This is a genomic window from Streptomyces sp. 130 (assembly GCF_007096885.1).
In the GTDB taxonomy this organism is placed as follows: domain Bacteria; phylum Actinomycetota; class Actinomycetes; order Streptomycetales; family Streptomycetaceae; genus Streptomyces.
Window position 1 is genome coordinate 1 of record NZ_VJNO01000050.1, and the last position, 40,817, is coordinate 40,817.

Genomic DNA, 40,817 nt, shown 5'->3' on the forward strand with positions numbered 1-40,817 from the left:
CAGGACCTCCACGAGATCTACGAGGGCGAGGTGCGCTACGCCCGCGACGCCTTCGAGGGCCTGCGCCTGATGGACGCGCTCATCGCCGTCAAGCGCGGCGTCCCCGGAGCCACCCTCCCCGAACTGAAGCAGCGCCGCGTCCCCAAGCGGGACACCGCCGTCCTGGAGGTGAACGAGCCGGAGGAGGGCGTCCGCTCCGACGTCTCCGTCACCAACCCGGTCCCCACCCCGCCGTTCTGGGGCAGCCGGGTCGTCAAGGGCATCCAGCTCAAGGAGTACGCCTCCTGGCTGGACGAGGGCGCCCTGTTCAAGGGGCAGTGGGGCCTCAAGCAGGCCAGGGCCGGCGACGGACCCACGTACGAACAGCTCGCCGAGAGCGAGGGACGCCCGCGGCTGCGCGGCCTCCTCGACCGGCTCCAGACGGACAACCTGCTCGAAGCGGCCGTCATCTACGGCTACTACCCCTGCGTCTCCAAGGGCGACGACCTGATCCTGCTCCACGAGGACGGCTCCGAGCGGACCCGGTTCACCTTCCCGCGCCAGCGCCGCGGCCGGCGGCTGTGCCTCTCGGACTTCTTCCGCCCCGAGGAGTCCGGCGAGACGGACGTCGTGGGCCTCCAGGTCGTCACCGTCGGCTCCAGGATCGGCGCCGAGACCGCGAAGCTCTTCGAGGCCAACGCCTACCGCGACTACCTGGAGCTCCACGGCCTCTCCGTGCAGCTCGCCGAGGCCCTGGCCGAGTACTGGCACGCCCGGGTCCGCTCGGAGCTGGGCTTCGCGGGGGAGGACCCGGCGGACGTCGAGGACATGTTCGCCCTGAAGTACCGGGGCGCGCGCTTCTCGCTCGGCTACGGCGCCTGCCCGGACCTGGAGGACCGCGCCAAGATCGCGGACCTGCTGCGGCCGGAGCGGATCGGCGTCCACCTCTCCGAGGAGTTCCAGCTGCACCCCGAGCAGTCGACCGACGCGATCGTCATCCACCACCCCGAGGCGAAGTACTTCAACGCGCGGTAGGACTCCGTTCGACGCGTCGTAGCCGATCACGTCGTACACTGGTCGGTCCAGCGCAGGCCGGTCGCCCATCCTCCGGGACGGGCGGCCGGCCTTCTCGTCCCTCATGGAAGGTGTGCCGGATGACCAGTACGGTTCCCGCGTCCCTGACCCGCACGGCCAAGGGCGCTGCCCTCCGGGCCGTCTTTCTCGACATGGACGGCACCCTGGTCGACACCGAGGGCTTCTGGTGGGACGTCGAGGTCGAGGTCTTCGCCGGCCTCGGCCACCGGCTGGACGAGGCGTGGCGGGACGTGGTCGTCGGCGGGCCCATGTCACGCAGCACCGGATACCTCATCGAGGCGACCGGCGCGGACATCACCCTCGACGAGGCCGCCGTACTGCTCAACGACCGGTTCGAGAAGCGCATCGGCAACGGGGTGCCGCTGATGCCCGGCGCCGCCCGCCTCCTCGCCGAACTGCACCGCCACGAGATCCCCACCGCCCTGGTCTCCGCCTCGCACCGCCGCATCATCGACCGCGTCCTGGACTCGGTGGGCCACCACCACTTCGCGCTCACCGTCGCCGGCGACGAGGTCACCCGCACCAAGCCGCACCCCGAGCCGTACCTCACCGCCGCGCGCGGCTTCGGCGTCGACCCCCGGCTCTGCGCCGTCATCGAGGACACCGCGACCGGGGTGGCCGCCGCCGAGGCCGCCGGCTGCCGGGTGGTCGCCGTGCCCTCGGTCTCCCCGATCGCGCCCGCCGAGGGCCGGGTGGTCGTGGGCTCACTCGAAGAAGTGGACCTCGCATTCCTCCGAGGGCTCATCAACTGAATGCGCCGGAAACGGCACCGAGAGTATTTCTGTGAATGAACGGAAAAGCTCTCGGGGCGGCCGTGCGGATAAACGGTCCGCGCGCCCGGGTCCGGCATTCCGGAGCGCGCCCGCTAAGGTCTCCTCCCTGAAGCGATGAGGGAGAACGGCCACCATGAAAAGCAAGACCCTGGTGCTGCCGGCCGTCGCGGGCCTCCTGGCGCCCGTGCTCGCCGGCTGCGGCGCGGCGGACGGCGGCGCCACCGGGAGCAACGCCGGCGCCGTCGTCGTCGGCACCACGGACCGGATCGCCGCCTCCGCCGGGGCCTCCGCCCCGCTCGACCCGGCAGTCGGCTATGAAGCGGGCGTCTGGAACGTCCTGCGGCAGACCGTGCAGACCCTGCTGGCCGCCCCGCGCGGCGGTGGCCTCCCGGTCCCCGAAGCGGCCCGGAGCTGCGGTTTCACGGACCGCGAGAGCGAGAGCTACCGCTGCCGGCTGCGCGCCGGACTCACCTTCGCCGACGGCACCCCCGTCACCGCCGACGACGTCAAGTACTCCCTCGACCGGGTGCGGCGCATCAAGTCCGCGAACGGGCCCGCCGCCCTCCTCGACAACATCGACACCGTCGAGACCACGGGCACCCGCGAGGTCGTCTTCCACCTCAAGACCCCCGACGCCACCTTCCCGTACAAGCTCGCCACCCCGGCCGCCGGAATCGTCCCGCGCGACAAGTACCCCGCGAATTCCGCCCGCAGCGGATTCCAGGTGGACGGCTCGGGGCCGTACACCATGAAACCGGGAGTGGAATCCGGGCGGGTTGTGAAAATCTCCTTCACCAGAAATCCCCATTACCGGGGGAGCTACGAGGTGCGGAACGAATCCGTCGAACTCGATCTCTTCCCCGACGCCGCCGCCATGGGCGAGGCGTTCGACGCCGAGAAGCTCGACATGATGGCCCGCACCGTCTCCGCCGACCGGGTCCGGCGCATGCTGGCCAAGCCCGAGGACGGGGTGCGGCTCACCGAGATGCCCGGACTCGCCATCAGCTACCTCGGCTTCGACACCGACGAACCCGCCCTCCGGAACAGGGCCGTCCGCCAGGCCATCGCCCAGGTGGTCGACCGGGGCGCGATCGCGGGCCAGGTCTACGGCACCACCGTCGAACCGCTGTACTCACTCATCCCGAGCGGGATCACCGCCCACGACAACGCGTTCTACAGCACCTACGGCGAACCCAGCGCCGCCAAGGCCGCCGCCCTCCTCGAGAAGGCCAAGGTCCCCACCCCCGTACGCTTCACGCTGCACTACACCGACGACCACTACGGCCGGGACACCGCCACCGAGTTCCGGGCGCTGCGGAAGCAGCTCAACGACACCGGGCTCTTCGACGTCGCCGTCGAGGGCACCCCCTGGACCCGCTACCGGCCCGCCGAACTCCGGGGCGACTACGCCGCCTACGGCATGGGCTGGTTCCCCGACTTCCCGGACCCCGACAACTACACGGCGCCCTTCCTCGGCCCGGACAACTTCCTCGGCTCGCCCTACACCTCCGACGAGGCCCGGACCCTCATCGCGCACTCCCGCCGCCAGGCCGACCGGGGGGCCGCCACGCCCGCCTTCGAACGGCTCCAGGACATCGTCGCCCGGGACGTGCCCGTCCTCCCGCTCTGGCAGGGCAAGCAGTACGTCGCCTCCCGCGAGGACCTCAGCGGCGTCGAATGGGCGGTCGACTCGGGCGCCGACCTCCACCTCTGGGAACTCGGACGGGGCACCGACTAGGGCCCCCGTCCCGTGTCACTGCTGTGCGCCGGGGCGCACCAGGCCGCTCTCGTACGCGTACACCGCGGCCTGGACCCGGTCGCGCAGACCCAGCTTGGTCAGCACATGGCCCACATGGGTCTTCACCGTCGTCTCGCTGACGAACAGGTCGGCGGCGATCTCCGCGTTCGACAGGCCGCGCGCCACCAGCTTCAGCACCTCGACCTCGCGGTCCGTCAGCGTGTGCAGCGTGTCCGGCACGGGCTCCTCGCCCGACGGGAGATGATCCGCGTACTTGTCCAGCAGCCGGCGCGTCACGCTCGGGGCGAGCATCGCCTCACCGCCCGCCACCACCCGGATCGCCTGCACCAGCTCATCCGCCGGCGCGTCCTTCAGCAGGAAGCCGCTCGCCCCGGCGCGCAGCGCCTCCACCACGTACTCGTCGAGGTCGAACGTCGTCAGCACCAGCACCTTCGCCGGACCGTCCCGGCCCGGGCCGGTGATCTGGCGCGTCGCCTCGACCCCGTCCATCCGCGGCATCCGGATGTCCATCAGCACCACATCGGGCTGGAGCGCGCGCACCTGGTCGAGCGCCTGGAGACCGTCACCGGCCTCACCCACCACCGCGAGATCCCCCTCGGCCTCCAGAATCATCCGGAAGCCCGTGCGAAGCAGCGGTTGGTCGTCGACCAGAAGGACGCGGATAGCCACCAGATCTCCTCAATGCCCGTCGAGGGCCACAGGCCGGCCGGCCTCGGCCCGGACCGGCTCCATTCTGCCCCGGTCATCCTCCGCCGGAGCGGCCGGGCGGACCGTCAGCGGATAGACCGGGGGAGTCCCGCCGAATTCCGGACAGAGCGCCTGATGGTCGCACCAGCCGCACAGCTTCGTCGGACGAGGCCGCCACTCGCCCGTCCGCGTCGCCAGCGAGATCGCCTCCCACAGCGCCAGCAGCTTGCGCTCCACCCGCTCCAGGTCCGCCACGACCGGGTCGTACGTCAGCACGTCACCGCTGCCCAGATAGACCAGCTGCAGCCGGCGCGGCACCACGCCCTTCAGCCGCCAGACCACCAGGGCGTAGAACTTCATCTGGAACAGCGCCCCCTCCGCGTACTCCGGACGCGGCGCCTTCCCCGTCTTGTAGTCCACGATCCGGACCTCGCCCGTCGGCGCCACGTCGATCCGGTCGATCACCCCGCGCAGCCGCAGCCCCGACTCCAGCTCCGTCTCCACGAAGAGCTCGCGCTCCGCCGGCTCCAGGCGCGTCGGGTCCTCCAGCGAGAACCAGCGCTCCACCAGCTGTTCCGCCTGCCCCAGCCACCGCGCCAGCCGCTCTCCGTCCTCGTCCTGCGCGAAGAGCTCGCCCAGCTCCGGCTTCGACTCCAGCAGCCGGTCCCACTGCCCCGGGATCAGCGCCGTCGCCCGGCCGGGCGTGCGCTCCGCCGCCGGATTGTCGAACAGCCGCTCCAGCACCGCGTGAACCAGCGTCCCCCGGGTAGCAGCCTCGCTGGGCTTCTGCGGCAGCTTGTCGATGACGCGGAAGCGGTACAGCAGCGGGCACTGCATGAAATCGCTCGCCCGTGACGGGGAGAGCGAGGAGGGCGGCTGAGGCACCGGCTGGGACGGCGGTGGAACGGAGGTCATGCGAAGACCCTACGACCCGCCACTGACACCGATCGGCATACCATCGACCACAGACCCTCCAACACTGCATCATCGTGGCGAAAGACACCGCGAAGGACATCCGACCGAAGGGACCTCGTGGACGAGAGCGGCGACGGCCGGCGGCCGCAGCCCGGCCCGGCGGGCCCCGGCCCCGGCAAGGGCGCGCCCCCGCGCCGGGACGAGCCCGGAGGCGGCATCCTCATGGGCCGCCCCTTCGGCGTGCCCGTCTACGTCGCCCCCAGCTGGTTCCTGGTGGCGGCCCTGATCACCTGGGTCTTCGGCGGCCAGCTCGACCGGGTCCTCCCCGACCTCGGCGCGGCCCGCTACCTCGTCGCGCTCTTCTTCGCGATCGCCTTCTACGCCTCCGTCCTCGTCCACGAACTCGCCCACACGATCGCCGCCCTGCGCTACAAGCTCCCCGTCCGGCGCATCCAGCTCCAGTTCTTCGGCGGCGTCTCGGAGATCGAGAAGGAGTCCGAGACCCCGGGCCGCGAATTCGTCCTCGCCTTCGTCGGCCCCCTGCTCTCCCTCGTCCTGGGCGGGCTCTTCTACGTACCCCTGCGCTTCGTGGAACGCGGCACGGTCCCCGCCGTCCTGCTCGGCGGGCTGATGATCTCCAACCTCATCGTCGCCGCCTTCAACCTGCTGCCCGGCCTCCCGCTCGACGGCGGCCGCATGCTCAGGGCCGTCGTCTGGAAGATCACCGGCAAGCCGATGAGCGGCACCGTCGCCGCCGCCTGGGTCGGCCGCGCCCTCGCCGTCGTCACGCTCATCGGCCTCCCGCTGCTCACCCGCAGCGGCTCCCTGGGCAACGACGCCGACGAGATCAGCGGCATGGACACCGTCACCGACGCCCTGCTCGCCGCGATCCTCGCCGCCATCATCTGGACCGGCGCCGGAAACAGCCTGCGCATGGCCCGGCTCCGCGAGCACCTGCCCGGCCTCCGCGCCCGCAGCCTCACCCGCCGCGCCGTCCCCGTCGAGGCCGCCACCCCGCTCTCCGAGGCCCTGCGCCGGGCCAACGAGGCCGGCGCCCGCGCCCTCGTCGTCGTGGACGGCACCGGCGAGCCCAAGGCCCTCGTCCGGGAGACGGCCATCGTCGCCGTCCCCGAGCACCGCCGCCCCTGGGTCGCCGTCAGCGGCCTCGCCCAGGACCTCACCGACGGCATGAAGGTCCCCGCCGAACTCGCCGGCGAGGCCCTCCTGGACCGCCTCAAGGCCACCCCCGCGACCGAATACCTCGTCGTCGAGGAGACCGGCGAGATCTACGGCGTCCTCTCCACCGCCGACGTGGAGCGCGCCTTCGTGGCCGCCATGGCCCGCCCCGCCGCCTGACCCCGCGCGCATCCCCGTACATCCGTACGGGCGGCGGTCGGCGGCCCCCGAAACACCGGTACGCTGGTCACATGTCTGAACCGACCGGTGCCGCCCGCCGACGCGGGCCCTTCAAGGTCGGGGACCAGGTCCAGCTCACCGATCCCAAGGGACGCCACCACACCTTCACGCTCGAAGCCGGAAAGAACTTCCACACCCACAAGGGTTCTTTCCCGCACGACGAGCTGATCGGCGCCCCCGAGGGCAGTGTGGTCCGTACCACGGGAAACGTCGCCTACCTCGCGCTGCGCCCCCTGCTCCCCGACTACGTCCTGTCCATGCCCCGCGGCGCCGCCGTGGTCTACCCGAAGGACGCGGGCCAGATCCTCGCCTTCGGCGACATCTTCCCCGGCGCCCGCGTCGTGGAGGCGGGCGTCGGCTCGGGCGCGCTCTCCACCTTCCTGCTCCGCGCCATCGGCGAACAGGGCATGCTGCACTCGTACGAGCGCCGCGAGGACTTCGCCGAGATCGCCCAGCAGAACGTGGAGCGCTACTTCGGCAGCCCGCACCCCGCCTGGCAGCTCACGGTCGGCGACCTCCAGGACAACCTCACCGACACCGACGTGGACCGCGTCGTGCTGGACATGCTGGCGCCCTGGGAGTGCCTGGACGCCGTCTCCAAGGCGCTCGTCCCCGGCGGCATCCTCTGCGCGTACGTCGCCACCACCACCCAGCTCTCCCGGACGGTCGAGTCCATCCGTGAGATCGGCTGCTTCGCCGAGCCGCAGCCCTGGGAGTCGATGATCCGCAACTGGCACGTGGAGGGCCTGGCCGTGCGCCCGGACCACCGCATGATCGGGCACACCGGCTTCCTCGTCACCGCCCGCCGGCTCGCCGACGGCGTAGAGGCCCCGGCCCGTCGCCGCCGCCCCTCCAAGGGCGCCTACGGCGAGGACTACGACGGCCCGGGCGGCCGGAGCGGCTCCTCCCGCGACTGACCCGCGGCAAGGCACCGGCGCCGCCGCCGGGCCCCGGACCGACCCGGGGCCCGGCGGCGGCGCCCCTTGCGCACACGGCCCGGAAGCCCAGGGGCGTCTCGCGCACCCCACCGTTCCGCTGCCGTGTGAGGTGTGGCACGATGCTGGCCACCCCGCACCGCCGACGGACGCACCACAGGAACCACAGGAGACAGCCCGCGTGCAGACCTCCGCGCTCCCGGACCTCGCGCACACCGACACCAGGCCCATGCACTGGCTCGCCACCGCGGCGGCCATGGCCGCCGTCATCGCGGCAGCCGGTCTCCTCCAGCCCGACGACAGCGCCTCGGCCTCCACCCGGCACCGCACCACGGCCCAGCAGCAGCACGAGGACGCCGCCGTCGCCCCCGACCCGGCCGAGGCGGACTTCCCCCTGGAGTGCGGCGACGTCGGCGACACCGTCGCCAAGCAGGCCCCCGGCGACCTCGACGGCGACGGCAGGCCCGAGACCGTCGCGGTGGTCCACTGCGCGGCCGGATCGGGCACCCCGCCCAGCGGCGTCTACGTCCTCACACAGGCGGGCGGGGCCGCGCCCAGGATCGTGGCGACCCTGGTGGACCCCGCCCAGCAGCTGAGCGTCGGCGACTTCACGGTCCGCGACCGCGTCATCTCCGCCACACTCCTCGGCTACTCCTCGTCGTCGGTGCCCTCCTGCTGCCCCGACGAGCAGGAGAAGGTCGCCTGGCAGTGGAAGAACGGGGCGTTCCTCCGCACCAGTGACACGGCCGGGACCGCCCGTTCCGGCGCCTGACGGTCAGGCCGCCTCGGGGCCGTACACCTCGACGCTGTCCGAAACGCGACGCACGTGAATGCAGTCGCCCGGACACTCCTTGGCCGAATCCACCACGTCCTGGAGCAACGGCAGCGGCACCGGCGTGGTCGCGCCCTTGTCCTGCAGCAGCTCGTCGTCCGCGCTCTTCACATACGCCAGACCGTCGATGTCCAGCTCGAACACCTCGGGCGCGTACTGCACGCAGATGCCGTCCCCCGTGCACAGGTCCTGGTCGATCCACACCTCCAGGTCCTGTGCCTCGCCACCGGTGGGAGCGTCCTGCCGCACGGTCATGTCGCCTGCCGTTTCCTGCGTAGCCGGACCGGGAAAGAGCCAGCCCTGACGGGTGTTGAACGCTTCGACGATACAACCGGCCGCTTTCCGATGTTGAGCGGCGGGTATCCCCCTGGGACGGGGGAGAGCGCAAGGGTGAAGATCGGACACACCTCACAGTCTTTGTGATCTAGGGGTTTCAATCACCACCCACGCAGGTAGGGTCAGGAAGCGTCCAGCTCCCCTTGGAGGAGGTGAGGACCGTGGCAGCCCACGACGACGACATCAACCGCGGCATCCGGCCCGGGCGGGGGTCCGACGACCCAGCCGGCCAGGTCGCCTATCTCGAGCAGGAAATCGCCGTCCTGCGACGTAAGCTCGCCGACTCTCCGCGGCATACGAGGATTCTCGAAGAGCGGATCGTCGAGTTGCAGACCAACCTCGCAGGCGTGTCCGCCCAGAACGAGCGGCTCGCCAGCACGCTCCGCGAGGCCCGCGACCAGATCGTGGCCCTCAAGGAGGAGGTCGACCGGCTCGCACAGCCGCCGGCCGGCTTCGGGGTGTTCCTGCAGGCGAACGAGGACGGCACCTGCGACATCTTCACCGGGGGCCGCAAGCTCCGGGTGAACGTCAGCCCCAGCGTCGAACTCGAAGACCTCAGGCGCGGCCAGGAGGTCATGCTCAACGAAGCGCTCAACGTGGTCGACGCCATGGAATTCGAGCGCGCCGGGGACATCGTCACCCTCAAGGAGATCCTTGAGGACGGCGAACGCGCCCTGGTCATCGGGCACACCGACGAGGAAAGGGTGGTGAGGCTCGCCGAGCCGCTGCTGGACATCACCATCCGCCCCGGCGACGCCCTGCTGCTCGAACCCCGGTCCGGCTACGTCTACGAAGTCGTGCCCAAGAGCGAGGTCGAGGAACTCGTCCTCGAAGAAGTGCCGGACATCGACTACGACAAGATCGGCGGCCTGGGCGACCAGATCGAGCTGATCCGCGACGCGGTCGAGCTCCCGTATCTCCACCCCGACCTCTTCAAGGAGCACGAGCTCCGCCCGCCGAAGGGCATCCTGCTCTACGGCCCGCCCGGCTGCGGCAAGACGCTCATCGCCAAGGCCGTCGCCAACTCCCTGGCGAAGAAGGTCGCCGAGGTCACCGGACAGCCCGCCGGCAAGAGCTACTTCCTCAACATCAAGGGCCCCGAGCTCCTCAACAAGTACGTCGGCGAGACCGAGCGCCACATCCGCCTGGTCTTCCAGCGTGCCCGCGAGAAGGCGAGCGAGGGCACCCCCGTCATCGTCTTCTTCGACGAGATGGAGTCGCTCTTCCGCACCCGTGGATCGGGCGTCAGCTCGGACGTGGAGAACACCATCGTCCCGCAGCTGCTCGCCGAGATCGACGGCGTGGAGGGCCTGGAGAACGTCATCGTCATCGGCGCCTCCAACCGCGAGGACATGATCGACCCGGCGATCCTGCGCCCGGGCCGGCTCGACGTCAAGATCAAGATCGAGCGCCCCGACGCGGAGGCCGCGAAGGACATCTTCGCGAAGTACCTCACGCCTTCGCTGCCGCTGCACGCGGACGACCTGGCCGAGCACACCGGCTCGAAGGAAGCCGCGGCGCACGCCATGATCCAGTCGGTCGTCGAGCGGATGTACACCGAGTCCGAGGAGAACCGCTTCCTCGAGGTCACGTACGCCAACGGCGACAAGGAAGTCCTGTACTTCAAGGACTTCAACTCCGGCGCGATGATCCAGAACATCGTGGACCGGGCCAAGAAGATGGCCATCAAGGCCTTCCTCGACCACGGCCAGAAGGGCCTTCGCGTCTCCCACCTCCTCCAGGCATGCGTGGACGAGTTCAAGGAGAACGAGGACCTGCCGAACACCACCAACCCGGACGACTGGGCCCGTATCTCCGGCAAGAAGGGCGAGCGGATCGTCTTCATCCGCACGCTCGTCACCGGAAAGCAGGGCGCGGACACCGGCCGCTCCATCGACACGGTGGCCAACACCGGTCAGTACCTGTAGAAGGCGTACCGGCTGCGGGTGCCCGGCCGGGCACCCGCAGCCGGTTGCTTTCCGGCCAGCCGCGGGCGACACCGCGGCAATGACGACGCAATTGATCTCCCCACCGGCACGCGGGCGTTCTAGGCTCAGGCGTACCACCCGTTCACGCAGCGCGGGACGGGCAGACCGCGCACGCACCGAACAAGCAGCGGTACTTGAGCGCCGCCCCGGAAGGGAGCGCCGCCGGGCAAGGAGGGCCGCATGACCGTACGGCGAGTAATGGGCATCGAGACGGAGTACGGGATCTCCGTCCCCGGACACCCCAACGCCAATGCCATGCTCACCTCGTCCCAGATCGTCAACGCCTACGCGGCGGCGATGCACCGGGCGCGCCGCGCCCGCTGGGACTTCGAGGAGGAGAACCCGCTGCGGGACGCGCGAGGCTTCGACCTCGCCCGTGAGACCGCCGACTCCAGCCAGCTCACGGACGAGGACATCGGCCTGGCCAATGTGATCCTCACCAACGGGGCCCGGCTCTACGTCGACCACGCGCACCCCGAGTACAGCTCCCCGGAGATCACCAATCCCAGGGACGCCGTCCTGTGGGACAAGGCCGGCGAGCGGATCATGGCCGAGGCGGCCGAGCGCGCGGCGCGGCTCCCGGGCGCCCAGCCGATCCACCTCTACAAGAACAACACCGACAACAAGGGCGCCTCCTACGGGACGCACGAGAACTACCTGATGAAGCGGGAGACCCCGTTCTCGGACATCGTGCGCCACCTGACGCCGTTCTTCGTCTCGCGCCAGGTGGTCACCGGCGCCGGACGGGTCGGGATCGGCCAGGACGGCGGCGAGCACGGCTTCCAGCTCAGCCAGCGCGCCGACTACTTCGAGGTCGAGGTCGGCCTGGAGACCACGCTCAAGCGCCCCATCATCAACACCCGCGACGAGCCGCACTCGGACGCCGAGAAGTACCGCAGGCTCCATGTGATCATCGGCGACGCGAATCTCTCCGAGATCTCGACGTATCTGAAGCTGGGCACCACCTCGCTCGTCCTGTCCATGATCGAGGACGGGTTCATCAATGTCGACCTGGCCGTCGACCAGCCGGTGCGCACCCTCCACCAGGTCTCGCACGACCCCGGGCTCCAGCAGCTGATCACGCTCCGCAGCGGCCGGACACTCACCGCGGTGCAGCTCCAGATGGAGTACTTCGAGCTGGGCCGCAAATACGTCGAGGAGCGGTACGGGGCGGACGCCGACGAGCAGACCAAGGACATCCTGAGCCGGTGGGAGGACACCCTGAACCGGCTGGAGAACGACCCGATGAGCCTGGCCGGCGAGCTGGACTGGGTGGCGAAACGGCAGCTCATGGAGGGCTACCGGCGCCGCGACGGCCTGGACTGGGACGCGGCCCGGCTGCACCTGGTGGACCTGCAGTACGCGGACGTACGGCAGGACAAGGGGCTGTACAACCGCCTGGTGGCCCGCGGCCGGATGAAGCGCCTCTTGGACGAGCGCGAGGTCGAGCGGGCCCGTACGGCGCCGCCCGAGGACACCAGGGCGTACTTCCGCGGCCGCTGCCTCGAACAGTACGCGGACGACGTCGCCGCGGCCTCCTGGGACTCGGTGATCTTCGACCTGCCGGGCCAGGACTCCCTTCAGCGGGTGCCCACGATGGAGCCCCTGCGGGGCACCCGGGAGCACGTGAAGTCCCTCCTGGACCGGTGCCGTACGGCACAGGAGCTGGTCCAGGTCCTCTCGGGCGGCTGAGAGCGCCTGAAAGGGCTCCCGGCTGGGAATCATTCCGATGACCTCCGGACGTTGAGACAAGTACCGGGCCAATGTCGGACCCCATGGGTAGGGTCTGATCAAGTGCTTCGAACCGAGCGGGGTGAGCTAGATGGCGACCAAGGACACCGGCGGCGGACAGCAGAAGGCGACGCGTTCCACGGAGGAGGTCGAGGAGCAGGCGCAGGACGCGCAGGCTTCCGAGGACCTCAAGGAACGCCAGGAGAAGCTGAGCGACGACGTGGACGACGTCCTCGACGAGATCGACGATGTGCTCGAGTCGAACGCCGAGGACTTTGTTCGAAGCTTCGTTCAAAAGGGCGGCCAGTAACCGGCCCCGCGCCGGAGGCCGGCTGCGGCTGTGCGGCACGGGCGGGCCGCCCGCGCCGCACCCCGCGGGCTCGGACCGCGTCACCGGTCCGATTGCCCACGCCTTCGATGTGGATCACCGTCACCGGGCGGGTAGGGTCCGGGGCATACCGTGCTTCAACTGCAATTCGGCGCAGGGCCGTCGCATACCTGGAGGGAAACGCGTGGAAGCCAACACTCGTAGCACCGGGCGTCTACCAGCTGCCTTCCTGACGCCGGGATCGTCCTCCTTCATGGACTTCCTGTCCGACCAGGCGCCGGAGATGCTGCCGGGCAACCGGCAGACGCCGCCCCTGAAGGGCGCCGTCGAGGCGCCGCACGGCACGACGATCGTGGCCGCGGCCTTCCCCGGCGGTGTGGTCCTGGCCGGTGACCGGCGGGCGACCATGGGGAACATGATCGCGCAGCGCGACATCGAGAAGGTCTTCCCGGCCGACGAGTACTCCGCGGTGGGCATCGCCGGTACGGCGGGTCTCGCCGTGGAGATGGTCAAGCTCTTCCAGCTGGAGCTGGAGCACTTCGAGAAGGTGGAGGGCGCCCAGCTCTCCCTGGAGGGCAAGGCCAACCGGCTCTCCACGATGATCCGGAGCAACCTGGCGATGGCCATGCAGGGCCTCGCCGTCGTCCCGCTCTTCGCCGGTTACGACATCGACCGCGAGCGCGGACGCATCTTCAGCTACGACGTCACCGGCGGCCGTTCCGAGGAGCACGTCGGCTACGCGTCCACCGGCTCCGGCTCGATCTTCGCCCGGGGCTCGATGAAGAAGCTCTACCGCGACGACCTGACGGAGGAGGAGACGCTGACGCTGGTCGTGCAGGCGCTGTACGACGCGGCGGACGACGACTCGGCGACGGGCGGTCCGGACGTGGGCCGCCGTATCTATCCGATCGTCACCGTCATCACGGACGAGGGCTTCCGGAAGCTGACCGACGCGGAATCCTCCGAGATCGCCCGCTCGATTCTGGAACGCCGCCTGGAACAGCCCGACGGCCCGCGCGCCGCGCTGCTCTGAGCACCCGTCCGTATCCAGCTTCTTCGATGCTCCCGCCACTGACAGAAAGGGACGGATAGCCGGTGTCGACGCCGTTCTATGTCTCACCTCAGCAGGCCATGGCCGACCGGGCGGAATACGCCCGGAAGGGCATCGCCCGCGGTCGCAGCCTGGTTGTGCTGCAGTACGCCGACGGAATCGTGTTCGTCGGCGAGAACCCGTCCCGTGCGCTGCACAAGTTCAGCGAGATCTACGACCGGATCGGTTTCGCCGCCGCCGGCAAGTACAACGAGTACGAGAACCTGCGCATCGGCGGAGTCCGCTATGCGGATCTGCGCGGTTACACCTACGACCGCGACGATGTGACGGCCCGTGGGCTGGCGAACGTCTACGCACAGACGCTCGGCACCATTTTCTCCAGCGCGGCCGAGAAGCCGTACGAGGTGGAGCTCGTGGTCGCCGAGGTGGGCAGCGCGCCCGAGGGCGACCAGATCTACCGGCTGCCGCACGACGGCTCGATCGTGGACGAGCACGGCTCGGTCGCGGTCGGCGGCAACGCCGAGCAGATCAGCACCTTCCTCGACCAGCGCCACCGCGACGGGATGTCGCTCGCCGAGGCGCTGAAGCTCGCGGTGCAGGCGCTGTCCCGCGACCCCAACGGCAGTGAGCGGGAGATCCCCGCCGACCGGCTGGAGGTCGCGGTCCTGGACCGCACGCGGCCGCAGCAGCGCAAGTTCAAGCGGATCGTCGGCCGGCAGCTGGCCAGGCTCCTCGAAGCGGAGGCCGCCGCGTCGACGCCGACCGACGCCCCGTCCGACGCGGAGGACGGCGACACCGCCCCGGACGGCCCCACGGCCACGACCGACACGACGGAATCCGGCGGCGACGTGGAGTAACGCCCCCGGACCGCCGAGCCCCGGCCCGCCCGCAGGCGGACCGGGGCTCCGTCACGCTCCCGCGCCTTCCGGCACCGGCGCCGTCGAGCCCCGGACGACCAGCCGCACCGGCAGGCTGCCCGGCTCGGCGTCCCGGCCGTCCAGGACCGCCAGCAGAGCGGCCATGCCGCGCTCGCCGACCTGCACGGCGGGCAGCCGGACCGTGGTCAGCTCCGGCTCCACCGCGGTGGCCAGGGCCAGGTCGTCGAAACCGGTGACCGAGACGTCGTCCGGCACCCGCAGCCCGAACCGGCGGGCCGCCTTGCACGCCCCCGCCGCCAGGATGTCGTCGTCGCAGACGATCGCGGTGGGCCGGGGCCCGGGCAGCCCGAGCGCGCGTTCCGCCGCCTCCCGCCCCGCCCGGACGTCCAGCGCCGCGGCCACCGAGCGGACCTCGGTGCCGGGGCTCCGGCGCAGCTCCTCGCGCAGGGCCGCCGCGCGGCAGGCGAAGGTCCAGGCGTCGACGGCCGAGGCCAGGTGGAGGAAGCGCCGGTGGCCGAGGGCGAGCAGATGGCAGGCCACCTGGCGCATCCCGTCGGCGATGTCGAGGTTCACCCGGGCGGCGGGCCCGGGCGCCGAGGGGTCGCTGTCCAGCATCACGAGGGGGACGTCCGCGCCGTGCAGGGCGTCGAGCGCGTCGGCGGCCATGGAGGAGGCGATGACCCCGTCCAGCGCGGCCCGGGCCGACGGGAAGGGGTCGCGGGCCGGGCCGGTGCCGTCCGGGGAGGGGTAGAGCACGACCCCGAAGCCGTGCTCGGCGGCGACCGCGGCGGCTCCGGTGTACACCCGGGCGAAGAACTCGTTGGTGAGGGCCGGGACGACCAGCAGCGCCGTCCGGGTGCGGCCGAGGCGCAGATTGCGGGCGGCGAGGTTGGGCCGGTAGCCCAGGCCGCGGGCGGCGTCGCGGACCCGTCCCGCGGTGGACTCGGAGACCCGTCCCCGCCATTTGTCGCCGAGCACCAGCGAGACGGTGGCCTGGGAGACGCCGGCGGCCCGGGCCACGTCACGGCTGGTGGGCCGGGGCGGGCCGAGTGGTGCGGGGCTGGTCACGCGGGCCTCCGGGCCGGTCGGTTCAGGCCCGTGAGGTGGACCTGCGGACGGGCTCATGGTACGTATGAACCCGGAAGTTATACGTAAAACCTCGCAGCCCGCACAGGCGCCCGAGGGAGAGGGGCGGGACATGGCCGCGGGATATCTGGACATCCTCCGGGCGCGGCACGCCGCCAGGCTGCTGACGGGCACCCTGGTGGGCCGGCTGCCGAACGGCACGGCGAGCATCGCGATCGTCCTGTTCGTCCGGGCCGAGGGCGGCAGCTACAGCGTCGCGGGCGCGCTCGCGGCGGTGTACGGGCTGGCCACCGCGGTCGGGCAGCCGCTGCTCGGTCGGGCGGTGGACCTGTACGGCCAGCCGCGCGTCCAGCTGCCCGCCGCCGTCGTCTCCGCGCTCGGCATGGTCCTCCTCGCCGCGGCCGGGACCGGCTCGCTCCCGCTCGCCTACGCGGCGGTGGCCGTGGCCGGGCTCTTCACGCCTCCGCTGGAGGGCGGTCTGCGGGCGCTGTGGCCGAGTGTGCTCGGCGGTGAGGACCGGGTGCACCGGGCCTATGCCATGGACGCCGTCGCGCAGGAGGTCATGTTCACGGCGGGTCCGCTGCTCGTGACGCTTCTGACCGCCCTCTGGTCGCCCGGCACGGCGCTGCTGGTCATCAATGCGATCGGGGTGCTCGGCGCGCTGTCGGTCGTGGTCTGCGAGCCCTCGCGGGCCTGGCGCTCCGCCCCGCGCGAGGCGCACTGGCTGGGCGCGCTGCGCTCGCCCGGCCTGCTGGCGCTGCTCGGCTCGTTCTTCTTCGTGGGCCTGGCGCTGGGCTCGATCACCGTGGCCGCGATGGCGTACGCCGACGACCGGGGCCGGGAGTCGGTGTACGGCTGGCTGATGGCCGCGCTCGGCCTCGGCGCCCTGATCGGCGGGGCGGTCTACGGGGCGCGGCAGTGGGCGGGGGCGCCGGAGCGGCGGCTGCGGGTGATCGTGGGGCTGCTCGCGGCGGGCTATCTGCCGCTGGTGCTGACGCCCGGCCCGGTCGCGATGACGGTGCTGGCGGCCGTCTCCGGGGTGTTCCTCGCCCCGGCCGTCGCGTGCTCGTTCATCGTGGTCGACCGGCACGCGCCGCGCGGGACGGTGACGGAGGCGTTCTCGTGGCTCGTGACGACCTTCGGGGTGGGCGCGGCCGTGGGGACCGCGGTGGCCGGTCCGGCGGTCGAACTGGGCGGGACGGCGTGGAGCTTCGCGGTCGCGGGGGCCGGTGGAGTGGCGGCGCTGCTCGTTCTCCTGGCCACCGGATCAGTCCTGGCGGCTCCCGCCCGTACCGCCGTAGCGGTGCGAGGATCGGAAAATGATCGAAACGGTGCCGTCGAACCCGGTTTCAGCTCGGGCCATCAGGCGTAATGTTCAGTCATGGACCGCCGCATTTTCGGGCTGGAGAACGAGTACGGCGTCACGTGCACGTTCAGGGGACAGCGCCGACTGTCTCCTGATGAAGTGGCGCGCTACCTCTTCCGCCGTGTTGTGTCATGGGGCCGCAGCAGCAATGTCTTTCTGCGGAACGGCGCCCGCCTCTACCTCGACGTGGGATCGCATCCGGAATATGCAACCCCCGAATGCGACAACCTGACCGAGCTGGTCACCCACGACAAGTCCGGCGAGCGCATTCTCGAAGGCCTGCTCGTCGACGCCGAACGCCGCCTGCACGAGGAGGGAATCGCCGGCGACGTCTATCTCTTCAAGAACAACACCGACTCGGCGGGAAACTCCTACGGCTGCCACGAGAACTACCTCGTCGCCCGGCACGGGGAATTCTCCCGCCTCGCGGACATCCTCATTCCGTTCCTCGTCACCAGGCAGCTGATCTGCGGCGCCGGCAAGGTGCTCCAGACCCCCCGGGGCGCCGTCTACTGCGTCAGCCAGCGTGCCGAGCACATCTGGGAGGGCGTCAGCTCCGCGACGACGCGTTCCCGCCCGATCATCAACACCCGCGACGAGCCGCACGCGGACGCGGAGCGCTACCGCCGCCTGCACGTCATCGTCGGGGACTCCAACATGTCCGAGACGACCATGCTGCTCAAGGTCGGCGCGACCGACCTGGTGCTCCGCATGATCGAGGCGGGCACGGTGATGCGCGACCTGACGCTGGAGAATCCGATCCGGGCGATCCGCGAGGTCAGCCACGACACCACCGGACAGCGCAAGGTCCGCCTCGCCAGCGGCCGGGAGGCGTCGGCCATAGAGGTGCAGCGCGAGTACTACGAGAAGGCCGTGGACTTCGTGGACCGCCGCGGCATCCGCACGGGCAACGTCGAGCGCGTCCTCGAACTGTGGGGCCGCACGCTCGACGCGATCGAGGCCGAGGACCTCGACCGGATCGACACCGAGATCGACTGGGTCATGAAGTACAAGCTCATCGAGCGGTACCGGGCCAAGCACAACATGACCATGTCGAATCCGCGGGTCGCCCAGATAGACCTCGCCTACCACGACATCCACCGCCGCCGTGGGCTGTACTACCTGCTGGAGCGCAAGGGGCAGGCCGCCCGCGTCTGCAACGACCTGAAGATCTTCGAGGGCAAGTCGGTGCCCCCGCAGACGACCAGGGCGCGGCTGCGCGGGGACTTCATCCGGCGGGCGCAGGAGCAGCGGCGGGACTTCACCGTCGACTGGGTCCACCTCAAGCTCAACGACCAGGCCCAGCGCACGGTGCTGTGCAAGGACCCCTTCCGGTCGGTGGACGACCGGGTGGAGAAGCTGATCGCGGGTATGTGAGGCGCAGGATACGCCCCGGTACCCGGTGCGACCCGGGCCCCGTACGTTCCTCGTACGGGGCCCTTCGTACGGCCTAGAGTGGCGGGGTCCCGGAACCCCTGGGGCGTGTCCCCCACATATGCCGTCTGAGATCTGAGGAACCAGTGCGCCGACTTGCCGGCCTTCTCGTCGTCCCCCTGCTGCTGTTGTCGTCAGCGGCCTGCGGCAGCGACGACAAGGGCTCCGACTCCGCTTCCGCCTCCGCGTCCGCCCCTTCCAAGGGAGGTTTCCCCGCCATCACCGCGGGCGCGAAGTTCGGCGAGAAGCCCACCCTGGCCAAGGGCACGGGTACGCCGCCCAAGGAGCTGAAGACCAAGGTCATCAGCGAGGGCGACGGCGCGAAGCTGAAGAACGGCGACGTCACCCAGGTCAACTACCTCGGCCAGGCGTACGACTCCACCGAACCGTTCGACAACAGCTTCGACCGCAAGCAGCCGTTCGACCTGACGCTCGGCGCGGGCATGGTCATCCAGGGCTGGGACAAGGGCCTGGTCGGCCAGAAGGTCGGCAGCAGGGTCCAGCTCGTCATCCCGCCGGACCTCGGTTACGGGGCCCAGGGCCAGGGCGACATCAAGCCGAACGCCACCCTGGTCTTCGTCGTGGACATCCTGAAGGCGAAGCAGATCCCGGCCTCGGCCAAGGGCACCGAGGTCGCCCAGGACAACAAGGACCTGCCGAAGGTGGGCACCAACACCGACGGCAAGGCGCCGAGCCTCACCATCCCGAGCAAGGTCGACCCGCCGAAGAAGCTGGTCTCCGACTACGTGCTGGAGTCCAAGGGCGACGTGGTCAAGGAGACCGACTCGGTCGTCGTGAACTACGTGGCCAAGCTCTGGAAGGACGGCAAGGAGTTCGACAACACCTACACCACGGGCAAGACGCAGACCTTCCCCCTGGCGCAGGTCACCCTCAAGGGGCTGAAGGACGGCCTGATCGGCAAGAAGATCGGCAGCCGGGTGCTGCTGGTCGTGCCGCCGGACCAGGGCCTCGGCGACAAGGAGCAGTCGGGCGTCCCCGCCAACTCCACGCTGGTCTTCGCCGTGGACATCCTGGCGAAGATGTAAGACTGTCCCGGTTGCCCAGTTCATCAGTAAGAGGAGCAAGTCAGTGAGCATCGACAAGCCCGAGGTCGACTTCCCGGGTGGCGAGCCGCCGGCCGATCTGGAGATCAAGGACATCTGGGAGGGCGACGGCGAGGAGGCCAAGCCCGGCCAGTTCGTCTCCGTCCACTACGTGGGCGTCGCCTTCTCCACCGGCGAGGAGTTCGACGCCTCGTGGAACCGTGGCGCTCCGCTGCAGTTCCAGCTCGGTGCCGGCCAGGTCATCTCGGGCTGGGACAAGGGCGTGCAGGGCATGAAGGTCGGTGGCCGCCGCCAGCTGACCATCCCCGCGCACCTCGCCTACGGCGACCGCGGCGCCGGCGGTGGCGCGATCGCCCCGGGCGAAACGCTGATCTTCGTCTGCGACCTGATCTCCGTCTGATCCCGCGCGCAGGACCAGCAGCAGGGCCCGCACCGCGAGGTGCGGGCCCTCGCTTTTGTCCGGACACCCCGGGGCGGTACGGTCGAGCGTCGTAGAGCACGAGGGAAAGGGCGTCGATGGCGATTGCCAAGGCCGAGCGGCTGATGAACCTGGCGCTGTGTCTGCTGGGGACCCGGCGCCCGCTCAGCAAGCGCGAGCTGCGCGGCTCCATCGAGGCGTACCTCGAAGCGGCTTCCGACGACGCCTTCAACCGGATGTTCGAGCGCGACAAGGACGACCTGCGCGAGCTCGGCCTGGTCATCGAGACCGTGGAGAACCTGGACGGCGACACCGGCTACCTCGCCCGCCGCGACAGCAACCGGCTGCCGCCCATCACGCTGGACGCCGAGGAGGCCGCCGCGCTCGGCCTGGCCGCCAAGGTCTGGCAGCAGGCCCGCCTCGCCGGCGCGGCCAGCGGAGCCCTGCAGAAGCTGCGGGCGGCCGGGATGCCCGAGACCGAGGACACCTACGAGGTCCACAGCGCCCTCGAACCCCGCATCCCCGTCCACGAGGCCGCGTTCGAACCCCTCATGCTGGCCTGCCGCGACCGCCGCCCGGTGACCTTCGACTACCGCAAGGCCAACGCCGCCCAGCCCGAGCAGCGCCAGGTCGAGCCGTGGACCCTGGAATGCTGGCGCGGCCACTGGTATCTCGCCGGCTGGGACCGCGAGCGGGGCGCCGAGCGCGTCTTCCGGCTCTCCCGGATCACCGGCAAGGTGCGCTCCCGGGCCGGCGCCTTCACCGCCGAGGTGCCCGACGTGGTCACCGTCCGCGAGACCGTGGAGAGCTGGGCCGGCGAGACGGCCACCCGGACCGCCCTGATCAGGCTCCGCGCCGACTCCGGATACCCGCTGCGCGCCCGCGCCACATCGGTCCGGGAACTCGGGAACGGGTGGGAGGAGTTGGAGATCCCGTACGGACACGGCCTGGACGCCTGGCTCGTGGAGTTCGGGCCCGACGTCGTCGTCACCGGACCCGAGGACCTGCGGGCCGACGTGGTGGACCGGCTGCGCGCCGTGGCCAAGGACTGAGGGGACCGCATTTCCATGGCCACGAACGCCATCGACCAGACGCGCCGGATGCTCTCCCTGGTGACGTATCTGCGCGAGCGCCCCGGCGCCCACGTCCAGGACGTCGCCCGGGCCTTCGGGATCACCGAGGACGAGCTGATCTCCGACCTGGACGTGCTGCCCATGTGCGGGACCAGCTTCCGCGGCGGCGACCTGCTCGACATCGACACCGACGGCGACCGCATCTGGTGGCACAACGCGGACGACGTCGCCGAACCGCTGCGGCTCGCCGCCGACGAGGCGACGGCCCTGCTGGTGGCCGCCCGCGCCGTGGCGACCCTGCCCGGGCTGCGCGAGAGCGACCGGCAGGCGCTGCTGCGGGCCACCGCCAAGCTGGAGGCCGCCGCCGGAGAGGTGGGGGCCGCGAGCTCCCGGCTCTCGGTCACCTTCGAGTCCGAGGGCGGTGTCTTCGCCGAGGTGGACCGGGCGATCTCGGAGCGGCGCCGGCTGTGGCTGCGCTACTACTCGCCCGCACGCGACGAGCTCACCGAGCGCGAGGTGGACCCGATCCGGCTGTTCGCCGTCGGGCACACCTACATGGAGGCGTGGTGCCGCTCCTCCGAGGACCGGCGCACCTTCCGCCTCGACCGGGTCGCCGAGATCCGCCTCCTCGACGCGCCCGCCGCCCCGCCCGAGCTGGAGCTGCGGGACCTGTCCGAGGGGCTGGTCCAGCCGGCCGCCGAGGACCCGGAGGTCGTGATCGAGGTCGGCCCCGGCGGGCGCTGGGTCGCCGAGTACTACCCGCACGACCGGGCGGAGGAACTGCCCGACGGCGGTCTGCGGATCACCCTGCGCACCCCGGACCCGGCCTCGCTGCGCCGGCTCGCGCTCCGGCTCGGCCGGGAGGGGCGGATCGTCTCGCCGCCCGAGCTGGCCGAGAGCGCGCGGAGTGCGGCGCGGGCGGCGCTCGCCGCGTACGACGGCACGGCCTGAAGGGACGGCTGCTGACATGAGCCACCTGTCCGCGCTGCCGGGCCGCGCCGCCGTACCGACCGTGGCGGTGCCGGAGTCGGCGCGCTTCAAGGCCGCCTGCCCCGACTGCCGCGCGCGGTTCGAGCTGGCGGCGGCGGAGTTCCGGCTGGTGATCGGCGCGACCAGCCGCACCACGTTCTACTCCTTCACCTGCCCCGACTGCGCCGCGTGCGTCCGCAAACCGGCGGGGGAGCGGATAGTGCAGCTCCTCACCGACGGCGGCGTACGGACGCTGCGCCTGCACACCGGCTCCTGAAAGGCTTCTCGCGCATGTTCTGGCCCATGCTCGCCATCGCCCTGGGATTCCTCGGAATCGCCGTGCTCGGCGTGCTGGCCATCAGGGTGTTCATCGAGGCCCAGCGCCTCGGCCACCAGGTGACCCGCACCACGGAGCGCATCAACCGCGCCGCCGACGACCTGGAGCGCGCGGCCGTCCGGCTCGCCGCCACGGGACAGACCCTGCCCTAGAGGGCCCATAGACGCGGCCTCCTGTTTCGGGGGCCCGGGAGGTACGCTGCTGCAGGACGGCCCAGGCAGGCAGGGAGGTGCGGGCCGCAATCGAAAGTACGCACGGGCATTGCCTCGCGTTTACTCCCGCGGGTTACGATCGCTGCCGGCGAATCGTCGGATGTGTATCCGCCACTCAAGGGCAGCGAGCCCACCTCCAGCCGCCTCAGCCAGAAGGAAGCACACCATGGGCAATCTGAAGCCTCTCGAGATCGTACTGATCATCGCTGTCATCCTGCTGTTGTTCGGCGCCAAGAAGCTTCCCGACATGGCCCGCTCGCTGGGCAAGTCGGCCCGCATCCTCAAGAGCGAGGCCAAGGCCATGAAGAAGGACGACGAGCCGACGGCCACCGCGACCACGGACGCCGCCGCCGACCAGGGCACGCAGCCGGCAGCGCGCACGATCCAGGCCGCGCCCGGTGACGTCACCAGCTCCCGCCCGGTGAGCGAAGCGAAGCCCACCACCCAGAGCTGACCGCGCTGACGGGTTCTGCCGTCAGCCGCCGCACGAGACGAGGGAAGTGGGTTGCTCAAGTCTGCCCGCAAGCAGGAGAAGGACAGCGAGGGGCGGATGCCTCTCGCTGATCACCTGCGAGAGTTGCGTAACCGACTGATGATCGCGGTCCTGGCGATCATCGTGATCACGGCGATCACGGCGTTCTTCTACAAGGACCTGATCCATTTCCTGATCAAACCGATCCTGGAGTCGGTCGGCTGCGCGAACGGCGAGAAGAGGCAGGCCAACGGCCACCCGTGCGCCGAGATGACGGTGAACGGCCTCGTCGCCCCGTTCTCCATCGCGCTCAAGGTATCCCTCATGGCAGGGGTGGTCCTCTCCACTCCGGTCTGGCTCTACCAGCTGTGGGCGTTTCTCGCCCCGGGCCTCCACAAGCACGAGAAGCGGTACGCGCTGGGCTTCGTCGCCGCCGGGGTGCCGCTGTTCCTCGCGGGCGCAGCCCTCGCCTACGTGCTGATGCCGAAGACCGCCGAGGTGCTGCTCGACTTCACCCCGGACAACACGACGAACCTGCTGCCCGTCGACGACTACCTCAACATCATCACGCGCATGGTGGTCGTGTTCGGTCTCGCCTTCGAGCTGCCCCTGCTGCTGATCCTGCTGAACTTCACCGGAGTGCTCACGGCCAAGCGGCTGGCCTCCTGGTGGCGCGCCATGGTCATGGGCATCACCGTCTTCGCCGCGGTGGCCACCCCCACCGGCGACCCGCTCACGATGATCACGCTGGCCGCCCCCATCGTGCTGCTCTACTTCATCGCGCTCGGCATCTGCCTCGCCAACGACCGGCGCCGCAAGCGCAACAACCCCGACGCAGACCTCGACGACGACGAGGCGTCCGACCTCGACCTCACGCCCTCGGACCTGGGCGACATGGAGCAGGTGTCGGCGTCGCCCACGCTGCCCGGCCAGTCCGACGGCGGACGGTCCTCGGTGCGCGACGGTTACGACGACATCACCTGACCTTGTAGGGTCCCCGGGTGACCAGCGAGATCACCCTCTTCGTCAATCCCACCGCGGGAAGCGGCCGGGGCGCGCGAGCCGCGCAGCCGGCCGCTTCCGCGTTGCGGGAGGCCGGCTTCTCCGTGCGCACGATCCTCGGTGAGGACGCCGGTGACGCGCTGCGCCGGGCGCGGGACGCGGTCGCCGAGGGGACCGGCGCGCTCATAGCCGTCGGCGGGGACGGGCTCGTCTCCCTCGCACTCCAGGCGGTCGCCGGGACGCTCACCCCGCTCGGCGTGGTGGCGGTGGGGACCGGCAACGACTTCGCGCGCGCCCTGGGCCTGCCGATACGCGACCCGGAGGCGGCCGGCCGGCTCGCCGCCGACGCGCTCAAGGGCCGGGCGCCCGCGCGCGAGATCGACCTCGGCCGGATCGGGGAGCGCTGGTTCGGCTCCGTGCTCGCCTCCGGGTTCGACTCCCGGGTCAACGACCGGGGCAACCGGATGCGCCGGGTGGGCGGCCGGTTCAAGTACGACCTGGCGATCCTCGCCGAGCTGGCCGCCTTCAAGCCGGTCACGTACCGCATGACGCTCGACGGCGGGCCCGCGCGCGAGATCCGGGCGACGCTCGTCGCGGTCGGCAACGGCACCTCGTACGGCGGCGGCATGCGCATCTGCGCGGACGCGGACATGGGCGACGGCCTCTTCGACGTCACGGTGGTCGGCGAGTGCAGCCGTACGACCCTGCTCAAGGTCTTTCCCCGGGTCTACAAGGGGACGCACCTCAGCCACCCCGTCGTCACCGTGCACCGGGCCTCCTCGGTCACGCTCGAAGCCGTCGGCGTCACGGCCTACGCGGACGGCGAACCGCTCGGCGCGCTCCCGGTGACCGCCGCCTGCGTGCCGAGGGCGGTACGGATGCTGGGCGCGGCCCCGGCCTCTGTCATGGGCGATTAAAGATCGCGTCACTGTCAGAGGCGGCGGGTAGGCTCGACGACAAGATGACAGAGGACCTCTCACCAGCTGAGCGCTACCAGGCTTCCCGGCTCCGGGCGGCCGAGCAGGCGACCGCTCTCGGGCCGTTCCGCGAGATGTACGACTTCGATCTCGACCCGTATCAGATCGAGGCGTGCAAGGCGCTGGAGGCCGGGAAGGGCGTGCTCGTCGCCGCCCCCACCGGCTCGGGCAAGACGATCGTCGGCGAATTCGCCGTGCACCTCGCCCTGGAGCAGGGCCGCAAATGCTTCTACACCACGCCGATCAAGGCCCTGTCCAACCAGAAGTTCGCCGACCTGGTGCGGCGCTACGGCTCCGACAAGGTCGGCCTGCTCACCGGTGACAACAGCGTCAACGCGGACGCCCCGGTCGTCGTCATGACCACCGAGGTCCTGCGGAACATGCTGTACGCGGGCTCCCAGGCGCTCAACGGCCTCGGCTACGTGGTCATGGACGAGGTGCACTACCTCTCCGACCGCTTCCGGGGCGCCGTCTGGGAAGAGGTGATCATCCACCTCCCCGAGTCGGTGACCCTGGTCTCCCTGTCGGCGACCGTGTCCAACGCGGAGGAGTTCGGCGACTGGCTGGACACCGTGCGCGGCGACACCGAGGTCATCGTCTCCGAGCAGCGGCCCGTCCCGCTCTGGCAGCACGTGCTGGCCGGGCGCCGGATGTACGACCTCTTCGAGGAGGAGACCGACCACGGCGGCCGTGGCGTCGGCCGCCGCGAGGTCAATCCCGACCTCGTCCGCCTCGCCCGCATGGAGAACCAGCGCGGGTACAACCCCCGCGACCGCCGCCGCGGCAAGATGGTCCGCGAGGCGGACCGCGAGCGCGAGCGGCGCCAGCGCAGCCGGATCTGGACGCCCTCGCGGCCCGAGGTCATCGACCGGCTGGACGCCGAGGGGCTGCTCCCCGCGATCACGTTCATCTTCAGCCGGGCCGCCTGCGAGGCCGCCGTCCAGCAGTGCCTGCACGCCGGGCTCCGGCTCAACGACGACGACAGCCGCCGGCTGGTGCGGGAGATCGTGGAGGAGCGGACGGCGTCCATCCCGCCCGAGGACCTGCACGTCCTGGGGTACTACGAATGGCTGGAGGGCCTGGAGCGGGGCATCGCCGCGCACCACGCCGGGATGCTCCCGCGGTTCAAGGAGATCGTCGAGGAGCTGTTCGTCCGGGGCCTCGTCAAGGCCGTCTTCGCGACGGAGACGCTCGCGCTCGGCATCAACATGCCCGCCCGCTCGGTGGTCCTGGAGAAGCTCGTCAAGTGGAACGGCGAGCAGCACGCCGACATCACCCCCGGCGAGTACACCCAGCTCACCGGGCGGGCCGGCCGGCGCGGGATCGACGTCGAGGGCCACGCCGTGGTGCTCTGGCAGCGCGGCATGGACCCGGGCGCGCTCGCCGGACTCGCCGGCACGCGCACGTATCCCCTGCGCTCCAGCTTCCGGCCTTCGTACAACATGGCCGTGAATCTTGTGCAGCAGTTCGGACGGCACCGCTCGCGCGAACTGCTGGAGACCTCCTTCGCGCAGTTCCAGGCGGACCGCTCGGTCGTCGGGATCTCCCGCCAGGTCCAGCGCAACGAAGAGGGCCTGGAGGGCTACCGCGAGGGCATGACCTGCCATCTCGGCGACTTCGAGGAGTACGCGCGGCTGCGCCGCGACCTCAAGGACCGGGAGACGGAGCTGGCCAAGCAGGGCGCCTCCCAGCGGCGGGCCGCCGCCGCCGCGTCCCTGGAGAAGCTGAAGCCCGGCGACGTCATCCACGTCCCGACCGGCAAGTTCGCCGGCCTCGCGCTCGTCCTCGACCCCGGTCTCCCGGCCGGTCGCACCAACGGCCACGGGCACCGCGGCATGGAGTACCACGACGGGCCCCGCCCGCTGGTGCTCACCGCCGAGCGGCAGGTGAAGCGGCTCGCCTCGATCGACTTCCCGGTGCCCGTGGAGGCCGTGGAGCGGATGCGGGTGCCGAAGTCGTTCAACCCGCGCTCGCCGCAGTCGCGCCGGGACCTGGCCTCCGCGCTGCGGACCAAGGCCGGGCACATCGTCCCGGACCGGCACCGCAGGGGGCGCGCCCCCGCCGCCGACGACCGCGAGATCGCGCGCCTGCGGGCCGAGCTGCGCGCCCACCCCTGCCACGGGTGCGACGAACGCGAGGACCACGCCCGCTGGGCCGAGCGCTACTACCGGCTCCAGCGCGACACCCGGCAGCTGGAGCGCCGCATCGAGGGGCGCACCAACACCATCGCCCGGACCTTCGACCGGATCGTGGCCCTGCTCACCGAGCTGGACTACCTGCGCGGCAGCGAGGTCACGGAGCACGGTCGGCGCCTCGCCCGGCTCTACGGCGAGCTCGACCTGCTGGCGAGCGAGTGCCTGCGCGCCGGCGTCTGGGAGGGGCTGAACGCGGCGGAGCTCGCGGCGTGCGTCTCCGCCCTGGTGTACGAGGCCCGGCAGACCGACGACGCGGTGGCGCCGAAGCTGCCGTCGGGGCCCGCGAGGACCGCGCTGGGCGAGATGGTCCGCATCTGGGGGCGGCTCGACGCCCTCGAGGAGGACTTCAAGATCAACCAGGCGGAGGGGGTCGGCCAGCGCGAGCCCGACCTCGGCTTCGCCTGGGCGGTCTACATGTGGGCGTCCGGCCGCTCGCTGGACGAGGTGCTGCGCGAGGCGGACATGCCGGCGGGCGACTTCGTGCGCTGGTGCAAGCAGGTCATCGACGTGCTGGGCCAGGTGGCCGCCGCCGCGCCGCGCGAGAACAGCTCGGTGGCCCGGAGCGCCCGCAAGGCGGTCGACGAGGTGCTGCGGGGCGTCGTGGCGTACAGCTCCCTGGGCTGAGACACGCAGAAGCCGGCCGGGCTCGGCCCGGTCGGCTTCTCGGCGGCTCCTTTCCAGGACCGGCCACCCCGGTCTCTAGGACCGGCGGCCTCGGCTCATTTTCATCGACGCGCCCGCGCAGACCAGTCCGAGCAGGGCGGTCAGTCCGCCGATGATGACGTTGTTGAGGATGACGCCGGTGTCCGGGCTGCTGCCCACCACCCAGGGCGAGATGACCATCCAGGCACCCATGGCGCAGATCGCCCAGCTCAGGCCGTACATCCGCTGCGGCATCGCGGTGAACCCGAGGCCCAGCACGGCGATCGCGATGCCCATGACCAGGTTGTGCGTCACCAGGGCGGACTGCGACGTGGTGAAGTGCAGCACCCAGGGAGAGACGGCGCAGTAGAGGCCGACCAGGAAGACCGGCGCGTCCACCAGCGCCACGTCGCGACCGCCCATGACGCGTGCGTAACGGTCACTCATTTCCGATACATCGGGGTGTCCGGCCATGTCGTGGCCGACGTGCGAGACGTTTGACATCGATTTCGTCCCCTTCGGATCATGCGGACCCGGTCACCGCCACGCGCGGGAAGTGGCCCGCACTGACCATTCTGCTCTTATCTGCCGCTTATGCGCAGGTTCGAGGGGCCTTCATCTCCGCGGGATTCGCACCGCCCCTCGCGGCGGGCCCGGGGGCCCGCCGCGAGGAAGGCGGTCACGCGGCGGGCGGCATCAGGACCGTGTCGACGATGTAGACCGTGGCGTTGGCCGTGGGGACGTTGCCGCAGACGACCTTCGACGAGTCGTTCACGGTGTACGTCGTGTCCGATCCCGAGGTCGTCAGCTCCTCCTTCTCCAGGGACTCGAAGGAGCCCTTCTCCAGCTGCTTCGGCGTCAGCTTCTGACCCACCACGTGGTAGGTGAGGACCTTGGTGAGCGCGTCCTTGTCGGCGAGGAGCTTGTCGAGGTCGGCCTTCGGGATCTTGGCGAATGCGTCGTTGGTCGGGGCGAACACGGTGATGTTCCGGGCGTTGTTGAGCGTGTCGACCAGTCCGGCCTTCTTGACCGCGGTGACCAGGGTGGACAGGGCCGGGTTGTTCGATGCCGCCGTGGCGACGGGGTCCTTCGCCATGCCGGTGAAGGAGCCCGCGCCGCTCTTCGGGACCGAGGCGCAGGCCGGGCCGAAGGGCTCGTCCGGGTCCATGGACTTCTCGGCCGACGGCTGGGCGGGGGCCTTCGCGGAACTGGCGCCCGCCCCGGACGCGCTGTCCTCGGAGTCGTCGGAACAGGCCGTCAGGGCCAGCGGAAGGACGAGCGCGGCGGACAGCGCGACGGCGGCGCGGCGGGCGTGGATGAGCTTCACGGTGTTCTCCTGTATGGGTAATCGATTGAATGCGTACGGTAATTGGCCTGGGGTGCGCGCGGCCCGGACGGACGGTGCGCGAGTCGGGGGAGGCGGCGGCACGGCCGCGTGCTCAGGACACGTCGACCACCACCGAGTGCCGGCCGGTGGCGCCGTCCGGCACGGTGCCGGTGCGGCGGGAGGTCTGCGTCGCGCCGGTCCCGTCGGTGGCGCGGACCTCCAGGGTGTGGCTGCCCGGGGTGGCTGGCCACTCCCACACCCACTGGCGCCAGACGTCCCGGCCCGCCGGCGCCGCGAGCCGCGCCGGGTGCCACGGGCCGCCGTCCACCCGGACCTCGACCCGGCTGATGCCCCGCCGCTGGGCCCAGGCGACCCCGGCGACCGGCACCGTGCCCGCCTTCGGGGACGCGAAGGGGCGCGGGGTGTCGATGCGGGCCTGGGTCTTGACGGGCGCCCGGCGGGACCAGGTCCGCTGCACCCAGTACGCGTCGTACGCGTCGAAGGTGGTCAGCTCGATGTCCTTGATCCACTTGCAGGCCGACACGTATCCGTACAGGCCGGGGACGACCATCCGGACCGGGAAGCCGTGCTCGAAGGGCAGCGGCTCCCCGTTCATGCCGAAGGCGAGCAACGCGTCGCGGCCGTCCATGACGTCCTCGACCGGGGTGCCGATCGTCATGCCGTCCACCGAACGCGCCACGAGCTGGTCGGCCGGACCGCCCTCGGACGGGGGCCGCACCCCCGCCTCGCGCAGCAGATCGGCGAGATGAACGCCGAGCCACCGGGCGTTGCCGACGTACGGTCCGCCGACCTCGTTCGAGACGCAGGTCAGCGTGATGTCGCGTTCGACGGATTCCCGGTCCAGCAGGTCCTGGAGGGTGAGCGTCACCGGGCGGGTCACGCCCTCGCCGTGGATGCGCAGCCGCCACGCCCCGGCGTCCACCCTCGGCACGACCAGGGCCGTGTCGACGCGGTAGAAGTCCTTGCCGGGCGTGACGAGGGGGCTCAGCCCCGGGATCTCCAGTTCCGCGCCGGCCGGCACCGCGGGGGCGGGCGAGGCGGGCAGGGGAAGCCTCACCTCCCGCCGGGACGCCCGCGCTCCGGCCCGCACGGCGGAATCGAGCCGCCGCCCCAGCAGCCCCGCCCCGGCGGAGGCCGCCACCGCGACGCCGGCCGCGACGACGAACCCGCGCCGGTCGAAGCCCCCGGCCGCCCGCTGTCCGGACGGCCGGGCCGGGGCCAGCCGCCCGGACAGCAGATACAGCACCCCCGCACCCACCAGCGCGCCCACCACCGACGGCAGGGCGTCCGGGACCCGGCCCTCCGGCCGCCCGACCGCCGCCGTCGCCCCGACCGCGCCGAAGACCAGCACGGCCGCCGCCCCGGCGGGCCGGTGGCGGAGCGCCAGCAGCCCGACCGCCGCGGCGAACAGTGCCAGCACCGCGAGGATGCCGAGCTCCAGGACCAGCTTGTCGTCGGTCCCGAAGTTCCGTACGGCGAAGTCCTTCAGCGCCGGGGGAGTGCGGTCGATCACCGCGCCGCCCACCGCCGTGACCGGACCCGCCTCGGGGCGCACGATCGCCGCCGCCGGCTCGGCGACGGCCAGGGCGCTGAACCCGGCGATCACACCGCTGAGCGCGGCACTGGCCGCCCGCAGCGCGCGGGACCGCCGGGGCTCGGCGGCCCCGGTTTCCGGATCGTTCTGGTCTTCACTCACGACCGGGATTCGGAGCCCGCGGCCCGGCGGATTGGTCGCTCACCCGATCGGATGAAGGCCTGTTCCGGCCGATGCGCCGCGCGTTCGTGTGTGCTGCGCGTACACCATCGCCGCGCGTTCGCGTGTGCTGCGTGTCCACGTGTGCCGCGCACTCGCGTGTGCCGGGTGTCCACGTGCGCCGCGCACTCGCGTGTGCCGCGCGCACCGCACCGCGCCCGCCGCGTTCGGGCTGAGCGGGTGGCGGCCCGGAAGGCCCCGGCCGTTCGCGTGGGCCGTTCAGGCCGGCAGCTTCATGAGCGCCACCGGGGCGGACGTCGGCCGCTCGGAACCGCCTGCCGGTTCCACGGTGACGCCCATGCCCGTGGCCCCGCCGACCGGGCCGTCCAGCAGCGTCGTGTACGTGGTCGAGGACGGGCCCGTGGCGCGCATCAGGCCCGCCGGGCGCATCGTTCCGCCGTCGTCGAACCACAGCTGGTACACCTTGCCGCTGGGCGCCTCGGCCAGCCCGGAGGCCAGGAACACCGCCCGGTCCTGACCGCGGGAGACCACCACCGTGCCCTGCGCCCCGCCCTTCAGCGCGCCGGACGCGGTCTTCGCGTCGGGCGCCGCGAGGACCCGGGCCACCTGCTCGGCGCGCAGCCGGGCCGCGTCGGCCTGCCGCTGGGCCTCGCGCGCCTCCTGGTGCTGCCACACGGCGATCCCGCCGAAGCCCGCCGCCGCGGCAAGGCACGCGGCCAGGGCGAACCGGGACCACCGGGCCGCGCCGCCTCGCCGGTCCGGTGAGCGCTCGCGACGGGGGAGGGCCGGCGGCTCCTGGCGTACGGTCGTGATCTCCCGGAGCACCCGCTCCCGCAGCTCCCGGGGGGCCGGCGCGGCGACGGCGAGGCCGAGGCGGGTCGCGGTCTCGGAGAGCTCGCGGACCTCGGTCGAGCAGGCCTCGCAGTCGCCCAGGTGCCGTTCGAAGTCCCGGCGTTCGCTGTCCGGCAGGGCGTGCAGAGCGTAGGCGCCCGTCAGTGTGTGCAGTCCGGCGTCGGTCATGAGGCCACCCCGAGGCAGTCGCGCATCCGGATCAGCCCGTCGCGCAGTCGAGTCTTGATCGTGCCGAGCGGCACCGCGAGGAGTTCGGCCACCTCGCGATAGGTGAGCCCCCGGTAGTACGCCAGGGTGACGGACTCCCGCTGGAGCTCGGACAGCGTCCGCATGCAGCGGCGCACCTGCTCGCGTTCCAGCCGGGCCTCCACCTGTTCGGTGACCTCGTCGAAGGCGGGCGTGCGGTCGAGCAGGGCGGCCTTGTGCTCGCGGGCGGCCGACGCCTGCGCCGAGCGCACCCGGTCCACGGCGCGGCGGTGGGCCAGGGTCAGCACCCAGTTCATGGCGCTGCCCCGGGCGGCCTGGAAACGGGACGCGGTGCGCCACACCTCCACCAGGACCTCCTGGGCGACCTCCTCCGACTGGGCGGGATCGCGCAGCACCCCGCGCACGAGCCCGAGCACCGGTCCGCTGACCGCGTCGTAGACCTGGGCGAACGCTTCCTGGTCGCCCCGGGCGACCTGGCCCATCAGCTCCTGGAGATCGGGCCCCGCCGAGGCCGTTCCGCTGATGTACACGGCTTCCTTCACGCGGGGTTCCCTTCGATGGTCATCGCTCTCCGGGAGTGATTCGGAGCCGGTGCCCGGGCGGATTGGCCGGAAGCCGGAGATCCTTCCACGTCTTCGAGCACGGCACGCCGACCGCTGCCCCCTGGCCCCGTCAGGGGGCAGCGGTCGGGCAACGCCGACGGCTCACCGCCCGGACGGCACCGGATCGGTCGCCCTGTCCGCCCCGCCCGACGGTCCGCAAGCCCGTTCCCCGGCCGGGCGCAGTGCGGCGTACGCGCCCGCCGCCGTCGCCGCGGCCAGGAGCGCGGCACAGGCGAGGGTCACCCCGTCCGGGTGGATCAGCGGCTGCCCCCGCAACGCCTGCCACAGCACCAGGGCGACGAGTCCCGCGTACGCACCGCAGGCGACCCGCGTCAGCCGCAGTCGCACCCGCGCGTCCCGCAGCCGGCGGAACCGGGGGGCCAGCGCCACGAGGGCGAGCAGGAACAGCGGGAGGATCTGGAGCGCGTGCATCCCCACGAAATGCGGAACGCGCAGGTCGCCGCCGGTCGTGGACCACCCGGTGAACGGCATCGAGGGGCCGCCGTCCGGGACGCCGACCGCGTGGGCGCCGAGCACATCGGCCGTGCCCCGCCGGTCGGCCGCGCGCTGCTCGGCGGTCGGCCGGGTCATCAGGAAGCCGACACCCGCCCCCGCGAGCGCCAGGAAGACGCCGGCGCGGATCGCCAGGGCCGAGGCGCGGTCCGCGATCCGGGTGCGCAGCAGCAGGACGCCGATGACCAGCGTGCCCGCCCACAGCACGACCACGGTGGCGCCCATCACCTGGAACAGCGCGTTGTCGAACGGTGTGGCGACGTTGAAGTGGCTCCGCTTCCCCCGGATCACCTGCCCGGTGATGATCACCATCTCGCCCAGACTGGCGAGGGCGACGACCGTCCCGGCCCATCGGCCGACGCGCCGGCCCCGGTCGGCCAGTGTCAGCATCCAGGCCAGCGAGAGCGCGTACGCGACGAACGACACCGAGAACTTGAAGGGCTTGGCCCAGATCGCCGCGCCCGCCAGGACCCGGTCGTCGGTCAGCAGACCGACCCCCGAGACCACGGTCATCACGGCCATCGCGGCGGCGAAGAGGACTAACGGGCGGTGCCAGGTACGCCATTGAGGCATGAGTATCCCCCCTGGAGACTCGATCGGTCATGGATGTATGGATAGTGGATAGTGGTGCTTACTACTACCCGTAGGCGAACTATCTATGATGGAAGTCGAGTTGGCAAGCGAAGGGAGCGAACGCACGGTGCGTATGGGCGAGTTGAGCCGCAGGTCCGGGGTGCCGGTACCGACGATCAAGTTCTACGTACGGGAGGGACTGCTGCCCGCCGGCCGGCTGACGAGCCCCAACCAGGCGAGTTACGACGAGGGACACGAGCGCAGGCTGCGGCTGATCCGCGCCCTGCTCGACGTCGGCAAGCTCCCGCTGTCGGCCATCGGGGAAATACTGCGGGTCGTGGACGACCCCGCCCAGCCGGTCCACAAGGTCCTCGGGGTGGCCGCCGCCCGGCTCGACGCGTCGTCAGCCGACGAGCCGGGGCCCGAGCTGGCCGGGGCCCGCGAAGAGGTGGCGGAGCTGCTGGAGCGCAGGGGTTGGCGCGCCGGGCCCGGCAGCGCGGGCGCGGAGTCCCTCGCCGAGGTGCTGGTCGCGCTGCGCCGCGCCGGGCACGGCGCCTTCATCGACCTGCTCGACGCGTACGCGGACGCCGCCGAGCAGATCGCGCGGGTGGACCTCGCCTACGTCAGGAACAGGGTGGCGCGGGAGGACCTGGTGGAGAGCGTGGTCGTCGGCACGGTCCTGGGCGAGGCGATGTTCGGCGCGCTGCGGAGGCTCGCGCACGCGGAGGCGTCGGCGCGCACGTACGAGGACGGCCGGCCGCCGGGGGAGGGCGCGCCGGGGGAGGCCGACCCGGACTGAGGTCGCTCCGGGCGGGGCCGTGCCGGGTGAGACGCCTCGGCAGGGGGCTTCTCGGTCCGGGGCTTCTCCATACGTGCCTTCTCCGTACGGGACTTCTCGGTCCGGGGCTTCTCCGTACGTGCCTTCTCCGGGCGGCGTCGCGTCGGAGGGATGGCCGCCGGCCCGGTCCGTGTCACCGGCGGTGGCCGGGGGAGCCGCCGGGGGCCGGGGCCCGGGACCGCTGTGCCCCGGTCCGCCGGACCGGGGCACAGGGGAGCGTACGAGAGGTCAGGCCGCGCTCTCCTGCTCGCGCTCCACCTGCTCGTTCCACTGGCGCTTGACGGAGCGCCACGCCTCGTCGTCGTGGCCCAGGCGCCAGTAGCCGGAGATCGACAGCTGGGAGGCCGGTACCCCGCGCTCAAGGCGCAGGTGGCGGCGGATCTCCTTGACGAAGCCCGCCTCGCCGTGCACGAACGCCTGCACCCGGCCGGGCGGGAACTCCAGCTCCCTCACCGCCTCGGTGAGCGCCTCGCCCACCGGGCGGCCGGCCCGGTGCAGCCAGGTGACGGCCACCCCGTCCGGCGTGGCGATCTTCTGCTCCTCGGCCGCGTCCGCCACCTCGACGAACGCGTGCACCACCGCACCCGCCGGCATCTGCTCCAGCGCGGCGGCGACGGCCGGCAGCGCGCTCTCGTCGCCCGCCAGCAGGTGCCAGTCCGCCGAGGCGTCGGGGGCGTAACCGCCACCGGGGCCCAGGAACGTCACCTGGTCGCCCGGCTGCGCGCCCGCCGCCCAGGGGCCGGCGAGGCCCTCGTCGCCGTGCACCACGAAGTCGATCGCCAGCTCCCGGGCGGCCGGGTCCCAGGAACGCACCGTGTAGGTACGGGTGGTGGGCCACAGCTCCCGGGGGTACTCCTCGCGGATGCGGGCCACGTCGAAGGGGTGGGCGTAGTCCGCGCCCTCGGGGGCGAAGCACAGCTTGACGTAATGGTCGGTGAAGCCCGCGAGCGCGAACTCGGCGAGACCGTCGCCGCCGAGCACCACCCGGATCATGTGCGGGGTGATCTGCTCGGTGCGCAGGACCTGCGCACCCTGAGCCTTCGGTGCCCGCCGCTCCGGTCGTTCTGCCACGAGATCTGCTCCCTGCTGCCGGAATTGGAGACCGTCGACCGACGCCGAGATCGGCCTTAGGGTCACCTAACTTAACACCTCAGGGCCGCAGTGCGGAGTGGAGGCGCTGGAGGGCTCCGCCCAGCCCCCACCGGGTCGCGAGCGCGTCGAGCGCGGCCGGATCGCGGGGCGCGGCGGGCAGCGCCGGGTCGAAGTCCGGCAGCGGTACGTCGGCGGCGACCCGCACGACCTTCGGCGCGACGGCCACATAGGCGCGGGCCTCGTCGAGCCGCTTCCGCTGCGAGGGCGTCAGCTTCGCCGCCGGATCGTCCACCGCCGCCATGATCCCGGCCAGGTCACCGAAGGCGTCGAGCAGCTTCGCCGCCGTCTTCTCGCCGATCCCGGGCACCCCCGGCAGCCCGTCGCTCGGGTCACCGCGCAGCAGCGCCAGGTCCGCGTACCCCCGGCCGTCCACCCCGTACTTCTCGCGCAGCCACGCCTCGTCCGTCACCTGGAGCGTGCCGACCCCCTTCAGCGGGTAGAGCACCCGCACCCCGCGGGCGTCGTCCACCAGCTGGTACAGGTCCCGGTCGCCGGTGACGATGTCCACCGGGCCGGCCGCCCGCCCGGTCAGCGTGCCGATGACGTCGTCCGCCTCGTACCCCTCGGCGCCGACCCGGGCGATGCCCAGCGCGTCCAGCACGTCCGCGATGACCGGCACCTGCGGGGCCAGCGTGTCCGGGGTCTCCTCCTCGTCGGGCACGCCCGCCCCGGTCTCGGCCGCCACCCGGTGCGCCTTGTACGTGGGGATGAGGTCGACCCGCCACTGCGGGCGCCAGTCCGCGTCCCAGCAGGCGACGAGGTCGTCCGGCCGGTGGTCCTGCACGAGGCGGCCGATGAAGTCCAGCAGTCCGCGCACGGCGTTGACCGGGGTGCCGTCCGGCGCGCGCACCGAGTCGGGCACGCCGAAGTAGGCGCGGAAGTAGAGGGAAGCGGTGTCGAGGAGCATCAGGCGTCGCGTCACACGCCGATGATGCCGCACGGCACCGACAGCGGCCGTCGCGGACGCGGTTCCCGGAAAGCCAGGGCGATTTATGTGATCCAGGCCACTGATGTGTTTGCTCCGAGTAAGCCGGGGCAGGCGCGCCATCGGAGCGGACCACGTCGCATTTTCAACTAATGCACGTGCCATGCGGACGGAATCCGTGCCGCTCCACGGTCTGCCGGCGGGGGTGGCAGACCGTTCTCGGTTCAACGCGTGAGGTGTATGTGTCCAGGCTGCAGGCCGAGCACTTGTACAAAGTGTTCGGCAGACGACCCGATCAAGCCGTGCAGAAGCTGCGGAGCGGCACCGGCCGCGACGCCCTGCGCGCCGACGGAACCACCGCGGCGGTGATCGACGCGTCGTTCACCGTCGAACCGGGCCAGATCTTCGTCGTGATGGGTCTGTCCGGCTCGGGCAAGTCCACGCTGCTGCGCATGCTCAACGGCCTGCTGGAGCCCACCTCCGGCCAGGTGCTCTTCGACGGCCAGGACCTGACCGCCCTGAGCCCCGCCGAGCTCCGCCACGTCCGTTCCACCAAGATCAGCATGGTGTTCCAGCACTTCGCGCTCTTCCCCCACCGGAGCGTCCTGGAGAACGCCGCGTACGGCCTGGAGGTGCAGGGCGTCCCGCGCGCCGAGCGGAACCGCCGCGCCACCGAGGCGCTGGAGCTGACCGGCCTGGCCGGCTGGGAGAAGTCCTGGCCCGACGAGCTGTCCGGCGGCATGCAGCAGCGCGTGGGCCTCGCCCGCGCGCTCGCCACCGACGCCGACCTGCTCCTGATGGACGAGTCCTTCAGCGCGCTCGACCCGCTGATCCGCCGCGACATGCAGGACCAGCTCCTGGAGCTGCAGAAGCGGCTGAAGAAGACCATCGTCTTCATCACCCACGACCTCAACGAGGCCATGCGCCTCGGCGACCGCATCGCCGTGATGCGCGACGGCGAGATAGTCCAGCTCGGCACCGCCGAGGACATCCTCGTCACCCCGGCCAACGAGTACGTCGCCTCCTTCACCCAGGACGTGGACCGTGCCCGGGTGCTGACCGCCGGCGCGATCATGGCCGAGCCGGACACCGTCATCGGCACGCTCTGCGACCAGGGCAAGGAGATCCGGAACACCGACGACGTGCTGCGGGCCACCCCGGCCGAGGTCACCGAGTCCACGCCGATCATCGAGCTGTTCACGCCCTGCTCGCAGAGCCGGGTCGCGGTGGCCGTGACCGACGGCAAGGGCGATCTCCTCGGCGTCGTGCCCCGCGAGCGGCTGCTCGCCGTGCTCGGCGAGCCGATGACCCCCGCCGGGGCTCCCCAGGACGCCGCCGCGACGACCCCGAAGAAGGTGGCCGGTGTTTAGGCTCCATCTCGGCGACTGGGTCGACTCCGCGGTCGACTGGCTCCAGACCCACCTCTCCTGGCTCTTCGACTTCATCAGCTCCGTCGTGAGCGGCATGTTCGACGGCATCGCCGCCGTGCTCTCGGCTCCCGCGCCCCTGCTCTTCGCGGGCATCGTCGCCGTCATCGCCTGGTGGCTGCGCGGCCTGCTCGCCGGAATCCTCGCGTTCGTCGGCTTCGCCCTCATCGACTCGGTCGAGCTGTGGGACGAGGCGATGGACACGCTCACGCTGGTGCTCGTCGCGACCATCGTGACGCTGGTGCTCGCCGTGCCGCTCGGCATCTGGGCCTCCCGCTCCAAGGCGGTGAGCGCGGTGACCCGGCCGGTCCTGGACTTCATGCAGACCATGCCCGCCATGGTCTACCTGATCCCCGGCGTGATCTTCTTCGGCGTCGGCGTCGTTCCCGGCATCATCGCCACCATCATCTTCGCGCTGCCCCCGGGCGTCCGGATGACCGAACTCGGCATCCGCCAGGTCGACGGCGAGCTGGTCGAGGCGGCCGAGGCGTTCGGCACGACCTCCCGCAACACCCTGCTCCGGGTCCAGCTGCCGCTGGCCCTGCCCACGATCATGGCGGGCATCAACCAGGTCATCATGCTCGGCCTGTCCATGGTGGTCATCGCCGGCATGGTCGGCGGCGGCGGCCTCGGCGGCTCCGTCTACCGGGCCATCGGCAACGTCGACGTCGGCCTGGGCTTCGAGGCCGGTGTCTCCATCGTCATCCTGGCCATGTACCTGGACCGGATGACCAGCGCCCTGGGCCGCGAAGTGTCCCCGCTCGCCCGCCGCGCGCTCGCCAAGGCCCAGTCGATGGCCGGCGGCCTGAAGATCTGGCACCACCGCCCGCAGCCCGTCGTCGCCGTCGCGGGCGTCGTCGCCCTGGCGCTCGTCGCCGGCGGCATGGGCGTCTTCGGTTCCTCCGACGACGAGGCCGCCGCGGCCTCGGACACGGCGAAGATCGGTGCCGGCAAGAAGATCAGCATGGGTTACATCCCCTGGGACGAGGGCATCGCCTCCACCTACCTGTGGAAGGAGCTGCTGGAGCGCCGCGGCTTCGAGGTCGAGGTCAAGCAGTACGAGGCCGGCGCGCTGTACACCGGTATGGCGGGCGGCCAGATCGACTTCGAGACCGACTCCTGGCTGCCGGTCACCCATGCCTCGTACTGGAAGAAGTACAAGGACCGGCTGGAGGACATGGGCTCCTGGTACGGCCCCACCTCGCTGGAGCTGGCCGTCCCCACGTACGTCAAGGACGTGAAGTCCCTGACCGACCTCAAGGGCAAGGCGTCCGACTTCAAGGGCCGGATCGTCGGCATCGAGCCGAGCGCCGGTGAGATGGGCCTGCTGAAGGACAAGATCCTGCCCGGCTACGGCCTGGACAAGGAGTACAAGGTCGTCGACGGCTCCACGCCGTCCATGCTGGCCGAGCTGAAGCGCGCGTACGCCAAGAAGGAACCGATCGTCGTCCCGCTGTGGTCGCCGCACTGGGCGTACAACCAGTTCGAGCTGACCAAGCTCAAGGACCCCAAGAACCTCTGGGGCAAGGGCGACGGCATCCACACCCTGACCCGCAAGGGCTTCACCGCCGACAACCCCGAGGTCGGCAAGTGGCTCAAGGACTTCAAGATGAGCGAGGACCAGCTCACCAGCCTTGAGGCCCAGATCCAGAAGAGCGGCTCCGGCAAGGAGCAGCAGGCCGTCCGCACCTGGCTGAAGGCCAACCCGGACGTCGCCGACAAGTGGACCCCGGTCAAGAAGTCCGCCCCGGCGAAGGGCGCGAACGGCAAGGACGAGCGCGACCGTCCGGTCGAGATGGCCTGGTTCCCCTGGGAGGAGGACATCGCCGCCACCTACCTGTGGAAGGCCGTCCTGGAGGACCGGGGCTACAAGATCAACCTCAAGCAGTTCGAGGTCGGCCCGATGTACACCGCGATGTCGCGCGGCCAGATCGACGTGCAGTTCGACGGCTGGCTGCCGTTCACCCAGAAGAACTACTGGGACAAGTACGGCTCCAAGCTGACGGACATCGGCTCCTGGTACGGCCCGACCTCCATCGAGGTCGCGGTGCCCGACTACGTCAAGGACGTGAAGTCCCTGGCCGACCTCAAGGGCAAGAGCTCGGAGTTCAAGGGCCGCATCATCGGCATCGAGCCCGGCACCGCCACCATGGAGAACCTCAAGAAGAGCGTGCTCCCGGCCTACGGCCTGGACGACGAGTACAAGGTGGTCGACTCCTCGACGCCCGGCATGCTCGCCGAGCTGAAGCGCGCGTACGCCAAGAAGGAGCCCATCGCCGTCCTGCTGTGGACCCCGCACTGGGCGTACAGCGAGTACGGGATGACCAAGCTCCAGGACCCGAAGAAGGCGTTCGGCGAGGGCGACCGGCTGCACACCATCGCCTCCAAGGAGTTCCCGGAGAACTACCCGCGGCTGACGAAGTGGTTCAAGGACTTCAAGCTGACCGAGGACCAGCTCGCCGGACTGGAGAACCAGATCCAGAAGCTCGGTACAGGGCACGAAGAGGAAGCCGTGAGGGCCTGGATGAAGAAGAACCCGGGCATCGCGGACAAGATGGCCCCCCAGTAGGAGCCGTCGCCGGCCCCCGCCAGGGCCGCAGCCCGTGAAGGGGCGGGGGGCCCCCCCCCCGCCCCCCCCCCCCGCAGGCCGGGCCGGGGGGGGCCCATAACGGCCCGCCAGGGGGGAGGGGGGGGGGGCCGGGCGGGCCACCCCCAC

General features: G+C 71.3%; 38 protein-coding genes and 1 pseudogene. 27 read left to right on the forward strand and 12 right to left on the reverse strand.

Annotated features, from left to right (window positions below; translation table 11 throughout):
* The 3 genes from FKN01_RS28950 to FKN01_RS28960 form a co-directional block, all read left to right on the forward strand.
* A partial coding sequence (locus FKN01_RS28950; protein ID WP_313906183.1) for a vitamin B12 dependent-methionine synthase activation domain-containing protein occupies nt 1-1,014 on the forward strand: 1,014 nt, incomplete at its 5' end.
* 119 nt (nt 1,015-1,133) lie between these two features.
* Complete coding sequence (locus FKN01_RS28955; RefSeq protein ID WP_143625621.1) at nt 1,134-1,826, forward strand: HAD family phosphatase; 693 nt, start codon at nt 1,134-1,136, stop codon at nt 1,824-1,826.
* Nucleotides 1,827-1,980: 154 nt separating this feature from the next.
* Complete coding sequence (locus FKN01_RS28960) at nt 1,981-3,585, forward strand: ABC transporter substrate-binding protein (protein WP_143625622.1); 1,605 nt, start codon at nt 1,981-1,983, stop codon at nt 3,583-3,585.
* A gap of 15 nt (nt 3,586-3,600) precedes the next feature.
* On the opposite strand, the gene FKN01_RS28965 is transcribed toward FKN01_RS28960, so the two are convergent.
* Entirely contained in the window at nt 3,601-4,275 is a 675-nt protein-coding gene (locus FKN01_RS28965) for a response regulator transcription factor (protein ID WP_143625623.1), read from the reverse strand.
* A gap of 9 nt (nt 4,276-4,284) precedes the next feature.
* Nucleotides 4,285-5,130, reverse strand: a complete 846-nt coding sequence (locus FKN01_RS28970) for a PD-(D/E)XK nuclease family protein (protein ID WP_260697060.1) — start codon at nt 5,128-5,130, stop codon at nt 4,285-4,287.
* A 195-nt stretch (nt 5,131-5,325) separates the two neighbouring features.
* On the opposite strand from FKN01_RS28970, the gene FKN01_RS28975 reads away from it, so the two are divergent.
* The 3 genes from FKN01_RS28975 to FKN01_RS28985 all read left to right on the forward strand — a co-directional run bounded on the left by FKN01_RS28975 (nt 5,326) and on the right by FKN01_RS28985 (nt 8,331).
* On the forward strand, nt 5,326-6,564 hold the full coding sequence (locus tag FKN01_RS28975; RefSeq protein WP_143625625.1) for a site-2 protease family protein: 1,239 nt from the start codon (nt 5,326-5,328) through the stop codon (nt 6,562-6,564).
* Nucleotides 6,565-6,635: 71 nt separating this feature from the next.
* Nucleotides 6,636-7,541 (forward strand): tRNA (adenine-N1)-methyltransferase, encoded by a 906-nt coding sequence (locus FKN01_RS28980; RefSeq protein WP_143625626.1) that lies wholly within the window; start codon nt 6,636-6,638, stop codon nt 7,539-7,541.
* Between the two features lie 199 nt (nt 7,542-7,740).
* Complete coding sequence (locus FKN01_RS28985) at nt 7,741-8,331, forward strand: hypothetical protein (protein ID WP_143625627.1); 591 nt, start codon at nt 7,741-7,743, stop codon at nt 8,329-8,331.
* Nucleotides 8,332-8,334: 3 nt separating this feature from the next.
* Here FKN01_RS28985 and FKN01_RS28990 read toward each other — a convergent pair whose 3' ends face one another.
* Entirely contained in the window at nt 8,335-8,646 is a 312-nt protein-coding gene (locus tag FKN01_RS28990) for a ferredoxin (RefSeq protein ID WP_143625628.1), read from the reverse strand.
* Between the two features lie 242 nt (nt 8,647-8,888).
* Between FKN01_RS28990 and arc the strand changes: the two genes are divergently transcribed.
* The 6 genes and pseudogenes from arc to prcA all read left to right on the forward strand — a co-directional run bounded on the left by arc (nt 8,889) and on the right by prcA (nt 14,682).
* Nucleotides 8,889-10,655, forward strand: coding sequence for a proteasome ATPase (arc, locus tag FKN01_RS28995; protein ID WP_073967936.1), 1,767 nt, complete (start codon nt 8,889-8,891; stop codon nt 10,653-10,655).
* Between the two features lie 240 nt (nt 10,656-10,895).
* Nucleotides 10,896-12,407 carry a depupylase/deamidase Dop gene (gene dop / locus FKN01_RS29000; protein ID WP_143625629.1) on the forward strand — a complete coding sequence of 504 codons (1,512 nt, stop codon included), beginning with the start codon at nt 10,896-10,898 and terminating at the stop codon, nt 12,405-12,407.
* 130 nt (nt 12,408-12,537) lie between these two features.
* On the forward strand, nt 12,538-12,756 hold the full coding sequence (locus FKN01_RS29005) for a ubiquitin-like protein Pup (RefSeq protein WP_018524080.1): 219 nt from the start codon (nt 12,538-12,540) through the stop codon (nt 12,754-12,756).
* 94 nt (nt 12,757-12,850) lie between these two features.
* Nucleotides 12,851-13,007: pseudogene (locus tag FKN01_RS29010) on the forward strand (endonuclease domain-containing protein); the annotation flags it as partial.
* Nucleotides 12,959-13,807: a proteasome subunit beta gene (gene prcB, locus FKN01_RS29015; RefSeq protein WP_143625630.1), complete on the forward strand. Its 849-nt coding sequence runs from the start codon at nt 12,959-12,961 to the stop codon at nt 13,805-13,807. The pseudogene FKN01_RS29010 and the gene prcB, both read left to right, overlap by 49 nt.
* Nucleotides 13,808-13,869: 62 nt before the next feature.
* A complete protein-coding gene (gene prcA, locus FKN01_RS29020; protein ID WP_143625631.1) occupies nt 13,870-14,682 on the forward strand; it encodes a proteasome subunit alpha in 813 nt (270 codons plus the stop codon).
* A 51-nt stretch (nt 14,683-14,733) separates the two neighbouring features.
* Here the strand turns inward: prcA and FKN01_RS29025 are convergent, their stop codons facing one another.
* Entirely contained in the window at nt 14,734-15,723 is a 990-nt protein-coding gene (locus FKN01_RS29025) for a LacI family DNA-binding transcriptional regulator (RefSeq protein ID WP_143625651.1), read from the reverse strand.
* Between the two features lie 178 nt (nt 15,724-15,901).
* On the opposite strand from FKN01_RS29025, the gene FKN01_RS29030 reads away from it, so the two are divergent.
* The 12 genes from FKN01_RS29030 (at nt 15,902) to FKN01_RS29085 (ending at nt 27,932) form a co-directional block, all read left to right on the forward strand.
* On the forward strand, nt 15,902-17,161 hold the full coding sequence (locus tag FKN01_RS29030; RefSeq protein ID WP_143625632.1) for an MFS transporter: 1,260 nt from the start codon (nt 15,902-15,904) through the stop codon (nt 17,159-17,161).
* A gap of 9 nt (nt 17,162-17,170) precedes the next feature.
* A complete protein-coding gene (gene pafA / locus FKN01_RS29035; protein WP_143625633.1) occupies nt 17,171-18,532 on the forward strand; it encodes a Pup--protein ligase in 1,362 nt (453 codons plus the stop codon).
* A 143-nt stretch (nt 18,533-18,675) separates the two neighbouring features.
* Nucleotides 18,676-19,635 carry an FKBP-type peptidyl-prolyl cis-trans isomerase gene (locus tag FKN01_RS29040; RefSeq protein WP_143625634.1) on the forward strand — a complete coding sequence of 320 codons (960 nt, stop codon included), beginning with the start codon at nt 18,676-18,678 and terminating at the stop codon, nt 19,633-19,635.
* A 43-nt stretch (nt 19,636-19,678) separates the two neighbouring features.
* Nucleotides 19,679-20,053, forward strand: a complete 375-nt coding sequence (locus FKN01_RS29045) for an FKBP-type peptidyl-prolyl cis-trans isomerase (protein ID WP_143625635.1) — start codon at nt 19,679-19,681, stop codon at nt 20,051-20,053.
* Nucleotides 20,054-20,169: 116 nt separating this feature from the next.
* Nucleotides 20,170-21,123, forward strand: coding sequence for a YafY family protein (locus FKN01_RS29050; RefSeq protein WP_143625636.1), 954 nt, complete (start codon nt 20,170-20,172; stop codon nt 21,121-21,123).
* Nucleotides 21,124-21,138: 15 nt separating this feature from the next.
* The gene (locus FKN01_RS29055; protein ID WP_143625637.1) at nt 21,139-22,095 is read left to right on the forward strand and encodes a YafY family protein; all 957 of its coding nucleotides are present in this window, start codon (nt 21,139-21,141) and stop codon (nt 22,093-22,095) included.
* 16 nt (nt 22,096-22,111) lie between these two features.
* Nucleotides 22,112-22,390, forward strand: a complete 279-nt coding sequence (locus FKN01_RS29060) for a hypothetical protein (RefSeq protein ID WP_143625638.1) — start codon at nt 22,112-22,114, stop codon at nt 22,388-22,390.
* Between the two features lie 14 nt (nt 22,391-22,404).
* Nucleotides 22,405-22,602 carry a hypothetical protein gene (locus FKN01_RS29065; RefSeq protein WP_143625639.1) on the forward strand — a complete coding sequence of 66 codons (198 nt, stop codon included), beginning with the start codon at nt 22,405-22,407 and terminating at the stop codon, nt 22,600-22,602.
* A gap of 226 nt (nt 22,603-22,828) precedes the next feature.
* Entirely contained in the window at nt 22,829-23,116 is a 288-nt protein-coding gene (tatA, locus tag FKN01_RS29070; protein ID WP_143625640.1) for a Sec-independent protein translocase subunit TatA, read from the forward strand.
* Nucleotides 23,117-23,167: 51 nt separating this feature from the next.
* Nucleotides 23,168-24,118 (forward strand): twin-arginine translocase subunit TatC, encoded by a 951-nt coding sequence (gene tatC / locus FKN01_RS29075; RefSeq protein ID WP_143625641.1) that lies wholly within the window; start codon nt 23,168-23,170, stop codon nt 24,116-24,118.
* Nucleotides 24,119-24,135: 17 nt separating this feature from the next.
* Nucleotides 24,136-25,053: a diacylglycerol kinase gene (locus FKN01_RS29080; RefSeq protein ID WP_143625642.1), complete on the forward strand. Its 918-nt coding sequence runs from the start codon at nt 24,136-24,138 to the stop codon at nt 25,051-25,053.
* Nucleotides 25,054-25,097: 44 nt separating this feature from the next.
* Nucleotides 25,098-27,932: an RNA helicase gene (locus FKN01_RS29085; RefSeq protein WP_143625643.1), complete on the forward strand. Its 2,835-nt coding sequence runs from the start codon at nt 25,098-25,100 to the stop codon at nt 27,930-27,932.
* Nucleotides 27,933-28,007: 75 nt separating this feature from the next.
* Here the strand turns inward: FKN01_RS29085 and FKN01_RS29090 are convergent, their stop codons facing one another.
* The 6 genes from FKN01_RS29090 to FKN01_RS29115 all read right to left on the reverse strand — a co-directional run bounded on the left by FKN01_RS29090 (nt 28,008) and on the right by FKN01_RS29115 (nt 33,759).
* Nucleotides 28,008-28,454, reverse strand: coding sequence for an SPW repeat protein (locus FKN01_RS29090; protein ID WP_185993030.1), 447 nt, complete (start codon nt 28,452-28,454; stop codon nt 28,008-28,010).
* Between the two features lie 175 nt (nt 28,455-28,629).
* Nucleotides 28,630-29,277, reverse strand: coding sequence for a fasciclin domain-containing protein (locus tag FKN01_RS29095; protein WP_143625645.1), 648 nt, complete (start codon nt 29,275-29,277; stop codon nt 28,630-28,632).
* A 112-nt stretch (nt 29,278-29,389) separates the two neighbouring features.
* On the reverse strand, nt 29,390-30,934 hold the full coding sequence (locus tag FKN01_RS29100; RefSeq protein WP_143625652.1) for a molybdopterin-dependent oxidoreductase: 1,545 nt from the start codon (nt 30,932-30,934) through the stop codon (nt 29,390-29,392).
* A 336-nt stretch (nt 30,935-31,270) separates the two neighbouring features.
* Complete coding sequence (locus tag FKN01_RS29105) at nt 31,271-32,032, reverse strand: anti-sigma factor domain-containing protein (RefSeq protein WP_143625646.1); 762 nt, start codon at nt 32,030-32,032, stop codon at nt 31,271-31,273.
* Complete coding sequence (locus tag FKN01_RS29110; RefSeq protein WP_143625647.1) at nt 32,029-32,613, reverse strand: sigma-70 family RNA polymerase sigma factor; 585 nt, start codon at nt 32,611-32,613, stop codon at nt 32,029-32,031. The genes FKN01_RS29105 and FKN01_RS29110 overlap by 4 nt, the downstream gene beginning before the upstream one ends.
* Before the next feature lie 162 nt (nt 32,614-32,775).
* Nucleotides 32,776-33,759 (reverse strand): hypothetical protein, encoded by a 984-nt coding sequence (locus tag FKN01_RS29115; protein ID WP_260697059.1) that lies wholly within the window; start codon nt 33,757-33,759, stop codon nt 32,776-32,778.
* Nucleotides 33,760-33,892: 133 nt separating this feature from the next.
* Between FKN01_RS29115 and FKN01_RS29120 the strand changes: the two genes are divergently transcribed.
* Complete coding sequence (locus FKN01_RS29120) at nt 33,893-34,558, forward strand: MerR family transcriptional regulator (RefSeq protein WP_185993031.1); 666 nt, start codon at nt 33,893-33,895, stop codon at nt 34,556-34,558.
* Between the two features lie 267 nt (nt 34,559-34,825).
* On the opposite strand, the gene FKN01_RS29125 is transcribed toward FKN01_RS29120, so the two are convergent.
* Together FKN01_RS29125 and FKN01_RS29130 are read right to left on the reverse strand one after the other, a co-directional pair.
* Nucleotides 34,826-35,668 carry a siderophore-interacting protein gene (locus tag FKN01_RS29125; RefSeq protein WP_143625648.1) on the reverse strand — a complete coding sequence of 281 codons (843 nt, stop codon included), beginning with the start codon at nt 35,666-35,668 and terminating at the stop codon, nt 34,826-34,828.
* A gap of 79 nt (nt 35,669-35,747) precedes the next feature.
* Nucleotides 35,748-36,656 carry a 5'-3' exonuclease gene (locus FKN01_RS29130; RefSeq protein ID WP_143625655.1) on the reverse strand — a complete coding sequence of 303 codons (909 nt, stop codon included), beginning with the start codon at nt 36,654-36,656 and terminating at the stop codon, nt 35,748-35,750.
* Nucleotides 36,657-36,976: 320 nt separating this feature from the next.
* Between FKN01_RS29130 and FKN01_RS29135 the strand changes: the two genes are divergently transcribed.
* Nucleotides 36,977-38,044, forward strand: a complete 1,068-nt coding sequence (locus FKN01_RS29135; RefSeq protein ID WP_143625649.1) for a glycine betaine/L-proline ABC transporter ATP-binding protein — start codon at nt 36,977-36,979, stop codon at nt 38,042-38,044.
* Entirely contained in the window at nt 38,037-40,670 is a 2,634-nt protein-coding gene (locus FKN01_RS29140) for an ABC transporter permease/substrate binding protein (RefSeq protein ID WP_143625650.1), read from the forward strand. The genes FKN01_RS29135 and FKN01_RS29140 overlap by 8 nt, the downstream gene beginning before the upstream one ends.
* The last annotated feature ends 147 nt before the right edge of the window (nt 40,671-40,817 follow it).

Bases quoted from the DNA above. Each gene is read 5' to 3' on its own strand.
- FKN01_RS28955 (WP_143625621.1), top strand. From the start codon at position 1,134: ATGACCAGTACGGTTCCCGCGTCCCTGACCCGCACGGCCAAGGGCGCT.
- FKN01_RS28960 (WP_143625622.1), top strand. From the start codon at position 1,981: ATGAAAAGCAAGACCCTGGTGCTGCCGGCCGTCGCGGGCCTCCTGGCG.
- FKN01_RS28970 (WP_260697060.1), bottom strand. From the start codon at position 5,130: ATGCAGTGCCCGCTGCTGTACCGCTTCCGCGTCATCGACAAGCTGCCG.
- FKN01_RS28980 (WP_143625626.1), top strand. From the start codon at position 6,636: ATGTCTGAACCGACCGGTGCCGCCCGCCGACGCGGGCCCTTCAAGGTC.
- FKN01_RS28990 (WP_143625628.1), bottom strand. From the start codon at position 8,646: ATGACCGTGCGGCAGGACGCTCCCACCGGTGGCGAGGCACAGGACCTG.
- dop (WP_143625629.1), top strand. From the start codon at position 10,896: ATGACCGTACGGCGAGTAATGGGCATCGAGACGGAGTACGGGATCTCC.
- FKN01_RS29005 (WP_018524080.1), top strand. From the start codon at position 12,538: ATGGCGACCAAGGACACCGGCGGCGGACAGCAGAAGGCGACGCGTTCC.
- FKN01_RS29030 (WP_143625632.1), top strand. From the start codon at position 15,902: ATGGCCGCGGGATATCTGGACATCCTCCGGGCGCGGCACGCCGCCAGG.
- pafA (WP_143625633.1), top strand. From the start codon at position 17,171: ATGGACCGCCGCATTTTCGGGCTGGAGAACGAGTACGGCGTCACGTGC.
- FKN01_RS29050 (WP_143625636.1), top strand. From the start codon at position 20,170: ATGGCGATTGCCAAGGCCGAGCGGCTGATGAACCTGGCGCTGTGTCTG.
- FKN01_RS29055 (WP_143625637.1), top strand. From the start codon at position 21,139: ATGGCCACGAACGCCATCGACCAGACGCGCCGGATGCTCTCCCTGGTG.
- FKN01_RS29060 (WP_143625638.1), top strand. From the start codon at position 22,112: ATGAGCCACCTGTCCGCGCTGCCGGGCCGCGCCGCCGTACCGACCGTG.
- FKN01_RS29065 (WP_143625639.1), top strand. From the start codon at position 22,405: ATGTTCTGGCCCATGCTCGCCATCGCCCTGGGATTCCTCGGAATCGCC.
- tatA (WP_143625640.1), top strand. From the start codon at position 22,829: ATGGGCAATCTGAAGCCTCTCGAGATCGTACTGATCATCGCTGTCATC.
- FKN01_RS29085 (WP_143625643.1), top strand. From the start codon at position 25,098: ATGACAGAGGACCTCTCACCAGCTGAGCGCTACCAGGCTTCCCGGCTC.
- FKN01_RS29090 (WP_185993030.1), bottom strand. From the start codon at position 28,454: ATGTCAAACGTCTCGCACGTCGGCCACGACATGGCCGGACACCCCGAT.
- FKN01_RS29105 (WP_143625646.1), bottom strand. From the start codon at position 32,032: ATGACCGACGCCGGACTGCACACACTGACGGGCGCCTACGCTCTGCAC.
- FKN01_RS29115 (WP_260697059.1), bottom strand. From the start codon at position 33,759: ATGCCTCAATGGCGTACCTGGCACCGCCCGTTAGTCCTCTTCGCCGCC.
- FKN01_RS29120 (WP_185993031.1), top strand. From the start codon at position 33,893: ATGGGCGAGTTGAGCCGCAGGTCCGGGGTGCCGGTACCGACGATCAAG.
- FKN01_RS29130 (WP_143625655.1), bottom strand. From the start codon at position 36,656: ATGCTCCTCGACACCGCTTCCCTCTACTTCCGCGCCTACTTCGGCGTG.